This window comes from Lentzea sp. HUAS TT2 (assembly GCF_051853195.1).
Lineage (GTDB): Bacteria > Actinomycetota > Actinomycetes > Mycobacteriales > Pseudonocardiaceae > Lentzea.
In genome coordinates this window covers 5,978,708-6,036,378 of record NZ_CP196667.1, presented here as the reverse complement: position 1 = coordinate 6,036,378, position 57,671 = coordinate 5,978,708, and the positions used below count along the sequence as shown (strand labels likewise).

General features: G+C 69.5%; 48 protein-coding genes, 1 pseudogene and 1 riboswitch (2 of these 50 running past the window's edge). Of the genes and pseudogenes, 27 read left to right on the top strand and 22 right to left on the bottom strand.

The window, feature by feature from the left end; translation table 11 throughout:
* The 3 genes from ACSHWB_RS29445 to ACSHWB_RS29435 form a co-directional block, all read left to right on the top strand.
* Positions 1 to 620, top strand: partial view of a thioesterase family protein gene (locus ACSHWB_RS29445; RefSeq protein WP_439664689.1) — the 3' portion only. The gene continues 154 nt to the left of window position 1, outside the view; 620 of the gene's 774 nt are visible here — the last part of the coding sequence; the start codon falls outside the window, past its left edge; its stop codon occupies positions 618 to 620.
* A gap of 1 nt (position 621) precedes the next feature.
* Complete coding sequence (locus ACSHWB_RS29440) at positions 622 to 1,968, top strand: PaeR7I family type II restriction endonuclease (RefSeq protein WP_439656526.1); 1,347 nt, start codon at positions 622 to 624, stop codon at positions 1,966 to 1,968.
* Positions 1,969 to 2,068: 100 nt separating this feature from the next.
* Complete coding sequence (locus tag ACSHWB_RS29435) at positions 2,069 to 2,710, top strand: phosphoribosyltransferase (RefSeq protein ID WP_439656525.1); 642 nt, start codon at positions 2,069 to 2,071, stop codon at positions 2,708 to 2,710.
* On the opposite strand, the gene ACSHWB_RS29430 is transcribed toward ACSHWB_RS29435, so the two are convergent.
* From ACSHWB_RS29430 to ACSHWB_RS29420, 3 genes are read right to left on the bottom strand one after another with little or no spacing between them, the layout of a single operon-like run.
* Positions 2,644 to 2,955, bottom strand: coding sequence for an antibiotic biosynthesis monooxygenase family protein (locus tag ACSHWB_RS29430; protein ID WP_439656524.1), 312 nt, complete (start codon positions 2,953 to 2,955; stop codon positions 2,644 to 2,646). The genes ACSHWB_RS29435 and ACSHWB_RS29430 overlap by 67 nt on opposite strands.
* Positions 2,952 to 3,812, bottom strand: coding sequence for an ATP phosphoribosyltransferase (gene hisG, locus ACSHWB_RS29425; RefSeq protein ID WP_439656523.1), 861 nt, complete (start codon positions 3,810 to 3,812; stop codon positions 2,952 to 2,954). Before hisG ends, ACSHWB_RS29430 begins: the two co-directional genes overlap by 4 nt.
* A gap of 14 nt (positions 3,813 to 3,826) precedes the next feature.
* Positions 3,827 to 4,090: a phosphoribosyl-ATP diphosphatase gene (locus tag ACSHWB_RS29420; protein ID WP_086667212.1), complete on the bottom strand. Its 264-nt coding sequence runs from the start codon at positions 4,088 to 4,090 to the stop codon at positions 3,827 to 3,829.
* A gap of 108 nt (positions 4,091 to 4,198) precedes the next feature.
* On the opposite strand from ACSHWB_RS29420, the gene ACSHWB_RS29415 reads away from it, so the two are divergent.
* The 3 genes from ACSHWB_RS29415 to ACSHWB_RS29405 all read left to right on the top strand — a co-directional run bounded on the left by ACSHWB_RS29415 (position 4,199) and on the right by ACSHWB_RS29405 (position 6,077).
* Positions 4,199 to 4,849, top strand: coding sequence for a (2Fe-2S)-binding protein (locus ACSHWB_RS29415; protein ID WP_439656522.1), 651 nt, complete (start codon positions 4,199 to 4,201; stop codon positions 4,847 to 4,849).
* A 48-nt stretch (positions 4,850 to 4,897) separates the two neighbouring features.
* Positions 4,898 to 5,072, top strand: a riboswitch (cobalamin riboswitch).
* A 33-nt stretch (positions 5,073 to 5,105) separates the two neighbouring features.
* Positions 5,106 to 5,294, top strand: coding sequence for a CbtB domain-containing protein (locus ACSHWB_RS29410; RefSeq protein WP_093588538.1), 189 nt, complete (start codon positions 5,106 to 5,108; stop codon positions 5,292 to 5,294).
* 24 nt (positions 5,295 to 5,318) lie between these two features.
* Positions 5,319 to 6,077: a CbtA family protein gene (locus ACSHWB_RS29405; protein WP_439656521.1), complete on the top strand. Its 759-nt coding sequence runs from the start codon at positions 5,319 to 5,321 to the stop codon at positions 6,075 to 6,077.
* Here ACSHWB_RS29405 and ACSHWB_RS29400 read toward each other — a convergent pair.
* Together ACSHWB_RS29400 and metH are read right to left on the bottom strand one after the other, a co-directional pair.
* The gene (locus ACSHWB_RS29400) at positions 6,074 to 6,700 is read right to left on the bottom strand and encodes an HAD family hydrolase (RefSeq protein ID WP_439656520.1); all 627 of its coding nucleotides are present in this window, start codon (positions 6,698 to 6,700) and stop codon (positions 6,074 to 6,076) included. The genes ACSHWB_RS29405 and ACSHWB_RS29400 overlap by 4 nt on opposite strands.
* Before the next feature lie 22 nt (positions 6,701 to 6,722).
* A complete protein-coding gene (gene metH / locus ACSHWB_RS29395; protein ID WP_439656519.1) occupies positions 6,723 to 10,271 on the bottom strand; it encodes a methionine synthase in 3,549 nt (1,182 codons plus the stop codon).
* A gap of 48 nt (positions 10,272 to 10,319) precedes the next feature.
* Between metH and ACSHWB_RS29390 the strand changes: the two genes are divergently transcribed.
* The 3 genes from ACSHWB_RS29390 to ACSHWB_RS29380 all read left to right on the top strand — a co-directional run bounded on the left by ACSHWB_RS29390 (position 10,320) and on the right by ACSHWB_RS29380 (position 12,773).
* A complete protein-coding gene (locus ACSHWB_RS29390) occupies positions 10,320 to 11,219 on the top strand; it encodes a PAC2 family protein (RefSeq protein ID WP_439656518.1) in 900 nt (299 codons plus the stop codon).
* Between the two features lie 136 nt (positions 11,220 to 11,355).
* Complete coding sequence (locus ACSHWB_RS29385; RefSeq protein ID WP_439656517.1) at positions 11,356 to 11,538, top strand: hypothetical protein; 183 nt, start codon at positions 11,356 to 11,358, stop codon at positions 11,536 to 11,538.
* Between the two features lie 74 nt (positions 11,539 to 11,612).
* Positions 11,613 to 12,773, top strand: coding sequence for an MFS transporter (locus tag ACSHWB_RS29380; RefSeq protein ID WP_439656516.1), 1,161 nt, complete (start codon positions 11,613 to 11,615; stop codon positions 12,771 to 12,773).
* On the opposite strand, the gene ACSHWB_RS29375 is transcribed toward ACSHWB_RS29380, so the two are convergent.
* Together ACSHWB_RS29375 and ACSHWB_RS29370 are read right to left on the bottom strand one after the other, a co-directional pair.
* The gene (locus ACSHWB_RS29375; RefSeq protein ID WP_439656515.1) at positions 12,703 to 14,286 is read right to left on the bottom strand and encodes an ABC transporter permease; all 1,584 of its coding nucleotides are present in this window, start codon (positions 14,284 to 14,286) and stop codon (positions 12,703 to 12,705) included. The two genes, ACSHWB_RS29380 and ACSHWB_RS29375, sit on opposite strands and share 71 nt — an antisense overlap.
* Entirely contained in the window at positions 14,283 to 15,170 is an 888-nt protein-coding gene (locus tag ACSHWB_RS29370) for an ATP-binding cassette domain-containing protein (protein ID WP_439656514.1), read from the bottom strand. The genes ACSHWB_RS29375 and ACSHWB_RS29370 overlap by 4 nt, the downstream gene beginning before the upstream one ends.
* 83 nt (positions 15,171 to 15,253) lie before the next feature.
* On the opposite strand from ACSHWB_RS29370, the gene ACSHWB_RS29365 reads away from it, so the two are divergent.
* Positions 15,254 to 15,751, top strand: coding sequence for a GbsR/MarR family transcriptional regulator (locus ACSHWB_RS29365; protein ID WP_439656513.1), 498 nt, complete (start codon positions 15,254 to 15,256; stop codon positions 15,749 to 15,751).
* Positions 15,752 to 15,805: 54 nt separating this feature from the next.
* Here ACSHWB_RS29365 and ACSHWB_RS29360 read toward each other — a convergent pair whose 3' ends face one another.
* Positions 15,806 to 16,906, bottom strand: coding sequence for a S1 family peptidase (locus ACSHWB_RS29360; RefSeq protein ID WP_439656512.1), 1,101 nt, complete (start codon positions 16,904 to 16,906; stop codon positions 15,806 to 15,808).
* 500 nt (positions 16,907 to 17,406) lie between these two features.
* Between ACSHWB_RS29360 and ACSHWB_RS29355 the strand changes: the two genes are divergently transcribed.
* On the top strand, positions 17,407 to 19,113 hold the full coding sequence (locus tag ACSHWB_RS29355; RefSeq protein ID WP_439656511.1) for a S8 family peptidase: 1,707 nt from the start codon (positions 17,407 to 17,409) through the stop codon (positions 19,111 to 19,113).
* Positions 19,114 to 19,176: 63 nt separating this feature from the next.
* On the opposite strand, the gene ACSHWB_RS29350 is transcribed toward ACSHWB_RS29355, so the two are convergent.
* The gene (locus ACSHWB_RS29350; RefSeq protein ID WP_439656510.1) at positions 19,177 to 20,190 is read right to left on the bottom strand and encodes a hypothetical protein; all 1,014 of its coding nucleotides are present in this window, start codon (positions 20,188 to 20,190) and stop codon (positions 19,177 to 19,179) included.
* A gap of 33 nt (positions 20,191 to 20,223) precedes the next feature.
* Here ACSHWB_RS29350 and ACSHWB_RS29345 point away from each other — a divergent pair, with 33 nt between their 5' ends.
* Together ACSHWB_RS29345 and ACSHWB_RS29340 are read left to right on the top strand one after the other, a co-directional pair.
* Positions 20,224 to 20,466 (top strand): ATP-dependent Clp protease adaptor ClpS, encoded by a 243-nt coding sequence (locus tag ACSHWB_RS29345; protein WP_439656509.1) that lies wholly within the window; start codon positions 20,224 to 20,226, stop codon positions 20,464 to 20,466.
* A complete protein-coding gene (locus ACSHWB_RS29340; RefSeq protein WP_439656508.1) occupies positions 20,463 to 20,912 on the top strand; it encodes a hypothetical protein in 450 nt (149 codons plus the stop codon). The genes ACSHWB_RS29345 and ACSHWB_RS29340 overlap by 4 nt, the downstream gene beginning before the upstream one ends.
* Here ACSHWB_RS29340 and mshC read toward each other — a convergent pair.
* Positions 20,909 to 22,147, bottom strand: coding sequence for a cysteine--1-D-myo-inosityl 2-amino-2-deoxy-alpha-D-glucopyranoside ligase (gene mshC, locus ACSHWB_RS29335; RefSeq protein ID WP_439656507.1), 1,239 nt, complete (start codon positions 22,145 to 22,147; stop codon positions 20,909 to 20,911). The genes ACSHWB_RS29340 and mshC overlap by 4 nt on opposite strands.
* 236 nt (positions 22,148 to 22,383) lie before the next feature.
* Between mshC and ACSHWB_RS29330 the strand changes: the two genes are divergently transcribed.
* From ACSHWB_RS29330 to ctaD, 5 genes are all read left to right on the top strand, one after another.
* A complete protein-coding gene (locus ACSHWB_RS29330; protein ID WP_439656506.1) occupies positions 22,384 to 26,550 on the top strand; it encodes a glycoside hydrolase family 2 TIM barrel-domain containing protein in 4,167 nt (1,388 codons plus the stop codon).
* A 148-nt stretch (positions 26,551 to 26,698) separates the two neighbouring features.
* Complete coding sequence (locus tag ACSHWB_RS29325; protein ID WP_439664688.1) at positions 26,699 to 27,490, top strand: slipin family protein; 792 nt, start codon at positions 26,699 to 26,701, stop codon at positions 27,488 to 27,490.
* Between the two features lie 67 nt (positions 27,491 to 27,557).
* Positions 27,558 to 31,457: a hypothetical protein gene (locus ACSHWB_RS29320; RefSeq protein ID WP_439656505.1), complete on the top strand. Its 3,900-nt coding sequence runs from the start codon at positions 27,558 to 27,560 to the stop codon at positions 31,455 to 31,457.
* On the top strand, positions 31,454 to 32,779 hold the full coding sequence (locus tag ACSHWB_RS29315) for an esterase/lipase family protein (protein ID WP_439656504.1): 1,326 nt from the start codon (positions 31,454 to 31,456) through the stop codon (positions 32,777 to 32,779). The genes ACSHWB_RS29320 and ACSHWB_RS29315 overlap by 4 nt, the downstream gene beginning before the upstream one ends.
* 38 nt (positions 32,780 to 32,817) lie before the next feature.
* Positions 32,818 to 34,584 carry an aa3-type cytochrome oxidase subunit I gene (gene ctaD / locus ACSHWB_RS29310; RefSeq protein WP_439656503.1) on the top strand — a complete coding sequence of 589 codons (1,767 nt, stop codon included), beginning with the start codon at positions 32,818 to 32,820 and terminating at the stop codon, positions 34,582 to 34,584.
* Here the strand turns inward: ctaD and ACSHWB_RS29305 are convergent.
* A complete protein-coding gene (locus ACSHWB_RS29305; RefSeq protein ID WP_439656502.1) occupies positions 34,581 to 35,393 on the bottom strand; it encodes an SCO6745 family protein in 813 nt (270 codons plus the stop codon). The genes ctaD and ACSHWB_RS29305 overlap by 4 nt on opposite strands.
* A 75-nt stretch (positions 35,394 to 35,468) precedes the next feature.
* On the opposite strand from ACSHWB_RS29305, the gene ACSHWB_RS29300 reads away from it, so the two are divergent.
* A complete protein-coding gene (locus ACSHWB_RS29300) occupies positions 35,469 to 36,005 on the top strand; it encodes a DUF4240 domain-containing protein (protein ID WP_439656501.1) in 537 nt (178 codons plus the stop codon).
* A gap of 453 nt (positions 36,006 to 36,458) precedes the next feature.
* On the opposite strand, the gene ACSHWB_RS29295 is transcribed toward ACSHWB_RS29300, so the two are convergent.
* The 3 genes and pseudogenes from ACSHWB_RS29295 to ACSHWB_RS29285 all read right to left on the bottom strand — a co-directional run bounded on the left by ACSHWB_RS29295 (position 36,459) and on the right by ACSHWB_RS29285 (position 41,753).
* Positions 36,459 to 38,387 (bottom strand): vWA domain-containing protein, encoded by a 1,929-nt coding sequence (locus tag ACSHWB_RS29295; RefSeq protein ID WP_439656500.1) that lies wholly within the window; start codon positions 38,385 to 38,387, stop codon positions 36,459 to 36,461.
* Complete coding sequence (locus tag ACSHWB_RS29290) at positions 38,384 to 39,775, bottom strand: sigma 54-interacting transcriptional regulator (protein WP_439656499.1); 1,392 nt, start codon at positions 39,773 to 39,775, stop codon at positions 38,384 to 38,386. Before ACSHWB_RS29290 ends, ACSHWB_RS29295 begins: the two co-directional genes overlap by 4 nt.
* A gap of 55 nt (positions 39,776 to 39,830) precedes the next feature.
* Positions 39,831 to 41,753 (bottom strand): annotated as a pseudogene (locus tag ACSHWB_RS29285) (N,N-dimethylformamidase beta subunit family domain-containing protein).
* A gap of 260 nt (positions 41,754 to 42,013) precedes the next feature.
* Here ACSHWB_RS29285 and ACSHWB_RS29280 point away from each other — a divergent pair.
* A complete protein-coding gene (locus ACSHWB_RS29280; RefSeq protein ID WP_439656498.1) occupies positions 42,014 to 42,430 on the top strand; it encodes a hypothetical protein in 417 nt (138 codons plus the stop codon).
* Positions 42,431 to 42,651: 221 nt separating this feature from the next.
* Positions 42,652 to 43,449, top strand: a complete 798-nt coding sequence (locus tag ACSHWB_RS29275) for a hypothetical protein (protein WP_439656497.1) — start codon at positions 42,652 to 42,654, stop codon at positions 43,447 to 43,449.
* Positions 43,450 to 43,452: 3 nt separating this feature from the next.
* Here ACSHWB_RS29275 and ACSHWB_RS29270 read toward each other — a convergent pair whose 3' ends face one another.
* Positions 43,453 to 44,415 carry a zinc-binding dehydrogenase gene (locus ACSHWB_RS29270; RefSeq protein WP_439656496.1) on the bottom strand — a complete coding sequence of 321 codons (963 nt, stop codon included), beginning with the start codon at positions 44,413 to 44,415 and terminating at the stop codon, positions 43,453 to 43,455.
* Positions 44,412 to 44,906: a GntR family transcriptional regulator gene (locus ACSHWB_RS29265; protein ID WP_439656495.1), complete on the bottom strand. Its 495-nt coding sequence runs from the start codon at positions 44,904 to 44,906 to the stop codon at positions 44,412 to 44,414. Before ACSHWB_RS29265 ends, ACSHWB_RS29270 begins: the two co-directional genes overlap by 4 nt.
* 147 nt (positions 44,907 to 45,053) lie before the next feature.
* Between ACSHWB_RS29265 and ACSHWB_RS29260 the strand changes: the two genes are divergently transcribed.
* Positions 45,054 to 46,856 carry a substrate-binding domain-containing protein gene (locus ACSHWB_RS29260; RefSeq protein ID WP_439656494.1) on the top strand — a complete coding sequence of 601 codons (1,803 nt, stop codon included), beginning with the start codon at positions 45,054 to 45,056 and terminating at the stop codon, positions 46,854 to 46,856.
* On the top strand, positions 46,853 to 48,178 hold the full coding sequence (locus ACSHWB_RS29255; protein WP_439656493.1) for an extracellular solute-binding protein: 1,326 nt from the start codon (positions 46,853 to 46,855) through the stop codon (positions 48,176 to 48,178). The genes ACSHWB_RS29260 and ACSHWB_RS29255 overlap by 4 nt, the downstream gene beginning before the upstream one ends.
* Here the strand turns inward: ACSHWB_RS29255 and ACSHWB_RS29250 are convergent, their stop codons facing one another.
* The 5 genes from ACSHWB_RS29250 to fabG are packed head-to-tail and all read right to left on the bottom strand — an operon-like array spanning position 48,179 to position 52,263.
* Positions 48,179 to 48,913: an ABC transporter permease gene (locus tag ACSHWB_RS29250; protein WP_439656492.1), complete on the bottom strand. Its 735-nt coding sequence runs from the start codon at positions 48,911 to 48,913 to the stop codon at positions 48,179 to 48,181.
* Complete coding sequence (locus ACSHWB_RS29245; RefSeq protein ID WP_439656491.1) at positions 48,910 to 49,632, bottom strand: ABC transporter ATP-binding protein; 723 nt, start codon at positions 49,630 to 49,632, stop codon at positions 48,910 to 48,912. The genes ACSHWB_RS29250 and ACSHWB_RS29245 overlap by 4 nt, the downstream gene beginning before the upstream one ends.
* Before the next feature lie 34 nt (positions 49,633 to 49,666).
* Positions 49,667 to 50,692 carry a ferrochelatase gene (locus ACSHWB_RS29240; RefSeq protein ID WP_439656490.1) on the bottom strand — a complete coding sequence of 342 codons (1,026 nt, stop codon included), beginning with the start codon at positions 50,690 to 50,692 and terminating at the stop codon, positions 49,667 to 49,669.
* Between the two features lie 52 nt (positions 50,693 to 50,744).
* Positions 50,745 to 51,512, bottom strand: coding sequence for an enoyl-ACP reductase FabI (gene fabI / locus ACSHWB_RS29235; protein ID WP_093588011.1), 768 nt, complete (start codon positions 51,510 to 51,512; stop codon positions 50,745 to 50,747).
* A 46-nt stretch (positions 51,513 to 51,558) separates the two neighbouring features.
* Positions 51,559 to 52,263: a 3-oxoacyl-ACP reductase FabG gene (gene fabG / locus ACSHWB_RS29230; RefSeq protein ID WP_439656489.1), complete on the bottom strand. Its 705-nt coding sequence runs from the start codon at positions 52,261 to 52,263 to the stop codon at positions 51,559 to 51,561.
* Between the two features lie 108 nt (positions 52,264 to 52,371).
* Here fabG and ACSHWB_RS29225 point away from each other — a divergent pair, with 108 nt between their 5' ends.
* Together ACSHWB_RS29225 and ACSHWB_RS29220 are read left to right on the top strand one after the other, a co-directional pair.
* Positions 52,372 to 54,954: an FAD-binding and (Fe-S)-binding domain-containing protein gene (locus ACSHWB_RS29225; protein ID WP_439656488.1), complete on the top strand. Its 2,583-nt coding sequence runs from the start codon at positions 52,372 to 52,374 to the stop codon at positions 54,952 to 54,954.
* 28 nt (positions 54,955 to 54,982) lie between these two features.
* Positions 54,983 to 55,408 (top strand): hypothetical protein, encoded by a 426-nt coding sequence (locus ACSHWB_RS29220; RefSeq protein ID WP_439656487.1) that lies wholly within the window; start codon positions 54,983 to 54,985, stop codon positions 55,406 to 55,408.
* On the opposite strand, the gene ACSHWB_RS29215 is transcribed toward ACSHWB_RS29220, so the two are convergent.
* Positions 55,405 to 56,694: an MFS transporter gene (locus ACSHWB_RS29215; RefSeq protein ID WP_439656486.1), complete on the bottom strand. Its 1,290-nt coding sequence runs from the start codon at positions 56,692 to 56,694 to the stop codon at positions 55,405 to 55,407. The genes ACSHWB_RS29220 and ACSHWB_RS29215 overlap by 4 nt on opposite strands.
* Positions 56,695 to 56,810: 116 nt before the next feature.
* On the opposite strand from ACSHWB_RS29215, the gene ACSHWB_RS29210 reads away from it, so the two are divergent.
* Both ACSHWB_RS29210 and ACSHWB_RS29205 read left to right on the top strand, forming a co-directional pair.
* On the top strand, positions 56,811 to 57,470 hold the full coding sequence (locus ACSHWB_RS29210) for a response regulator transcription factor (RefSeq protein ID WP_439656485.1): 660 nt from the start codon (positions 56,811 to 56,813) through the stop codon (positions 57,468 to 57,470).
* Positions 57,471 to 57,671 carry the start of an ATP-binding protein gene (locus ACSHWB_RS29205; RefSeq protein WP_439656484.1) on the top strand. The gene runs 1,104 nt beyond the window's last position, so the window shows 201 of its 1,305 coding nt (coding positions 1-201); it begins with the start codon at positions 57,471 to 57,473; its stop codon lies beyond the right edge, outside the window.

Here is a 57,671-nt window from a genome sequence, read left to right as displayed (position 1 = left end):
TGGCCCGCGTCACGTTCGAGGTGCTGGGCCCGGTACCGGTGGCCGACCTGCGAGTGTCCACTTCGGTCGAACGCCCTGGCCGTTCCGTGGAACTGCTGGCGGCTTCCCTTTCCCACGAGGGCCGTCCGGTGCTCACGGCTCGTGCGTGGCGCATCGTCAGTTCGGACACGACCTCCGTGGCAGGCGGCGAGGTCCCCGCACTGGCAGCGCCGGAGTCCGCCGTGCCGATGGAGATCCCGGACTTCTGGGGCGGCGGCTACCTGGCCGCCGTCGAGTGGCTTTCCGTGTCGGGCGGCATCTTCACGCCGGGCGATGCCCAGGTGTGGGCCCGGCCGCGCGTGGCCGTGGTCGAGGGTTCCGAGCCGTCACCGGAGGAGCGGCTGTTCGCCGTCGTCGACTCGGCCAGCGGCGTCTCGTCCCGTGTGGACATTCGCAAGTGGTACGCCATCAACACCGACCTGACCGTGCACCTGCACCGGCGCCCTGTCGGCGAGTGGGTGGGGATGGACGCGCGGACGACCATCGGGCCGGACGGGGTCGGGCTCGCCACCAGCGTGGTGCACGACGTGGAGGGGCCGGTGGGGACGACGGCGCAGGCGTTGTTCGTGCGCGAGCGCTGACGTGGAGAACCCTGTGCACGACACCCATCCCGCCGCCCAGGCCCTCACCGCGATGGCGCGACCCAGCACCGAGGCCGGCAGCCGCGGGGTGCTTCTCGGCTCACGGGCGAGATCGATGGACGACGCCCTGATCGAAGCCTTGCGAACCGAGCTGATCGCCAAGGGAGTACCGGAAGGCGCGATCCGCAAGTCCGGTTTCGTCGCCCTCGCCGGTGCCTACAACGACCGCCCGCGGCAATGGGATCTGGTGGTGATGGAGGGGGACCAGCTGGTCGCCGCCATCGAGTTCAAGTGGCAGTTCGGTCCGAGCATCGGCAACAACATCGGTAACCGGATGTCGGAGGCCGTTGCCCTGGCCGTTGACTTCGGCCGGGCGCACAACTCCTCGGAACAGAGCGCGTTCCGGCCCTTTCTGGGTTTTGTGTTCACCCTTGAGAAGACGCCGGGGGCGACCGCGCCTCTTCGGTCCGCTCAGGGCGCGACGTACGTCGACCGCTATCGCGACTTCTTCCGTCGTCTGCGGGACGACCAGATGTACGACGCCATCAGCTACATGACCTTCACCGGTGAATCCGAGATCGCGGTCGCGGAGCCGGACCCGACGATGGGGTTCGAAGGGCTGGCGCAGTCCGTCGCGGACCACGTCACCGCGTTCCGGAGACTGCGGGAGCACCACGACCCGGTGTCCGCGAGCGTCGCGCTGCGGCTCTCCACGCACAACAACCTCAGCGGTGTGCTGCTCGCGCTGCACGACATTGATTCGGGTCACGCCGCTGTGGAGGAGGTGACCGACGAGATCGGTCTCAAACGCCGGCGCGCCCTGCTGGATCGCCTGCGGAAGATCGTGGCCGACCCGGACGCGTCCGAAGCCGCGGTCAAGGAGATGATCGGACGGCACTACTGGCTGTTCGGCGGCCAGTACCAGGGCTTCCTGCCCGTCGAGCGGCAGGAGATCCGGCTGGTCTGCTCCGACCGCAGCGTCCACGTCGTCGAACTGAGCAGACCGGGAGCCGAGCTCGTCACGCTGCACGGCGACCAGCTGATCCTGTCGATGGCAGTGCACGAGGCGGTCAGCCGGTGCATGAACCACATCAGGACGCTCGACCTGACCGGCGCGGCGATGGAGGCGGTGCAGCGCGACGAGCCCGGTGCGGGCGTCGACTACCTCCGGGCGAAGGCGACGGTCGTGATCGGCGATCCCGCCCACGTCCGCATCGACGGCGTGACCGCCGGCATGGTCGAGCGGACGATCCGCTCCTACAACGCCCACCTGAGCCGCGTCCAGATCCTGACCTACGCCGACCTCATCGACAGCGCCGAGCGAGCGCTCCGCTTCACCGAGGACTGAGCGCCGCCACACCACAGGCCGCCACAGGAGTCATCTCGACGACCACCGACGTCGTCGGCCTGTTCGACCGAGCGGATGAGGGCGTAGCGTCGGTGAGACTGTGAAGAGGTTCGCGAACCGTCAGGAAGCGGGCCGCGCCCTCGCCGCGCGACTCGCCGACCTCCCGTGGCACGACCCGCTGATCCTGGGCCTGCCGAGAGGCGGCGTCCCGGTGGCCAAGGAGATCGCCCAGCACCTCAACGCCGAACTAGACGTGGTCGTCGCGCGCAAGATCGGTGCCCCGGGCCATCCCGAGTACGGCGTCGGCGCCGTCACCGCGGACAGCGAGCCCATCTACGACCCGGGAGTGCTCCGAGCCCTGAACCTCACTGAGGAACAGCTGGGCCACACCTGCGACGAGGAACGAGAAGAAGCCAGAAGGCGCACCGCCCTCTATCGCGGCGACAAGGCGCTCACCATCAAGGACCGCGATGTGATCCTGGTGGACGACGGCCTGGCCACCGGGGTCACCGCCAGAGCGGCGCTCCACTGGATCACCCAGCGCGAGCCGAAGAGCGTCACTCTAGCCGTGCCGGTGGCCGCCAGGGAGTCGCTCAGGACCTTCACGGCGCCGGTGATCGCGATCCTCACGCCGAAGCGCTTCGGCGCGGTCAGCCGCTGGTACGAGAGCTTCGATCAGACCACGGACGACGAGGTGCTCAGCGCGCTCTCGAAGTGCGACACCACCGGGAACGGCGAGTAGAAGCGGTGCAGCAGAGCTGACCACTGCGCGTAGGTGGGTCCCTGCCGGAAGCCGACGGTGTGCGCCTCGACCGAGTCCCAGCGCACGAGCAGCAGGTAGCGCGACGGGGTGTCGAGGCACCGCAGCAGTTCGAGGCCGCGGAAGCCCGGCGAGGCGGAGATCAGCTCCCGCGCCTCGCCGAACGCCCACTCGAACTCCTCGGCGGATCCTGGCAGCACGTCCAGCAGGGCGTGCTCGGTGATCACAGCCTGCAGAACCTGATGTCCGAGGCCAGCACGGCCTTGGCACCGATGGCGGCCAGCTCGTCCATCACCTTGTTCGCCTCCTTGCGCGACACCATCGCCCGCACGGCCGCCCAGTCGGGGTTGGCCAGCGGCGCGACGGTCGGTGACTCCAGGCCCGGGGTCAGGGCGATGGCGTCCTCGAGGATCGAACGCGGGCAGTCGTAGTCGAGCATCAGGTACTGCTGCGCGAACACGACGCCCTGGATGCGGGCCGTCAGCTGCTTCTTGGCGGCGGAGAGCTCCGAGCCGTTGCGGTGGATCAGGACCGCCTCGGACTCGCAGATCGGGTCGCCGAACGGCACCAGGTCGTGCTGCCGAAGGGTGCGGCCGGAGCCCACCACGTCGGCGATCAGGTCGGCCACGCCCAGCTGGATCGAGATCTCCACGGCGCCGTCGAGACGGATCACCTTGGCGGTGATGCCGCGGGCCTTGAGGTCGCGGCCCACGAGCTTCGGGTACGCGGTGGCGAGGCGCTTGCCCTCGAGGTCGGAGACCTTCCAGTCGGTGCCGCGAGGGCCCGCGTAGCGGAAGGTCGACGAGCCGAAGCCCAGCGCCAGCAGCTCCTCGACGGAGTTGCCGTTGTCGTCGGCGCCCGAGTCGGCGGCCAGGTCGCGGCCGGTGATGCCGAGGTCCAGGTCACCGGACGCCACGTAGATCGCGATGTCCTTGGGGCGCAGGAAGAAGAACTCGACGTCGTTGTTGTTGTCGAGCACGGTCAGGTCGCGCGGCTCGTGCCGCTGCCGGTAGCCGGCCTCGGTGAGCATGGCGGAGGCGCGTTCGGCGAGCGCGCCCTTGTTCGGGACTGCAACGCGCAGCATGTGGAAGTCTTCCGTCAGAGGTACTTGTAGACGTCTTCGAGGGTGAGCCCACGGCCCAGCATGAGCACCTGGAGGCGGTAGAGCAGCTGCGAGATCTCTTCGGAGAGCTTCTCGTCGGACTCGTACTCGGCGGCGATCCAGACCTCGCCCGCCTCCTCCAGGACCTTCTTGCCCTGCGCATGGACCCCGGCCTCGAGCGCGGCGACGGTGCCGGAACCTGCCGGCTTGGTGGCGGCTCGTTCGGTCAGTTCAGCGAACAGGGAATCGAAGGTCTTCACGGCATGACATCCTCCCATCCCGGCGACCCCCGTCCACACCGCGGTCGCATCTGTCCCAGGTCTTGGACGTGATCTGTCCTGCATGGACACCCAGTAGCGTGAACTTCCGTGTCTGAGTTCGCCGAGGTACTCGAAGCCCTCCGCCGGGTGCGCGGAATCAACCCGTTCTTCGCGCTCGACGTCGGCCGCCCCGACGATTCCTGGCTGCCGGGAACCGCGTTGCTGGAAGGTCCGGCGCTCAAGAACACGATCGACGCCATCGCGAACCGGTACAAAGCGGAGGAACCACGCGTCGCGGCCAGCCTGTTCTTCCTGAGCTACACGGCCCGGCTGCTCAGCCCTCTCACGGCCGCGGACCTCCCGATCGACGTCCGCCCGGAGAACCTCTGGTGGCAGCACCACCCCACCAACGGCCTGAGCGTCCGCATCGACCAGCCACGACTGGGCCCGAGTGCCGCCGAGGCGCTCGAACCGGTGGTGGAGGCGATCCAGGGGGTCACCCCGGTGGCGCGCGGACTGCTGTGGGGCAACGCGATGTCGAACGTCGCGGGCGCCCTCAAAATGGTTGTCCGCGCACGCATGCTCACCGCCGAGGAAGCGGAAGAACGCGGCGAACGGCTCATGAGCGCACCGCCGTTCGAACTGGCGGGTGAATTCCTGAGTTTTCCCGGCGAGGTCACGTTCCGGCGTCGGTCGTGTTGTCTCTACTACCGCGTCGCCGCAGGTGGGAAGTGTGGTGACTGTCCACTCGTGAAGTGAGGAACGCAACAACTCTTATGGCCGGTTGTGCTTAACGGGCCATTCAACTTACGGTGCACGCGCCGCAGTGACGGGAAGCCGGTGCAAATCCGGCGCGGTCCTCGCCACTGTGACCGGGAAGCGATCCCCGCCGAGCACGTCACTGGTCCCCGCCGGGACTGGGAAGACGCGGGGGCAGCGTTGATCCGGGAGTCAGGAGACCGGCTGCGGCGCCGCAAGGAGAGTTGACCTTCCACGAGGTATGGAGGAGCCCGTCATGACGAGCCCCGCAGCAAGCCTGTCCGCCGTCCGCGTGCCCAAATGGGCCTTCGCCGTCTCAGTGCTCGGCCTGATCGTCACCTACCTGGTCCTGCAGGAGAACGGCCTCGCGCTCGGCGCGGGTTCCGAGTTGCTGCACGAGTTCTTCCACGACGGGCGCCACGCGCTCGGCGTCCCCTGCCACTGATCCCCGATCCCAGGCAGGGAAGGCATGACGACGACGTACAAGTCCCTTGCGCTGCGCGGAATCGCGGCCGGCGGTATCGCCGGTGTCGCCTCCGCGCTCGTGCAGCTCCTGGTGACCGAGATCCCGATTCGCGCCGCGCTCGCGGTCGAAGAAGCTCGGGCACCTGCCGGTGAAGAGGCCGGCCACACGCACGGCGGCGAGGAAGAGCTGGTCAGCCGGGGCGCCCAGATCGTGGGCGGCATGCTCGGCGTGGTGATCGTCGGCATCGCGGTGGGCCTGGTGTTCGCCACCGCCTACGCGCTGTCGAAGCGCTGGTTCACCGGCAGCACGCCCTTCAGCCGCAGTCTCGCGTTCGGTGCCGCGGTGTTCGGTGCCGTGGCGCTGCTGCCGTGGCTCAAGTACCCGGCCAACCCGCCCGCCGTGGGCGACCCGGAGACGGTGAACTACCGGACCGCGCTCTACCTCGGTGTGGTGGTGGCCGGTCTGGTGATCGTGTGGGCCGCGAGCTGGCTCGCCGAGCAGCTGCGCGCGCAGTCGCAGCCGGTGCGGACCACGGCCGTGCTGCTCGCGGTGGCCGCGGCCGCCGCGGTGGTGCTGCTGGCGTTCCCCGCGCCGCCGGACACGATCCCCGCGGACATGCCGGTGAACGTGCTGTGGCAGTTCCGCCTCAGCTCGCTCGCCCAGCTCGCCACGCTCTACGTCGGCATCGGCGTGGTGTTCGGCCTGCTGATCGACCCGGCCACGCGCACGGCGAAGGCACGCGTGACCGAGGCCTCGGTCTAAAGCACCTTCAGCACGTCCAGGTCGACGCCGACGAGGGAGTCGCGGAACACCCGCCGCTCCCCCGTCGGCACTTCCACGTCACACGGCACGACCAGCACGGTGCACCCAGCGGCCACAGCGGCCGCGACACCGGTCGGCGAGTCCTCGATCGCCACGCACCGCGCAGGGTCGACGCCCAGCGACCGCGCGGCCTTCAGGTACGGCTCGGGCAGCGGCTTGTTCAGCCCGTCCACCTCGTCGCCGCACACGGTGACGTCGAACAGGTCCCGCCCGATCGTGTCCAGCGCGACCTCGGTCAGCGAGCGCTCGGTCGACGTCACGAGAGCCATCGGCACACCCGATTCACGCACGGCACGCAACGCCTCCTGGGCGCCCGGACGCCACGGCAGGCCGGCGCGGAAGACCTCCTCGGTGCGGCGTGAGATCCACGCGGCGCCGTCGGCCATGTCGGCCTCGGTGGGCTCGATGCCCACGTCGGTGAACAGGAGGCGCATCGTGGTGGGCACGTTGCTGCCGACCATGCGCTCCCGGGTCTCCAGCGACAGCACCCCGCCGAGCTTCTCCGCGTACTCGTAGAGCGGGATGTCCCACAGCTTCTCGGAGTCCAGCAGCGTTCCGTCCATGTCCCACAAAACAGCGTGCAGGTCAGACATTGAAGTACTTCGCCTCCGGATGGTGCGCCACGAAGGCGTCGGTGGACTGTTCCGGGTGGAGCTGGAGTTCCTCGGACAGCGAGACCCCGATGCGCGCCGGGTCGAGCAGCTCGGTGATGCGCCTGCGGTCTTCCATCTCGGGGCAGGCGCCGTAGCCGAACGAGTAACGGGCGCCGCGGTAGCCGAGCTTGAAGTACTCCTCGACGGCGGCCGGGTCCTCCGCGGCGACGCTGCCGCCGGTCGGCCACACGAGCTCCTCGCGGACCCGCTTGTGCCAGTACTCGGCCAGCGCCTCGGTGAGCTGGACCCCCAGTCCGTGGACTTCCAGGTACTCACGATACGCGTTCTTGCCGAACAGTTCGTTCGCGTGGTCGGCGATCGGCTGGCCCATCGTCACGAGGTGGAACGCGATGACGTCGGTCTCACCGGACTCGCGGGGACGCCAGAAGTCCGCGAGGCACAGGCGCCGATCCCTTTTCTGGCGCGGAAAAGTGAACCGGAAGCGCTCGGGCGAGTCCGCCGAGGGCTCCTCCAGGATCACGAGATCGTCGCCCTCGGAGACGCACGGGAAGTAGCCGTAGACGACGGCGGCGTGGGCAAGAACACCTTCCATTGCAAGGCGTTCCATCCAGTGACGCAGGCGCGGCCGGCCCTCGGTCTCGACCAGTTCCTCATACGTGGGGCCGCCGCCACGCGCGCCCTTCAAGCCCCACTGGCCCATGAACGTCGCCCGCTCGTCCAGCAGCGCGCTGTAGTCCGCGACCGGAATGCCCTTCACGACCCGGCTGCCCCAGAACGGCGGCGCCGGGATCGGGTTGTCCACGGCCACGTCCGAGCGGCCGGTCACGACTTCCTCTTCCACCGCAACGGCTTTGCGGGCCGCGGCGATGCGCAGCGACCGTTCGCGCCGGGCCTTGCGTTCCGCGGCCTTCGCCCGCATCTCCTCGTCCAGGAGTGGAGCCTCGCCGCGCTTGGCCGCCATGATCGCGTCCATCAGCCGCAGCCCCTCGAAGGCGTCCCGCGCGTAGCGGACGTCGCCGAAGTACATCTCCGTCAGGTCGTTCTCGACGTACGCGCGCGTCAGCGCCGCGCCGCCCAGCAGCACCGGCCACCGCGCGGCCACACCCCGGGAGTTCATCTCCTCGAGGTTCTCCTTCATGATCACGGTCGACTTGACCAGCAGGCCGGACATGCCGATCGCGTCCGCGCGGTGTTCCTCGGCGGCCTCCAGGATGGTGTTGATCGGCTGTTTGATGCCGATGTTCACGATCTCGTAGCCGTTGTTGGACAGGATGATGTCCACGAGGTTCTTGCCGATGTCGTGGACGTCGCCCTTCACGGTGGCGAGCACGATCCGGCCTTTGCCACCGGCAGCGTCGTCCTCGGACCGTTCCATGTGCGGTTCGAGGTGCGCGACGGCGGTCTTCATGACCTCGGCGGACTGCAGCACGAACGGCAGCTGCATCTGGCCGGAGCCGAAGAGCTCGCCGACGGTCTTCATGCCCGCCAGCAACGTGTCGTTGATGATCTGCAACGCCGGCCGCTCGTCCAGGGCGAGGTCCAGGTCGGCTTCCAGACCATTGCGCTCACCGTCGACGATCCGGCGCTGCAACCTCTCGAACAACGGCAGCGCGGCCAGTTCCTGGGCCCGCGTCGCGGAGTTCGACTTCGTGGTGACGCCCTCGAACAGCTCCATGAGCCTCTGCAACGGGTCGTACCCCTCGCGGCGGCGGTCGTAGACCAGGTCCAGCGCCACCGCGCGGTGCTCGTCCGGGATGCGCGCCATCGGCACGATCTTGGACGCGTGCACGATCGCCGTGTCGAGACCCGCCTGCACGCATTCGTGCAGGAACACGGAGTTCAGCACCTGGCGCGCAGCCGGGTTCAGTCCGAAGGAGACGTTCGACAGCCCCAGAGTCGTCTGCACGTCCGGAAAACGGCGCTTGAGCTCGCGGATCGCCTCGATCGTCTCGACGGCGTCGCGGCGGACCTCCTCCTGGCCGGTGGAGATCGGGAACGTCAGGCAGTCGACGATGATGTCGCCGACGCGCATGCCCCAGTTCGCCGTCAGGTCCTCGATCAGCCGGGTGGCGACGCGGACCTTCCACTCGGCCGTGCGGGCCTGGCCCTCCTCGTCGATGCACAGCGCCACGACCGCCGCGCCGTGCTCGGAGACGAGCCGCATGATCTTCTGGAACCGCGAGTCCGGGCCGTCGCCGTCCTCGTAGTTGACCGAGTTGACGGCGCAGCGGCCGCCGAGGCACTCCAGACCGGCCTGCAGCACACCGGGTTCGGTGGAGTCGAGCATGATCGGCAACGTGGACGCGGTAGCCAGCCTGGAGGCCAGCGCGCGCATGTCCGCCTCGCCGTCACGGCCCACGTAGTCGATGCAGAGGTCGATCAGGTGGGCGCCCTCGCGCGTCTGGTCGCGGGCGATCTCGATGCAGTCGTTCCACTTCTCGGCGAGCATCGCCTCGCGGAACGCCTTGGAGCCGTTGGCGTTCGTGCGTTCGCCGATCATCAGTACCGAGGCGTCCTGGGTGAACGGGACGGCCTGGTACAGAGAGGACACTCCCGGCTCAGGACGCGGCCGGCGATCCCCCGGTGCCAGGTCGCGCACCGCCTGCGCCACCTGCCGCAGGTGCTCGGAAGTCGTGCCGCAGCAACCGCCGACGAGCCGCGTGCCGAACTCGCGCACGAACCCGGAGAGCGCCTCTGCGAGCTCCTCCGGCCCCAGCGGGTAGACCGCGCCGTGCGGGCCCAGTTCGGGCAGGCCGGCGTTCGGCATCACCGAGAGCGGGACGCGGGCGTGCTTGGACAACGTGCGCAGGTGCTCGCTCATCTCGGCGGGGCCGGTGGCGCAGTTGAGTCCGATGAGGTCGATGCCCAGCGGCTCCAGCGCGGTCAGCGCGGCGCCGATCTCCGAGCCGAGCAGCATCGTGCCCGTCGTCTCGACGGTCACCTGGGCGATGATCGGGACGTACCGGCCCTCCGCGGTCATCGCGCGCTTGGCGCCGACGATGGACGCCTTGGTCTGCAGCAGGTCCTGCGAGGTCTCGACGATGACCGCGTCCACACCGCCGACGAGCAGACCCTTGCACTGCTCCTGGTACGCGTCGCGCAACGTCGCATAAGGAGCGTGGCCGAGTGTGGGCAGCTTCGTGCCGGGACCGACCGAGCCGAGCACGAACCGGGGCTGACCGGAGGTGCCGAACTCGTCCGCGACCTCCCGCGCCAGTGTCGCACCGCGTTCGGAGAGGTGGAACATCTGGTCCGGAATGTCGTACTCGGCCAGGTTCGCGAGGTTCGCGCCGAACGTGTTCGTCTCGACGGCGTCGCACCCGGCTTCGAGATACCCGCGGTGCACGGCCTTCACGACGTCCGGGCGGGTGACGTTCAGGATCTCGTTGCAGCCCTCGAGACCGTTGAAATCGTCGAGGGAGAGGTCAACGGCCTGGAGCATGGTGCCCATGGCGCCGTCTGCGACAACGACCCGGTTCACCAGCGCTTCCAGCAATGGCGACGCTCCGCGATCACGCATGGGCCAAGCCTACGATGAGTTGGATGGGGGAGGCCGTAGTCTGGCGCCGTGAACGATCCGTCCCAGGAATCCCCGACCCCCTCGAACCCGCGCATCCCGCTCACGGCTCCGATCATGGTCTGTGCGTTCGAAGGGTGGAACGACGCCGGAGACGCAGCCAGCACCGCGATCGAGCACCTCCAACTCACCTGGGACGCCACGCCGCTCGCCGAGATCGACCCGGACGACTACTACGACTTCCAGGTGACGCGCCCCAGCGTCCGCCTGGTGGACGGCGTGACCCGCAGGGTCGACTGGCCCACGACGCGGCTGTCGGTGTGCAGGCCCCCCGGCTCGGACGTGGACGTGATCCTCGTGCACGGCATCGAGCCGAACATGCGGTGGCGCAAGTTCGCCGCCGAGCTGCTGGGCCACATCGACGCTCTCGGGGTGACGACGGTGGTGACGCTGGGCGCGCTGCTGATGGACACGCCCCACACCCGCCCGGTCCCGGTCACCGGCACGGCCTACGACGCGGACGCCGCCGAGAAGTTCGGCCTGGAGCACTCGAAGTACGAGGGCCCGACCGGCATCGTCGGCGTGTTCCAGGACGCGTGCGTGCAGGCGGGCATCCCGGCGATCTCGTTCTGGGCCGCTGTGCCGCACTACGTCTCGCAGCCGCCCTCCCCCAAGGCCACGCTGGCCCTGCTGCACCGGGTCGAGGAGGTCCTCGACATCGAGGTCCCGCTCGGCGCGCTGCCGGAGCAGGCGGAGGAGTGGGAGCGCACGGTCACCGAGATGGCCGACGAGGACGAGGACGTGCGCAACTACGTGCGCGCCCTGGAGGAGCGCGGCGACGCGGCCATGCAGATCACCGAAGCCTCGGGTGACGACATCGCCGCGGAGTTCGAGCGCTACCTGCGCCGCCGCGGGCGTGGTCCCGGCTGGCCGTCGACCGGTCCCCGCTAGCGCCACCTTCACGCAGGTCAGGAGCCGTCTCGGTCATTTGGACCGGGACGGCTTTTTCACGCTTCCGAGTGATCGAGCCGGGGATTCCAGGCGCCGAGGAATGGATACAAGATCCTTCTTCAGACAGGAACCACCCGTGTCTCTCGTGCGCAAGATCGTGGTCGGCCTTGCTGCTGGTGGCGGCGTGCTGTTGGCCGTGTCCCCCGCCAGTGCAGCTCCCCTCTCCCCCGTCGACTCCCTCGGGGAGAACGGTCCTCACACGACCGTGAGCGACGTCAGGGAGTCGTTCCAGAAGGTCACGAACGGGCTGCACGGATAGAAAGTTAGCGACAACAACCACTTTTCGGCGCCCTCCGCCGCCTGCCGCAATAGGGTGGGCGGCGGAGGTGCCCGTTGGGACGGTTGGCACGCGCCGGGCTGTACGCGGGCGCATTGATCGGGCCGTTCGGCGGCGCCGTGACGACCTCGATCCTGCCCGAGATCGGCGACAGCTTCGGCCGCTCGGCGGGGTCGGCCGCGGCGACGCTGACGTACTACCTCGTGCCGTTCGCCGTGCTGATGCTGGCCTCCGGCACGCTCGCGCAACGCTGGGGTCCACAACGGACGGTCCGGATCGCCTACGTCGCCTACGCGCTGACGTCCCTGCTGGCGGCCTCCTCCTGGACGTTCGAGGTCCTGCTGGCCTCCCGCGCGTTGCAGGGCGCGGCGAACTCGTTCACGACACCGGTGCTGCTGGCCGTGATCGCCGCCTCGACGCCGAAGGAGAAGCTCGGCCGCGCGCTGGGGCTGTTCGGCTCGATGCAGGCCGCGGGGCAGACGTCCGCGCCGCTCGTCGGCGGGCTCACCGCCGAAATCGACTGGCGGCTGGCGTTCGTCGTGATCGCCGTGGTGGCCGTCGGGCTCGCGATCCTGGGTGTGCCGCAGACGGACGCGGAACCGGAGCGCAACGCGAGCCTGCGCAGTGCTTTCGTGCCGAGCACGCTGTGGCCGGCGCTCGTCGGTTTCATCGGCTGGGGCTGCCTGGGCGGGTTGTCGTTCCTGGTGGCGTTCCGGCTCGACGACGTCTTCGGGCTCAGCGCGGGCGAACGCGGTGTGCTGCTCACGGGGTTCGGCATCGTCGGCTTCGTCACCGCGCGGTTCGTCGGCAAGGCGATCGACCGGTTCGGTGCCGCGACCACCGCGATCATCGGCGCGACGCTCGGTGCCGGCCTCGTCGCGGCGGTCGGCACCGCGCCGCTGGCCGCCATCGTGGTCCTCGCGTGGGCGCTGACCGGTGCGGCAGCTCAGGGCGTGTTGGTGAGCATCAACGCGTTGGTGTTGCAGAGCGACAACGCCAACAGGGGCGGCAGCGTCAGTGTCGTGCAGTCACTGCGCTTCATGGGCGCGGCCGCGGCCCCGCTGGCGTTCGTCCCGCTCTACCAGGCCCATCCGCTGCTGGGGTTCCTCGTCCCGGCGGGCCTGCTGATCACGATCCCCGCGATCGTCACGTTGTCACGTCGCGGCGCCGGAACCCGGCGAACCCCGCGAGCAGCAGCACCACCGCCACCGCGGTGAGCGTCGCCAGCGGCCCGAAGGTGATGTCCGGGTACTTCGGCACGTGCGTGAACGGCGAGACGTCGATGACCCACTGGTCGAGCTGCAGGGCGGGGCCGAGCAGCGTGATCACCAGCGACACCGAGACCACGGCCCAGCTCACACCGGTGAGCTGCGGGAACAGTCCGAACAGGACCAGCGCCACGCCCGCGATCACCCAGGCGGCCGGGAGCTGCGCCAGTGCCGCGCCGAGCATCCGCGGCAGGACCGTGCCCACGTCGTCGATCTGCAGGCCGTAGACCAGGCCGAGGCCCAGACCGGACGCCGCCAGCACGACCGCGCCGCCCACCAGGGCGAACACCGCGTGCGATGCGACCCAGCCCCAGCGCGAGACCGGGGTGGCGAGGATCGGTTCCGCGCGGAACGAGGTCTCCTCCGACCGCAGCCGCAGGATCGCCTGCACCAGGTAGATCGAGGTGATCAGGCCCAGCAGCTGCGTGACGGTGGCGAAGAAGGCGTCCACCATCGCGTCGGCGCCGCCGATCTTGCTGACGATCTGCCCGAGCGTCGGGTTGTCCTGCACCATCTGCCCGACGGCCTGGGCGACGCTGCCGTAGATCACGCCCACCGCGAACAGCGCGACGGACCAGCCGATCAGTGAGCCCTTCTGCAACCGCCACGCGAGACCGAACGGCGTGCTGATCGTGCTGTGCGGTGGGCCGAGCCGGGCCGGGAGCAGGCCGAGCCCCACGTCGCGACGCGTCACGACGTACGCCGACACGCCCCCGAGCAGGACGAACGTCGCCAGCGGGAGCAGCAGCACCCAGTACCGGTCGTCGCCGAACGAGCGCACCTGCTCGGCCCAGCCGATCGGCGAGAACCAGGTCAGCCACTGCGGCCCCGACGCCCCCGCCGCGTCGCCCGCCGCGCGCAGCAGGTAGGTGACGCCGAGGAACCCGCCCGCGATCGCGTTGGACACGCGCGAGTTCTCCGAGAGCTGCGCGGTGAACGCGCTGACGCCGGTGAACACCAGCCCGACGCTCGCCGTGGACAGGCCGAACGCGAACGAGCCCGGCGCGTCCAGTCCCTTGCCGAGCAGCGCGAACGCCTGCAGCACACCGATCAGCAGGCTCGTTCCGCCCGCGACGATCACGGCGGCGGCGAGCGGCGCATGCCGTCCGACCACCGTGGCGGCGATGAGCTCGGTACGGCCGGCCTCTTCTTCCGCGCGCGTGTGCCGGGTGACGACCAGCATGGCCATGATCGCGATGAACAGGCCGGAGAAGACGCCCCAGCGCCACACCACCAGGCCGCCGAGCGACGACCAGTCGTGCAGCGGGCCGAGCATCGCGAGGAACGCGGAGTTCGCGTTCGCGGTGGCGCCGAGCAGGTCGCGCGACTGCTGCGTGTTGTACAGCTCCTCGAGCGCGGTCGTCGTCGAGTAGGTGACGCCGACCAGGAAGAGCACCCAGACGGGCAGCAGGATCCGGTCGCGGCGCAGCGCCAGCCGGACCAGTTGCCAGGTGCCGGTCATTTCACGTCCTCGTAGTGGCGCAGGAAGAGCTCTTCCAGCGTGGGCGGCTGCGAGGTCAGCGTCCGCACGCCGGTGGACACGAGCTGCTTGAGCACGACGTCGAGCTTGTCCGAGTCGACCTCGAACCGGACGCGGTTGCCCTCGGCCACGAGGTCGTGCACGCCGGCCATCGACGTCAGTCCGTTCGGCGGCCCCGCGAGCTCCGCGGAGATCGACGTGCGGGTCAGGTGCCGCATGTCGGCGAGCGTGCCGGTCTCGACGATGTGGCCGTTGCGGATGATGCTCACCCGGTCGCACAGCGCCTCGGCCTCGGCGAGGATGTGGCTGGAGAGCAGCACGGTGCGGCCGCGCTCGCGTTCCTCGTTGATGCAGTCCTGGAAGACGGCCTCCATCAACGGGTCGAGGCCCGAGGTCGGCTCGTCGAGGATCAGCAGCTCCACGTCGCTCGACAGGGCGGCGACCAGCGCGACCTTCTGCCGGTTGCCCTTGGAGTAGGTGCGGCCCTTCTTGCGCGGGTCCAGTTCGAAGCGCTCCAGGAGCTCCTCGCGGCGTGCCTTGTTCAGGCCGCCCCGGAGCCGTCCGAGCAGGTCGATGACCTCGCCACCGGTCAGGTTGGGCCAGAGGCTGACGTCGCCGGGGACGTAGGCGAGCCGGCGGTGCAGCGCCGCGGTGTCCTTCCACGGGTCGCCGCCGAGCAGCCGCGCGGTGCCGGAGTCGGCCCGCAGCAGGCCGAGGAGAACCCGGATCGTGGTCGACTTGCCCGCACCGTTCGGGCCGAGGAAGCCGTGCACCTCACCGGTCTGGACGTCCAGGTTCAGGTCGTCCAGCGCACGCGTCGGGCCGAAGGTCTTCACCAGGCCCGACACGGATATCGCAGATGTCATGCCGGGTAAGCTACACTTCTTTCACAACTTCGTGAAGCGTGTAAATTTTGCCCGATCGACTGACGAAAGGGGATGATGCCGCCGTGACGAGTACTACGGAGCGTGACACGCAGGCGGTGAGCCAGTTCGTCGAACGGTTCGGCGGGATTCTGGCGGACACCGGCGTACCGCGCATGCCGGCTCGCATCCTCGCGGCCCTGCTGACGACGGACTCGGGACGGCTCACCGCGGCCGAGATCGCCGACCTGCTGCAGATCTCCCCGGCGGCGGTGTCGGGCGCGGTGCGCTACCTGACCACGGTCCAGATCGTGAGCCGCGAGCGGGAGCCTGGATCGCGCCGCGACGTCTACCGGATGCGCGACAACGTCTGGTTCGAGGCGACGTTCCGCAAGGACCAGATGCTGGTCATGATCGACGAGGTGCTCAGCGAGGGGGTCGCGGCGCTCGGCGTGGACTCCGACGCGGGCGCGCGGCTCGACGAGACCAGGGAGTTCTTCCGGTTCGCCCACAGCGAGCTCGGCACGATGCTGGACCGCTGGCGGGTGCACCGCGAGAAGTGGCTGGAAGAGCGTCAGGGCTGAACACACGAACGGGGGAGCCTCCAGTGATGGAGACTCCCCCGTCCTTCACGTGGCTCAGCCCGTGGTGAGCGTCAGGCCGTACGTCTCGAGGATCTCGTTGACCGGCTGGTAGTAGGTCGTGCCGCCGCTGGTGCAGTCGCCGGAGCCACCCGAGGTGACGCCCTGCGCCTGCGTGCCGCTGACCCACGAGCCACCCGAGTCACCGGGCTCCGCGCACACGTTCGTGCGCGTGAGGCCGCTGACCGAACCCTCCTGGTAGTTCACGGTCTGGCTCTTGGCCTGGACCTCGCCGCAGTGCCAGCCCGTGGTCGAGCCGGAGCGGCAGATCGAGGCGCCGACCGCGGACTCGGTGCTACCGGACACGACGACGTCGGCGCCGCCGTAGTGGTTCACCTTCGGCGTGGACGTCCAGGACGAGTTGGTCTTCACGAACGAGTAGTCGTTACCGGGGAAGGACGACTTCTCGAACTCGCCCATCGCCGTCTTGTCGACGCCGGTCACCGTGTCGCCGGGCGACCCGCAGTGCCCGGCGGAGACGAAGCCGCCCTCGACCGCGAAGCCGACGGAGCAGCGTCCGGCGTTGTTGATGTAGTAGGCGTCGCCACCGCGGGTGTCCTTGAACAACCGCGGGGCCTCGTCGGTCTCGACGACCTTCGCGACCGTGCCCGCCTTCTCCACCAGCGCCGACGCGGCCTGCGTCTGGCCGCGCTTGACGGTGATCGTGACCGCGTTCGCCTTCGTGTCGACGTACCAGCCGGTGACCTCGGCGGGGGCCGGCGAGGCGTCGAGCTTCGCCTTGGCCGCGTCGAGGTCGCTGGCCTTGTGCGCGACCGTGCGGGGCTCCGCGCCGAGCTTGCGGAGCCGGTCGGTCTTGGCCGCGTCGGTCACGCCCACGACGAGCTTGCCGGTGGCCGCGTCGAACCACGCGCCACCGAAGCTCTCGCCGGCGAACCCTTCGGCGACCCGCTGCAGGACCGCGGCCGCGCTCTCCTGGCGCAGCCTCTCCGCCGCCTGCGTGGCGTCCAGGCCGAGGTCGCGCTGCATCGCGGCGAGCAGGTCCGCTGACGGTTGCGGTGCGGCGACGGCGGCAGGGGAGACCGTCGTCGCGAGTGCACCCGTCAGAACGGCCACAGCCGCGACAGCCATGCGCTTCATAGGCACTTCTCCTTGATCTTCGGTTTTGTGCAGGGCCGGTGTAACGCCGGACCGGGCAACCGCGATGAGGAGATCAGCTGTGCTGCAACACAGCCCGTACGACACCGGATGAATGGCGTCCCCAGGCGGCGAACTGCCCGATCAGTTCGTTCCTCCGTCTGGGTGACGCTACTTCGGCATGCCTACCGGACGGTAGGGTCGATCGACGGGTGGACCTCGCGGCGTTCGGGTTGATATAGGGAAACCAAATGCGTTCTCTCAGCCTATTTACGTGACGCAGAGCAACCATTGGCTTTGACACGAAATGTCAAATCTGTCAACAGTTCGCACTCGACGGCGTATCCCTCTGACCTGCGGTTTAGGGCTAGCGTGCTGAGCACCCTGTTCCCTGCACGAGGGAGAACCCTGCCATGCGAAGAGTCTTGAGTGCGGGACTCACAGCCGCTGCCGCCATGTGTCTGGCAGCCGCTGTGGTTCCGGCCGCGTCTGCTCAAGAAAACGTGGGGACGATTCTCGGCGCCGACCGCGCCGACGTCGTGAAGGACAGCTACATCGTCTCGCTCAAGGCCGATTCGGCGTCGAGGGCCGCCGCACCGGGCTTGGCGAGCAAGTACGGCGGCCAGGTCGGCCAGGTCTGGCAGCACGCGCTCAACGGCTTCTCGGTGAAGATGACGGCCAAGCAGGCCGCCAGGCTCGCCGCGGACCCGAAGGTCGCGTACGTGCAGCAGGACGCCGAGGTGCACCTGCTCGACGTCCAGCAGAACCCGCCGTCGTGGGGTCTGGACCGCGTTGACCAGCGCGACCTGCCGCTGAGCAACAGCTACCAGTACGACACCACGGCGTCCAACGTGACGGCGTACGTCATCGACACGGGTGTGCGCACGACGCACTCCACGTTCGGTGGCCGCGCGACGTGGGGCACCAACACCTCCGGTGACGGCAACAACACCGACTGCAACGGCCACGGCACGCACGTCGGCGGCACCATCGCCGGCTCGGAGTACGGCCTCGCGAAGGCCGCCAAGGTCGTCGCCGTCAAGGTGCTGAACTGCTCCGGCTCCGGCACCACCGCCGGTGTCGTCGGCGGTATCGACTGGGTGACGGCGAACGCGGTCAAGCCCGCTGTCGCCAACATGTCGCTCGGCGGCGGCGCCGACGCCACCCTGGACGCGGCCGTGCGCCGTTCCATCGCGGCCGGCATCACCTACGCCATCGCCTCCGGCAACTCGAACACCGACGCCTGCAGCACCTCGCCTGCACGTGTCACCGAGGCCATCACGGTCAACGCGTCGACCAACACCGACGCGCGCGCCTCGTTCTCGAACTACGGCTCCTGCACGGACATCTACGCGCCGGGTCAGAACATCGTGTCGTCGTGGAACACCAACGACACCGCGACGAACAACATCTCCGGCACGTCGATGGCCACCCCGCACGTCGCGGGCGCGGCAGCCCTGTGGCTCGCCACGCACCCGACCGACAGCCCGGCCGCGGTGTGGGACGGCCTGAACGCCGCCTCCACGCCCAACAAGATCACCAACGTCGGCGCCAACACGCCGAACAAGCTGCTCTACACCCTGTTCGGCGGCGGCCAGCCGGGCAACCCCTCGGTGACGAACCCCGGCACGCAGACCTCCACGGTCGGCACCGCGGCGTCGTTGCAGCTCTCGGCCTCGGGCGGCACCGCGCCGTACACCTGGTCCGTGAGCGGCCTCCCGGCCGGTCTGTCGGCGTCCGCCTCCGGCGCGATCTCCGGCACCCCGACCACGGCGGGCACCTCGACCGTCACCGCCACGGTGACCGACGCCGCGGCCAAGACCGCCACGGCGACGTTCTCGTGGGTCGTCAACGCGGTCGGCGGCAGCTGTGACGCCAAGACCAACTCGACCCCGGTCGCGATCCCGGACCTGTCCACGGTGAACAGCACGATCGTCGTCTCCGGCTGCGCGGGCAACGCGTCGGCCACCGCGACGATCAAGGTCTCGATCACCCACACCTACAAGGGCGACCTCGTGGTCGACCTGGTCGCGCCCGACGGCACGGTCGTCAACCTGCACAACCGCACCGGCGGCTCGGCCGACAACATCAACGAGACCTACACCAAGAACCTCTCTGGTGAGGCTGCCAACGGCACCTGGACGCTGCGCGTGCGCGACGCGGCGTTCCTGGACACCGGCACGTTGAACAACTGGACGCTCGACGTCTGAGCAGACCAGTTGGACCGCTGAACGAGACCGCCCCCGGTGCTTCCGCCTCGGGGGCGGTTTCCTTCATCTGCAGTGTTCCGCCGCCGTGGCCGCCGCTTCCAGCACGACCGGGGGCAGTCCCTGCACCTCGCACGCCCGCCGCTGCGCCTCGGCGAACACCTGACGGGCGAGCCCGACCTCGGCGACGCCCGCGAGCAGGTACAGCTCCTCCACGTGCTGACGGCCGAGCCCCACCTCACGCCAGCCGTCCACGCCTTCCAGTGCCGCGCCGCACTCGTTCAACGCGTCCCACGCGGCGCGGTGATCACCGGCCTGGCGTTCGAGCCTCGCGAGCAGCTGCCACCCGAATGCTCGATCCCAGTCACTCTCCGCATGCCCGAGGGCCTCGCGCTGCGTGATCGCGGCCTCCGCGAACGCTCCGAGATCGGCCAGCTGGTAGCGCAACTGGTTCAACGTGCTGATGTCCCGCGAACGGCCCAACGCCCATCGGTCCAGCTCGGCCCTGGCCAAATCCCGCTCCCCCACCAGCTTCGCGCGCTCGACCCACGTCAGCGGATCCTCGTCGGCCGGGTCCAGCGGGAACCACTCCCGCCTGCTCTCCAGCCACTCCCGCACGTCCTCGTCGTCCACCGCCCGGTCGAGGAGGAACTCCAGCACGTCGTCCCGATCGGGGTGATCACTCGCGCGCACGTGCTCGACCGTGGCCTCGGCACCGGCCGCGAACACGTGCTCCTGGTCGTAGCCGCACCAGGTGTCGAAGTTGGCGCACTTGATCTCGTACTGCCGCCACACGTCCTCGACTTCCTGGTGCTCCGCCAGCAGGAAGCCGGCCAGCTGCGTCTGCTCACCGACGCCCTGGAACGGCGCGTTCCTGCGGCACAAAGCCTCCTGCTCGGCCAGGAACCGCAGCAGCGGCAGGTCCTCCGGCCGTCGGTCGTACTGCAACGCCCACAGCACCTTGGCGCGCGGCACCTCGTTGAGGTCGTCGCCTTCGCCGGCTTCCTCGTAGCGCAGCTCCAGCCACGCCGCCTCCGACTCCCGCATGCGCGCGAGATCGCGCCGTGCCGCTTCCATCACGGGTCCATTGTGGCGTTGCGCCATACTTCGCTGGTGATTTCTGGGGAGAGATGGCAAGTCGTCGTGCACGACGACGACGTCAACACGTTCGCGCTGGTGCACCACATCTTGCGCACGGTGTGCGGGCAGGACGACGCGCAGGCACGAGAGAGGACGCTGGAGATCCACCGCTCCAGCAGGACCGTGATGGACGCGCAGGACCGTTCCGCGGCCGAGGTGATGGCCGTGCGGCTGGCGCGACTCGGCATGCGGGTGAGCGTCGGGAAAGCCTCGTGAGCAAGCCGTGGTTCGACGTGGTCGGCTCCGATGCCGGTGTGCGGTTGCGGATGTCGGAGGACAACCGCGCGTTGCTGACGAGCCACCTCGACGGCTTGCTGAGGCTGCTGGAGAACGGCGTGGTGCCGCCAGGACGCGCGGAGCCGGACGCGGACGCGCTGTTGCGGCGGATGTTCGCCGTCTCCGAGGAGTTCTGGGCGCGGCACCGCGCCGAGCTCACCGATTCCGGACCGGCCCGGCGAGTGCGCGCCCAGATCCGCAAGCGGACGCCACGGCCGATCGACCGCAGCGAGGTCGACGACTGGGTCATCGCGTTCGCCCAGGTCCGCGCGCTCTACCTGACGCGGGAGGACGCGACGGCGGCCGCGGCGGTGCAGTTCAGCGGCCTCGCGGAGTGGCTGGTGGTGGCGCTGCACCCGAGCAGCGCCACCGGATGGCCTGACTAGAGGTCCACGCCCAGCAGCGCGTCCACGGCATCGCGGATCTGCGACGGCCCGTGCTTGTCCGACCCGCCGTGCGCCAGCGCCTCGTCAGCCCACGCGTCGACCGCGGCGAGCGCCCGAGGGGTGTCGAGGTCGTTGCCCAGGTGGTCGCGCAGCCGCGTCACGGTGTCCACAGCGGACGGTCCGGTGTCGAGGCCGGCGGCGCGGCGCCACCGGTCGAGCCGGGTCAGCGCCTCGTCGAGCAGCGCCTGCGACCACGGCCTGTCCTCGCGGTAGTGGCCGGAGAGCAGGGCGAGGCGGATGGCGTTCGGGTCGACCTTCTGCGAGCGCAGCTTCGAGACGAACACCAGGTTGCCGCGCGACTTCGACATCTTCTCGCCGTCGAGGCCGATCATGCCCGCGTGCACGTAGTGGCGTGCGAACGGGTGCTGGCCGGTCTGGGCCTCGGCGTGCGCCGCCGAGTACTCGTGGTGCGGGAAGATCAGGTCGGAGCCGCCGCCCTGGACGTCGAAGTTCATGCCGAGGCGGTTGTGGGCGATGGCGCTGCACTCGATGTGCCAGCCGGGGCGGCCCTCGCCGAGCTCCGACGGCCACGAGGGCTCGCCGGGGCGCTTCATGCGCCACAGCAGGGCGTCGAGCGGGTGGCGCTTGCCGGGGCGGTCAGGGTCGCCGCCGCGTTCGGCGAACAGGCGCATCATCTCGTCGGCCGAGTAGTTCGACTCGTAGCCGAAGCGGCCCGTGGCGTTGTGCGAGTAGTAGACGTCCGGGTACTCGGAGTCGTCCGCGCGGTAGGCGTGGCCGTCGTTGACGAGCTTCACGACCACCTCGACGATCTCGGGGATCGCCTCGACGATGCCGACGTAGTCCTGCGGCGGCAGGACGCGCAGGGCGACCATGTCCTCGCGGAACAGGGCGGTCTCGCGCATGGCGAGGACCTCCCAGTCGTCCTTGTCGCGCAGCGCCCGCTCCAGCAACGGGTCGTCGACGTCGGTGACGTTCTGGACGTAGTGCACGTTGTGGCCGTTGTCGAGCCACACGCGGTGCACGAGGTCGAACGTCAGGTAGGTGGCGGCGTGGCCGAGGTGAGTCGCGTCGTACGGCGTGATCCCGCAGACGTACAACCTGGCGGTGTCTCCTGGAGCCGTCGGACGCACTTCGCCGGTGGCGGTGTCGAACAGCCTCAGCGGGCGGGGGTCCCCCGGAACCCGTGGCACAGGAATCGATGACCAGGTCTGCATGTATCCGACACTAACGCGTGCTGTCGGGTGGAGCGTGATTTCCGGGTGCTGGGACACCGCGCGGCGATTCGTTCGGACAGAAAGATCGGACATTCGTTGACGGCCTCGTCACGCCGCCCCTAGTTTCCGAAGGCATGCTTCGTGTCGTCGTAGCCACGGTGGTAGCGCTCTCACTGGCCCCCGCAACAGCGCAGGCCGAACCCCTGGATGCCTTGGCGTATCTGGAGAATCCCAGAATGACCGGGGAGCACCAGGAGCCTCCGCACCCCGATCTGTTGCCCGAGCGCCGGCTCAGCCTCAACGGCGAGTGGCGCATCAGGATGTTCGACAGGCCGCAGGACGTCAGGGACACGCCCGACGGGTGGCGCACGGTCCAGGTCCCCCACACGTGGCAGACCGACTTCCTCGACCACCCGATGTTCCGCAACATCCCCACCGAGATGTACCCGGACAACCCTCCGTCGATCCCGCACGACATCAACCCCACCGGTGTCTACGAGAAGACGTTCGACCTGCCGCGGGACTGGGACCGCACGCTGGTCCGCTTCGAGGGCGTGACCAGCGGATACTTCGTCTGGGTCAACGGCACGTACGTCGGCTACGACCAGGGCGGCTACACGCCGGCCGAGTTCGACATCACCGCCAAGCTCAAACCGGGCCGCAACACGATCAAACTCCAGGTCCACCGCTGGGGCTCCGGCTCCCACCTGGAGGACTACGACCAGTGGCGGTTCTCCGGCATCTTCCGCGAGGTCTGGCTCTACTCGACGCCGAAGACCTACCTCCAGGACGTCACGATCAAGACCGACCTGGACGCCCAGTACCGCGACGCCACGATCAGCGCGGACGTCAAGATCGGCGGCCCGCAGGAGGGCCACACCGTCCGGACCAGGCTCTTCGACCCTCAGGGCCGCGAGGTCCCCGTCAGGGACGGCAAGGTCGCGAACCCGCTGAAGTGGACCGACGAGACCCCGAACGTCCACGAGCTCCGGATCGAGCTGCTCAAGGACGGCCGGGTGATCCAGACCGGCAGGCAGCCCGTGGGGTTCCGCAAGATCGAGATCGTCGACCGGCAGTTCAAGATCAACGGCAAGCGCGTGCTGTTCCGCGGCACGAACCGGGCCGAGACGTCCGCCCACGGCAGCCGCTACGTCACCAGGGCCGACCAGGAAAAAGACGTCCAGCTGATGAAGCGGTTCAACATCAACGCCGTCCGCACCTCGCACTACCCGAGCGACCCGTACTTCTACGAGCTCGCGGACCGCAACGGCCTGATGATCGCCGACGAGGTCGACATCGAGACCCACCACCACGACGGCTGCCCGAACAACTGCCTCGCCGAACGCCCTGAGTGGCAGGACGCGTTCCAGGACCGGTTCACCGCCATGATGCAACGCGACAAGAACCACCCGAGCGTGGTCATGTGGGACACGGGCAACGAGGCCGGTCTCGGCAAGGCGCACTACACGATGGCCGAGTACGCGCGGAAGCACGACACCCGCCCGCTCTACCACCAGCCGAACGTGCCGGACGGTGACGCGCCGTTCGCGGACGTGGCCGGCCCGCGCTACCCGTCGCCCGCGAGCCTCGATGCCAAGGCGAAGACCACGACCAAGCCGATCATCATGGGTGAGTACGCGCACGCGATGGGCAACAGCCTCGGCAACTTCAAGGAGTTCTGGGACGTCGTGCGCGCCTATCCGCAGGTGCAGGGCGGTTTCATCTGGGACTGGGCCGAGCAGAACATCGCCCTCCCGCTCTACACGACCCCCGATGACGCGAACGGCATCCTGTCCTACCTGTCCGGCAAACCGTCCCAGGTGGACGGACCGCACGGCAAGGCGTTGCAGCTCAGCGGACTCGACGACTTCGTCGAGGTCTACCGCGACCGCAAGCTCGACGAGGTCAGCACCGGCCTCACCCTCGACGCGTGGATCAAGCCCGACACCTGGACCGGCGACTTCACCGTCATCTCCAAGGGCGACCACCAGTACGCGCTGAAGATGTCCAACGCCACGACGCTGGAGTTCTTCGTCCACAGCGGCACCTGGCGCGCGGTCAGGGCCACCGTCCCGACTGACTTCTACGGCAACTGGCACCGCGTCACCGGCACGTTCGACGGTTCGAGGCTCCGGCTGCTGATCGACGGCCGCGAGGTCGCCACCACCGAGTTCAGCGGCACGATCGACTGGTCGCACTGGCCGGTCAACATCGGGCGCAACGCCGAGACCATGCAGGAGAACGTCGGCACCCGCATGGCGCACGGCTCGGTCGACCAGGTCCGGATCTACCACCGCGCCCTGACCGAGTCCGAGCTGGCCCAGGACCCGAAGAAGACCGCCGTGCTGGCGCTCGACTTCGAGAAGCTGGAGGACAAGGGCCGCAAGGAGTCCTACGGTGCGGGCACCGGTGGCGTCGACGGCGTGGTGTGGGCGGATCGCAGGCCGCAGCCGGAGACCACCGAGCTGATGGCCGTCCACTCCCCCATCAGGTTCTCCTTCGCCGGCAACAACCTCACGACCGTCAGCGAACGCCAGTTCACCGGCACCGACGACCTCGAGCTGCGCTGGCAGGTCCAGGACAACGGCCGCACGATCGCCGAGCACCGCGGCAGGCTGCAGCCGGGCACCATCACGTTGCCCGACTTCACCGCCGACACGGAACGCTGGCTGACCGTCCGCGCCACCGACCGGCGGGGCAACGACGTCGGCATCGCCCAGTTCCCGTTGGGCGGCACGCAGGTCGCGGGCCTGCACGCGCCGGGAACGCCGGGCAAGCTCACGACGACCCAGAACGACGACGAGATCGTGTTGTCCGGCAAGGACTTCCGCTACGTCGTCAGCAAGAGGTCCGGCACGCTCACGTCGATGCGCGTGCGCGGCACCGAACTGCTCAAGACCGGTCCGGAGCTGGACGCGTGGCGTGCGCCGCTGTCGAACGAGTTCATGAGCGAGGACGGTTCCTGGTACCGCAACGGTCTGGACCGCCTCAAGACCACGCCGTCGAGCGTCACGGTCACCCAGAACGCCACCGACATCACCATCACCGCGAAGTCCACCGCACAGGCCGTGGCCACCGCGTCGTTCGGCCAGACCTTCACCTACCGCGTCACGGGTGACGGCGAGATCAACGTGGCCCACCGGGTCGCCGCGAAGGACGGGATGCGCGACCTGAGCTACCTGCCCGGCATCGGTTTCACGCTCAAGGTCCCCGACGACTACAGCAGGTTCACCTGGTACGGCCGCGGTCCCGGCGAGAACTACGACGACCGCAAGGCCGGCAACTCGGTCGGCGTCTACCAGTCCACTGTGGACCGCGAGTTCAACGACTACTACAAGCCGCAGGACTTCGGCAACCACGCGGACACGCGCTGGGCGACGCTGTCCAACGGCCGCGCCGGCCTGCTCGTCGCGGGTGACCTGGACGTGCGGGTCTCGCGGTACGACGACCTGGACCGCGCCGCGTACCCGTTCGCGCTCAAGAAGAACGACGGCTGGACCACCCTGCACGCGGCGCACCGCGTGACAGGCGTCAGCGAGACGTTCCACGAGCCGTTGCCGCAGTACCAGGTGGAGGCGGGCAACGAGTACGCGTACTCCGTGCTGCTGCGCCCGCTCACGCCCGTGGAGGCCGCAACGGGCAAGCTCGGCCGCAACGTCGACTGCGCACCCACGGCCGTTCTCAACGCCACCGACACCGCCCTCGAACCAGGTGAGCAGGTCGAGGCCGAACTGGTGGTGACGAAGCCCTGTCCCGGCAGGACCACGGCCAGGCTGACCGCACCGGACGACTGGTCGGTCAGCCCGGAGATCGCCGACCTGTCCAGCGGTTCCGCCAAGGTGACGATCAAGCGCGAGGGCGGGGAGACCGGCACCCGCCCGGTCTTCGCGGAGATCAGCTCCGGCAAGGCGTCGAGCACGCTCACCAAGGACTTCACCGCCACCCCGCGCCCGCCGCAGGGCGAGGCACAGGTGTCAGCGCTCGAGTTCCTGGGCGAGCGCAACGGCTGGGGCCCGATCGAACGCGACCGCAGCAACGGCGAGAACACCGGCGGTGACGGCAACCCGATGCGCATCCGGGGCGCCGCGTTCGACAAGGGCGTCGGCACGCACGCCGACTCGGAGTTCCAGGTCTACACCGGCGGCAAGTGCTCCACCCTCACCGCCACGATCGGTGTCGACGACGAGACGAACGGGGGCGGCAGCGTCCGGTTCGAGGTACTCAAGGACGGGGTGTCCGCGTACCAAAGCCCAACGCTGACAGGACAAAGCGCCGCCGTACCGATCACCGTCGACACGTCTGGAGCAACGGTGCTGACGTTCCGGGTGACAGACGGCGGTGACGGCAACGCCCACGACCACTCCGACTGGGCGAATCCCGTGCTGAGCTGCAACGCGGGGTGATCACAATCTTCACCGCGTCTTTCACTGCTCAGCAGGACACCTCGCACCCGTCTGAGGGGCGAAAGACGCGGCAAAGGTCAGTGATCACCCCTCGTGGGCGTACCGTTGGAGATCAAGGGCATTCGCCGATGAAAGGCGGGGTCTCATGATCTTCTTCGAAATCCTCGGTGGTCTCGTCGTGCTCGGAGGCCTCGGCCTCGTCATGAGCGCGAGAGTCATCAAACAGTTCGAACAGGGACTGGTGTTCCGGTTCGGCAAGCTCCGCGAGGGCGTGCGCGGGCCGGGGCTGACGATGCTGGTTCCCGGGGTCGACCAGCTCCGGAAGGTCAACCTGCAGATCGTCACCCTGCCCGTGCCCGCCCAGGACGGCATCACCCGCGACAACGTCACCGTGCGCGTCGACGCCGTCATCTACTTCAAGGTGCAGGACGCGGCGAAGGCCGTCATCAACATCGAGGACTACCGGTTCGCGATGCAGCAGGTCGCCCAGGCCTCGCTCCGGTCGATCATCGGCAAGAGCGAGCTGGACGACCTGCTGTCCAACCGCGAGCGCCTCAACCAGGGCCTGGAGCTGATGATCGACACGCCCGCGCTGGAGTGGGGCATCGACATCGACCGCGTCGAGATCAAGGACGTGGCGCTGCCGGAGAGCATGAAGCGCTCGATGTCGCGGCAGGCGGAGGCCGAACGCGAGCGCCGCGCCCGCATCATCACCGCGGACGGTGAGCTGCAGGCGTCCAAGAAGCTCTCCGAGGCCGCCGGGACGATGGAGTCGACGCCCGGCGCGCTCCAGCTGCGGCTGCTGCAGACCATCGTGGAGGTGGCGGCGGAGAAGAACTCGACGCTGGTGCTGCCGTTCCCGGTGGAGCTGCTGAGGTTCCTGGAGAAGAACACGAACGTCGAGCTGCCCAAGCCCCAAGACAAGGACTCCACGGAGTAGTCCATGTGAGTTAACCCTGCTAACGCCTTCTGCCGCACAGCGACGTGTGGACAGGGGGTAGTGACGCATGCAGGAGAGGGTCAGAGGCAGGTTCGTCGGCATCGGCGTCGGCTCCTACGAGCTGGTGCAGCCGCTGCAGCACGCCGTGAGCGACGTGCGGGAGCTGCGCGCGCTGCTGAAGGGCTACGAGGGCGACCCGCTGGCCGACCCCGCCGAGGCCGACATCCGCGCGCACATGAAGGCACTGCGGCAGAACCCGCAGGACGGCGGCGCGCTGGTGGCGTTGTGGAGCGGCCACGCCATCCCCGTCGCCGGCAACCTCAGGCTCCTGGCCAGGGACAACGACGGCGTGGTCGACGGCATCATGCTGCACGAGTTCGCGCTGTGGTGCGCCGCGTCGGGCGCGCACCAGGTGCTCATCATCATCGACGCCTGCTACTCCGGCGCCCAGCTCGACGAGGCCGTGCGCACGGTCGCCGCCGTCCAGGAGGAGCTGCTGGCCGGTCAGGTGCACTGGGCGGGCGTGCTGGTGTCGTGTTCGAGCGTCGAGACGGCCCGTGACGGCCTGTTCGGCGGGAAGCTGCGCAATCTGCTGCGTGCCGGTCCCACGGCCGATGAGGACGCACGGCGGTGGAGCGATCGCATCGCGTTGGTCGACGGCGGCGCGGTCGGCACGGCGCTGCTGAACGCGTGGGACAGCGACATCCAACGGCCGCGCTTCATGCAGTACGGCTCCGCACAGCCGATGCTGCCGAACCCTCTCTACGCCGCGAACACGGTCGTGAAGCACCTCCTGCTCGCGGCCCGCGGCGGTGACTCCGCGGACAACCGGTCGTGGTTCACCGGCCGCACCGCCCAGGTCGACAAGGTCGTGAGCTGGGTGAAGTCCGGGGTGGCCGGGCTGCGGGTGGTCACCGGGTCGCCGGGCACGGGCAAGTCCGCGGTCGTCGGACGGGTTGTCAGCCTGTCCAACTCGGCCGAGCGCGACCTGCTGCTGTCCTCAGGGCCGTCGTTCCGGCACGCCGACCCCGGTCCCGGCTCGGTCGACGCCGCCGTGCACGCCCGCGCGATGGACGCCGACCGCGTCGCCGACCTGCTCAGCCGCCAGCTCGTCGCCGCGGGCCTGGTCCCCGCACCCGAGGGCCCGCGCCGGGGCGCCGCCGAGCTGGTGGGTGTCGTCAGCGCGTTGCCGACACCACCGGTGCTGGTGGTCGACGGCCTGGACGAGGCGCGCGGCGAGTCGTTCTCGATCGCCACCTCGCTGCTGACCAAGCTCGCGGCCTACGCCGTCGTGATCGTCTCGACGCGGCAGGCACATCGGGTCGCGGGTGGCGCTCCCCTGCTGACCGAGCTGTCGCCGGTCGAGGTGCTCGATCTCGACGACGCCGGCAGCGAGTCCGACGTCCGCGAGTACGTCGTGGCACGGCTGGGCCCTGGTGCGGAGCAGTCCACCGTGGACGAGCTGGCGAGGCTGCCGTTCCTGACCGCGTGGATGATCACCGACCAGGTGCTGGCCAACGGCGGCGGCGACCTCAAGTTCTCGCTGGAGGCGGCGTTCGACCGTGAACTCGCGAAGGTGCCCTCGGCCCGTGCGTTGCTGACGGCGCTGACGTGGAGCTACGGCGCGGGATTCCCCGAGGCCGAGTGGATGGCGGTCGCGCAGGCGTTGTCCGGGGAGGAGTTCAGCCGGGACGACATCACCGCCGTGCTCACCGAACTGGGCCGTCACGTCGTGCAGGACGGTGAGGAGGGCACGGCGGTCTTCAAGCTGACGCACCAGACGTTCGCCGACCACCTGCGGCCGCAGTTCGCACCGAGCAGGGACCTGGTGTTCGCGCCGGAGGCCGAGAAGGTGGCCTGCGCGTTGATCGAGCTCTACCGGCAGCGCATGGAGGCGGGCGTTCCGCCGAACGTGCCGGGCTACCTGTGGAAGTACGCGTGGCGGCACTGCGGGCACGCCGGGACGAAGGCCCTGGACGGGTTGCGCGCGCTCGCGGTCATGAACCGGATGTTGTTGCCGGACATCGCACTCGCGGCCACGACGGCGGCGAACGAGCTGATGCACTGGGGTCGTGGCGACGAGGCCGTCGCCCCGCTCGAAGAGGCCGCGTCGCACTTCCGCGCGCTGGTGCCGACGTTGCGGATGTACTTGGCGGACCTGGCTTTCGTGCTGAACAAGCTCGGCCGGCGGTTCCGCGAGGCCGGACGCCTGCAGCAGGCCGTGGCGCCCGCTGAAGAGGCCGCCGTGCGGTACCGCGAGCTGGTGGCGTCGACACCGACGACGGCGGAAAGCCTTACGCACAAACGGCTGGCGCAACGCATCGCGAAGACGACGACGCACGGCGGCGACAACCCGACGTACGCGGCGCACCTCAGCGGAGCGTTGGTGGACCTGAGCGAGGTCTACGCGATGCTGGGCCGCAGGCAGGACGCTCTGTCCACGGCCCGCGACGCCGTTGCAGCGGTGGAAACCGACGCACCCCTTGCGCGCGCGGTGAGTTGTCTTGCTGCACGGTGCAGCGACTCCGGTCTGCGCTACGAGGCCATGCAACGGTCGAAGCAGGCCGTCGAACTGAACTACTCGCTCGCGCAGACGAACCCGGTGTACCTCGCGGACCTGGTCAGCGCGCTGGTCGAACTCAGCCGCGACTACCTGGCGCTGGGCAGGCTCTCCGACGCCGCCGGCATGACCCAGCAGGCCGCCGAGATCAGCGGCACGCTCGGCCGCCACGCCGCGTTCCGCCCGCAACTCGCCGACGCGGCACTGAGCCTGAGCGTCGCCTACAGCATGGTCGACCGCACGGACACGGCCCTGAACGCCGCGCGCCAGGCCGCCGACCTCGCCGACGGCCTGCCCGTGCACGGCCAGGCGCTGCACAACCTGATGCGCCGCCAGCGCGACGCGGACAAGCCCCGTGAGGCGCTCGCCACCGGCCTGCGGACCGTCGAGGTCTGCCTGCTGCCCGAGAACACGGACCGGCTGTCGACGCTCGCGGCGGCGTTGTTCACGCTCGACACGATCTGCGCGGGGCTGAAGCAGCCTGAGATCGTCGACGAGACCTGGGAACGGGTGACCGCGCGGTTCACCGGCCCGCACCTCGCCACGCTGCTGATGCTGCGCGCGGCGGCCACCAGGGCCGGCGATCCGGCGGCCGCGAAGTGGCTGTGCCAGGCGCTCACGCACGTCGGCCAGTCACGGCAGGCGATCCACGACGTGCACGACATCGCGCGCCGCCACTACGACTCAGGCCCGTGGCCGTGGGACTCCACACCGGACTGGCTCACGGTCGACCGCACGTTGCTGACGACCGCACGCTCGTGGGTGTTCGCGCGCTCGTACGCAGAGGAGAGCGCGGTACTGCTCGCACACCCCGAGTTGTTGTCCACGGACGCGGACGTCGCCGTCACCGAGGCGTTGTACGGCACCAGCCTGATCGAGGCGCAGGTCATCCAGGCACGCCGCGCGAACGCACAGCAGCAGGGCGTCGCGCTCGCCTACCGGCCGTGGCTGCTCGCGAGCCTCGCGGACGAGTTCGTGGACGCCACACCCGCACGCCGCCGCGAACTGCTCGCCACGCGCCGGGAGGAGTTGCTGGACAAGGAAGTCGTGAAGAACGTCCGCGACAACCGGCCCGTGCACGCGTTGCTGCTGCTGGCCGCCGAGGACGCCGATGTGCTCGACCTCGTGCTGGACGCCGTGGAAGACCCGTCGCGCGTGGTCGAGATTCTGCGCGGTCTCGCCACAGTTGCGTCACCGCAGGCACTTACGCAGGCCGTGACGGCATTGGAGCCGCACGCGTTGGCGGCGTTGTACAAGGCGGTCGCGCGCGCTCGGGCCGGTGACGCACGGCTGGCGTTGCCCGCGGCGGACCAGCGTCTGGCGTGGATTCACGAGCTGACCTATCTGGTGCCCACGAACCTCGCCCTGCTCTCCCTCATCCGCAAGCTCGCCGAGGAGTCCAGATGACTGATCTCGTGGTGGTTCTGCCGGGCATCCTCGGCAGCACGTTGCGCAACGAGGACGGCGTGGTCTGGGAGGTGTCGGGCAAGGCCGCGTTGCGCGCGGTGCTGACACTGGGCCGCAGCCTGAAGCAGCTGAAGCTCCCCGCCGGCATCGGCGACGAGCACCCCCAGGACGGCGTCGAGCCCGTCGCGCTGATGTCCGACCTGCACGTCATCCCCGGCATCTGGACGCCCCTGAAGGGCTACGACCGGCTGACGCGCAGGATGAACTCGCTCGGCTACACCGTCGAGAAGGGCACCCTGCTGCTCTTCGCCTACGACTGGCGGCTGTCGAACCGCTACAACGGCGCGTTGCTGGCCAGGCGGGTGGACGAGGCGCTCGACCGGATCGGGCCGGACGCCAAGGTCAGCTTCGTGTGCCACTCGATGGGCGGGCTGGTGGCGCGGTGGTGCATCGAGCAGTGCGGGATGGCCGAGCGGACCGCGAAGCTGATCACGATGGGCACGCCGTACCGCGGGGCGGCGTCCGCGCTGGAACAGCTGGTCAACGGCGTGCGCAAGGGGCTCGGGCCGTTGGCGATCGACCTGACGGAGTTCGCGCGGTCGATGCCGTCGCTGCACCAGCTGCTGCCCGAGTACGCGTGCATCGAGTCGCCTGCCGGCCTGCGCAAGACCACCGAGGTGTCGTTGCCCGAGCTCGACACGAAGATGGTCGAGGACGCGATGGCGTTCCACGGCGCGTTGACCGACTCGTTCGCCGACCGGACGTACGCGATCCTCGGCGGTAAGCAGCCCACGGCCACCACTGCTCGCGTCGCCGACGGCAGCGTGACCTGCTATCGGACGTACGAGGGCGAAGACCTGTACGGGGACGCCACCGTGCCGATGGTCGGTGCTGCACGGCGTGGGCTGGCGTTGTCGTCGAACACGCTGCACCGCGTGACGGAGCAGCACACGTCGTTGCAGGACAACGCCGCCGTGCTGGACGCGGTGGAGTCGTTCCTGACCGCCAAGGCGATCATCCCGCGCAACGTGACGGCGACGGAGCCCCAGGTCACCGTGCCCGACCTCGTGCTGCTCGGGGAGGACCTGGAGGTCACCGTCGAGCTGAAGGACACGACCGCGCGGGCGCTGAAGGTGGCGGTGCTCGACGAGAACGGCAAACAGGTCGAATCGCGCAGTCCTGCCATCTCCGAGAGGATGTCGATCAGATTCGGTGAATTGGCCCCCGGCGCCTACTACGTGCAGGTCAGCGGCATCTCGGTAGGCGCTCCGGTGGTCCCGGTGACCAGTGCGGTGCTCGTCATGGATTGCCCCCCGGTCTGACCGGGAGGACGATTCACGTCTGGCACGGAGGAGGCGCGATGACCACGATCAAGCCAACGCCTGTGGTTCCCCATCCGGGGGCGGCGCGCGCACGGCCGAAGGGTTCGTACTTCCTCTCGTTGTTCAAGACCACAGATCCCAAGCAGATCGGGATCATGTACCTGACCACGTCGTTCGCGTTCTTCATGATCGGCGGCGTGATGGCGCTGCTGATGCGCGGCGAGCTGGCGCGGCCGGGCCTGCAGTACCTGTCGAACGAGCAGTTCAACCAGCTGTTCACCATGCACGGCACGATCATGCTGCTGCTGTACGCGACGCCGATCCTGTTCGGGTTCGCGAACTACATCCTGCCGCTGCAGATCGGCTCGCCGGACGTCGCGTTCCCGCGCCTGAACGCCTTCTCGTACTGGCTGTACCTGTTCGGCGGCATCACCGTGGTCGCCGGGTTCGTGACGCCCGGTGGCGCGGCGGACTTCGGCTGGTTCGCCTACACGCCGCTGTCCTCGGTGGTGCACTCGCCTGGCGTCGGCGCGGACCTGTGGATCATGGGTCTGGCGGTGTCCGGCCTCGGCACGATCCTCGGCGCGGTCAACATGACGACGACGGTGGTGTGCCTGCGGGCGCCGGGCATGACGATGTTCCGGATGCCGGTGTTCACCTGGAACATCCTCGTGACGTCCGTGCTGATCCTGCTGGCGTTCCCGATCCTCACGGCCGCGCTGATGGGCCTGGCGGCGGACCGGCACCTCGGGGCGCACGTGTTCGACCCCGCCAACGGTGGCGTGATCCTGTGGCAGCACCTGTTCTGGTTCTTCGGCCATCCCGAGGTGTACATCGTCGCGTTGCCGTTCTTCGGGATCGTGACGGAGATCTTCCCGGTGTTCAGCCGCAAGCCGTTGTTCGGTTACAAGGGCCTGGTGTTCGCGACGCTGGCGATCGCGATGCTGTCCGTGGCCGTGTGGGCGCACCACATGTACGCGACCGGTGCGGTGCTGCTGCCGTTCTTCTCGCTGATGACGTTCCTGATCGCGGTGCCGACGGGCATCAAGTTCTTCAACTGGATCGGCACGATGTGGAAGGGGCAGATCACGTTCGAGACGCCGATGCTGTTCTCGATCGGCTTCCTCGTGACGTTCCTCTTCGGTGGCCTGACGGGCATCCTGCTCGCGGCGCCGGCCGTCGACTTCCACGTGTCCGACACGTACTTCGTGGTCGCGCACTTCCACTACGTGCTGTTCGGCACGATCGTGTTCGCCACCTACGCCGGCATCTACTTCTGGTTCCCGAAGATGACCGGGCGGATGCTCAACGAACCGCTGGGCAAGCTGCACTTCTGGACGACGTTCCTGGGCTTCCACGCGACGTTCCTGGTGCAGCACTGGCTGGGCAACGAGGGCATGCCGCGCCGCTACGCCGACTACCTCGCCTCGGACGGCTTCACGACCCTGAACACGATCTCCACGATCGGCTCGTTCCTGCTCGGCGCGTCCGTGCTCCCGTTCGTGTGGAACGTCTTCCGCTCCTACCGCTACGGCGACCCGGCCCCGCAGGACGACCCGTGGGGCTACGGCAACTCGCTGGAGTGGGCCACGACCTCGCCCCCGCCGCGGCACAACTTCAAGGAGCTGCCGCGCATCCGTTCGGAGCGTCCGGCGTTCGAGCTGCACTACCCGCACATGGTCGAGCGGATGCGGGACGAGGCGCACTTCTCGCTGACCCATCCCGGCAAGCACCGGGCGGGCAAGGACGAGGCCACCGAGAAGGCGCTCGCGTCCACCGATCGGGACGGGACCGACGCGTCCTAGCGGCGGCCGGGCAGGAGGCCGCCCGCGACGACGGCCTGGCTCAGCGGCGAGGCCAGCTCGACGAACCGCTGCTTCTCCTGGTCGCTGAGCACGTCGTAGGCCGGCGCGGCCATGCGGTCGGTGTCCTCCTCGATGCCGTTGCGCAGCTCGCGTCCCTTGTCGGTGAGGAACTGGTCCTCGCCGACGAGCCCGCGCTGCTGCAGGTCCTCGACCGTCGCCGCCCACTGCTCTTCGGACCACGCACGCGTCTTGCGCAGCACATCGGCCGGGTAGTCGCCCGTCGCGACGTGCAGCACGAGCGCCTCGATGCCGCTGATGTTGTGCCGCAGCAGGGCCGCGAGATGGCCGTCGCCGCGGAACTCGCGCAGCAGCGTCTGGGCGTGGAACAGCTGCAGCCGGGGCTCGTCCGGCCACGGCAGCGCCGCATGCGCCGCGAACAACGGACGGCCGCTCAGCATGTCCGTGGCCCGCTCGGCCGCGCGCCGCGCCAGCTCGATGATCTCCTTGAGGTCGTCCGGCAGCACCTTGGCCAGCGCCTCGTCCGCCGCCTCCCACCGCAGCTCGAGCATGCGCTGCGGCGTGACCTTCTCCCAGGCCTGCGGGATGCGCGCCCGCACGATCGCGGGGTTGAAGTTGTAGAAGGTCGCGATCACGACCTCGGCCCCGACCGCCCCCAGCGCCGCCGCCCGTGACGCGAAGTACCCACCTGGCCGGTCGAGCCCGACGCTCGCGTACCGGGAGTCCGCCTCGGGGACGAAGTAGATCATTCCGTGCACGGCCTCGAGCGAACGAAACAGAGTCCTGATCATGTCCCCAACCTAGAACGTCCCGGCTCGTAAGTCAGGCGCCAAAAATTGTCAGACCCCTCTGTCAAGCTTCGTGACGTGGATCAGAACACCTTCTGGAAGCTCATCGCCGACGCCCGAGCGAGCGTCTCCGACCCGTCCGACGGCGAAGCTGTGGCCTCCGCTGCCACCACCCTGCTGGCCGAACGGCCGCCCGCCGAGATCGTCGCGGCCCAACAGGTCCTGTGGGATCTGCTCGCCGCCTCCTACCAGAACCCGCTGTGGGCAGCGGCATACCTGATCAACGGCGGCTGCTCGGACGACGGCTTCGACTACTTCCGCGGCTGGCTCCTCACCCAGGGCGAGGAGATCTACACGTCCACCATCGCGTCCCCCGACTCGCTGGCGGTCTTGCCGGCGGTCGTGGAGGCAGCCGAGTCCGGCATGGAGTTCGAGTGCGAGGACGCCCTGTCCATCGCCTGGAACGCCCACCTCAAGGCGACCGGCATGCAGTTACCGCAGGACGCCTTCCGGATCACCTACCCGGACCTCGACCCGGACTGGGACTTCGACTTCGACGACAGCGCGGAGCTCGCCACCCGTCTGCCCCGCCTGGCGGCGCTCTACGAGTCCTGAGGTGCCCGGCTCCTGGTAGCCGGTCTCCGCCGCGGGTGCCGGTGCGGGAATCTGCAGCCGGATGGTGGACTGGCCGGCGTGCCGATGGCGACGGGCACGCCGAACGCCTTGCGGTCCAGCCGCTGCGGAACCCTTGGCAGAGCACGAATCCGCGGGGGTGTGACGCCCGATGAGCTCCAGGTCGGGAGCGGCGATCGCCAACCCGGCCGCCGCTGCTCCGGCCACCCACGCTCTGAAGCCGCGGCGAGCACGAACGCCACAACGCCGAAACGGCACCACCGGCCAGCCACGCCGCCGACTCACCACGGGCACCGGCGAGACACAGCCGAACACCCCTGTCCGGCCGCCCCCCGCGTTCCGCATTCCTGCGGGAGAAAGATGACCATGGTTTCGTGACATCCACTAGACGCCCTCAGGCGTGGATCCGGACAGGATTCACCCGTCCGGGTCCCCTCACCGACGCCGCCGCCGGGACTTCAGGTAGTCGCTGACCACCGCGGCCCCGAGCCCCTCCTCATCGGCGGCGACCACACGCCCACCACCCCGCCGGGCCACGATGTCCACGAAGGCAGCCAGCCGTGGATCATCACCCAGCTTGAACACCGAGATCGTCGCCCCGAGCCGGGCCAGGGAGTCGACCTCGTTCAACGTCTTGGACAAGGTCCGGGGCAACGGCGGGTAGTTGAACTCCGCGTCCCCGTCCGGCTCCAGGTGCGCGGTGGGCTCCCCATCGGTCACCACCAGCACCACGGGCTGGGCATCGGGATGCCGGCGGACGTGCCGGCCGGCCAGCAGCAACGCGTGGTGCAGGTTCGTGCCCTGCTCCCACACGCCTTCCAGCCCGGTCAGCTGGCCGATGTCCACGGCCTCGGCATACCGCCCGAAAGTCACCAGCTGCAACGCATCCGTGCGGAAACGGGTGCGCACGAGGTGATGCAACGCCAGGGCCGTGCGCTTCATCGGCACCCAACGGCCGTCCTGCACCATCGACCAGGAGGTGTCCACGCACAACGCGACAGCCGCACGTGTGCGGTGTTCGGTCTCGGACACTTCGAGGTCGACGACGTCCAACGACATCGAACCGGACCGCAGCACGGAGTTGCGCAGGGTCCGGGGCACGTCCCAGGGTTCGGTGTCGCCGAACTGCCAGGGCCGGGTCGAGCCGATCAGCTCGCCCGCGGCGCCGGCCGAGGTGGTCTCGCGGGATCCCTGCGACGAGCGCAGCTGGTCCACGACGCCGCGCAGCGCCGTTTCTCCCAGACGGCGCAACGCTTTCGGTGTCAGGCGCAGCGTGCCGTCCGGGGCGCGTTCGACGATGTTCTGCGAACGGAGTGCCTTCTCCAGCTCGGAGAGGCGGCGGGCGTCCACGGACGCCGACGAGCCCAGCTGGCGTTCCAGGGCCTCCAGGTCGATGTCCTCCAGGCGGGCGCCGGGGTAGGACTGGGAGAGCTGCTCGGCCAGGGCGTCGAGCTCGGCCAGGTCCGCCATCGCCTGGGCGCCTTCGCCCAGACCCAGCGGGTCCTGGCCGCGGAAGCGGGCGGAGGACGTCCAGTCCTCGCCTGGGCGCAGGCGTTGCAGCAGAGAGTCCAGAGTGGACAGAGAGGAGCCGATGCCACCGAACGCCTGCTGGGACAACGCGGACAGTTCGGCGCGCTGGGCGTCGGTCATCGAGTTCATCATGCGTTGCGCGGCCGCCGAACGGGCGGCCAGTGCGTCGATGAGCTCGTCCACGTTGCGGGGCTTCTCGGGGAAGAACTCGCCGTGCTTGCGCATGAAGTCGTCGAACAGGCGCGGCGTGTCCGGTGAGCCGGACGCGTGCGCCTCCAGCAGCGAGTTCAGGTCCCGCAGCATGCGCTGGATGCGCTCGACGTCGCGCGAGTCCACGTTGGACATCGCTTCCTTGAGGCCCTGGAAGCGCTGGTCGAGCAGTTCGCGGCCGAGCAGCTCGCGGATCTGTTCGAACGCCTCGCGTGCCTCCGCGGAACGCCAGTCGTAGGAGGAGAGCTCCTGCACGGCCGCGGCGGTGCCCGGTGGCAGCGCGTCGAGTTGGGCCTCGCGGAAGCGCGCGTCGTCGGACGGGTCCGGGAACAGCGCGCGGCGCTCGGCCTCGATCGCCTTGTCCAGCAACTGCTTGACCTCGGTCAGCGTGCCGTCGAGGCGGTGCTTGCGCTGGATCGACGCACGGCGCTGCCACAGGCGTGAGGTCAGGTCGTCGAGGCCGCGGGTGCCGTCGACGCCCCGGCGCAGGAGTTCGCGCAGGGCGGCCGAGGGCGAAGCCCCCTCCATGATCTCGCGGCCGAGCTCGTCCACGGCCGCGCGGAGGTCCACCGGGGGCGCCAGCGGATCGGCGCCGCCACCCCAGCGTCCGTAGCGATATCTCATCCGTACACCGATCGGTCGTCGTCGGAGGAGTTGTCCTTCGACAGGTGGCGAGTCAGGTACAGCGACTCCAGGGCCAGTTCGACGGCGGAGGCGATGCGGCCGACGGGGTCCTTCGGGCCCGCGCCCATGCGTGCCGCCACCTCGTGCAGGATCGGCAGCTCCGGCAACGCGGCCAGCAGGTCGCCCGCGTGCACCCGGTCGCCGGTCGCGACGGGGTGGCCGTCCGAGACGACCTCGGCCAGCGCGCGGAGGTTGAGGCCTGCCAGGCGGGCCCGAGCCGTGTCGGCGATCGAGCGGCGCAGCAGGTGGACGAGGACCTCGTCCTCGCGGCCCTCCTCCCCCGCCTCGAACTCGAGCTTGCCGCGCAGCACGTCCGGCACCGACTCCAGGTCGACCGGGCGCGCGATGGCCGGGGTCTCGCCGATCAGCGCGGACCGGCGCAGTGCCGACGCCGCAACGGTTTCCGCCGCCGCGACCGCGAACCGGGCCGAGACGCCGGACCGCTGGTCGATCGACGAGGACTCGCGCAGGTGCCGGACGAACCGGGCGATGATCTCCAGCAGGTGGTCGCCGACCTCGGCGACGAGGTCTGCCTCCTGGCGGACCAGGTCGACCTCGGCGTCGATCTCCAGCGGGTAGTGCGTGCGCACCTCGGCGCCGAAGCGGTCCTTCAGAGGCGTGATGATGCGGCCGCGGTTCGTGTAGTCCTCGGGGTTCGCGGTCGCGACGAGCAGCACGTCCAGCGGCAGCCGCAGCGTGTAGCCGCGGACCTGGATGTCGCGCTCCTCCATGACGTTGAGCAGCGAGACCTGGATGCGTTCGGCCAGGTCAGGCAGCTCGTTGATGGCGATGATGCCGCGGTGGGCGCGCGGGAGCATGCCGTAGTGGATGGTCTCAGGGTCACCGAGCGAACGGCCCTCGGCGACCTTCACCGGGTCGACGTCACCGACCAGGTCACCGACGGACGTGTCGGGCGTCGCGAGCTTCTCCGCGTAGCGCTCGTCGCGGTGCCGCCACACCACCGGCAGGTCGTCGCCGAGCTCGCGAGCACGGCGCTTCGACTCCGGCGTGATCGGGTCGAGCGGGTGTTCGCCCAGCTCGGAGCCCTCGATGACGGGCGTCCACTCGTCGAGCAACGACACGATGGTGCGCAGCAGGCGGGTCTTGCCCTGCCCGCGCTCACCGAGCAGTACGACGTCGTGGCCTGCCAGCAGCGCGCGCTCCAGCTGCGGGAGCACCGTGCGGTCGAAACCGACGATGCCGGGCCATGGGTTGCGTCCTTCGCGCAGGGCCGCGAGGAGGTTCTCCCTGATCTCGGTCTTGACGCCGCGCGGCAGGTGCCCGGCGGCGCGCAGCTCGCCCGCCGTGCGGGCCAGGTTCTGGGTCACGCAGACGACGCTACGCACCGGAACCTGACCCGTCGACGTGGAGCGACTCCAGCCCCTACCGCTGAGCGGCGTTCACCGCGTTCAGCAGGATGCGCGACATCCGATCGTCATGGGCGAGAGCACCGTTGAAACACAAGGAATCCGCGCTGAACACCCAGCCACCGTTCGGCTTGGGCAGCACGCACATCTCCGCGCCGTGCGCCTGTTCTCCATGAGCGAACTGGACGACGCCGGGCGCCGCCGGTCCCGCGCCGGCCTTCAGGCCCGTGCCCTCCAGGAACGGGTGATCGGCGTCCACAACGTACGGATACATCTCCATGTACGAGTAGCTGTCGTACGCGACGCCGAGCACCTGCGACTCCGGACGTCCCTGGTCACGCCACAGCCAGCGGTACCCCTGCGTGTGGCGGTGCAACACGAACCCACCGGAGGCGTTGTAGTCGACGCGCTCGTACATGCCGTTGCCGCCCGTGTAGATGACACGGCCGCCGTTGACGAGGTACCTCTCCAGCGCCGAACGCATCTCCGGCGTCCAGTACTCGGGGTGGGTGGCGAGCACGACCGTCCTGTACTGCGCGAGCCACGACGGGTCGTGCAGGTCGAGGTCCTGGTAGCAGTCGTAGGCGACGTTGTTGTCCGCGAACCACTTCATCAGCAGCAGGTCGCCGTAGAACCGCACGTCGATGAACCCAGGCGCCTCGATGTAGGCGTTCGCGAACGGACGGCGCGTGGAGATCTGACGCCGCCCGTACTCGGGCTCCCAGGAGTACTGGAAGTGCCCGCCTCAGTGGTTGTAGGCGTTGTGCGTCAGGTACGGCAGGAGCAGCGCGACCTTCTCCCGCGGCTGCTTCGGCTTCACCACGAACGGGACGTACTGGCGAAGGCCGTGCGGTCCTTCGAGCTTGACGACGTGGAACCCGGACTTCCAGTCGTCCGGCACGGTGAAGGAGAACGACGCGGGCCAGCCGGGCCCGTCCGCCCGGTAGCCCGCCCGCAGCAGGTGGCGCTGGCCGCGGTAGGTCTGCGGCGCCCTGACCTGCGTCGCACCGCCCTGTTCGATCGGTCCGGACAGCCGCAGCACGCTGGCGGTGAACTCGTCGAACGCCGTGGAGACCGCGACGTCGAGGGCCTGGCCCGCCGCGACCGACCAGCTGGTGCAGCCCTGCAGGTTCGCGCCCCTGGTGACGCTGAAGCCGGTGCCGACCAGCTTGCCGTCCTGATGGGGCCAGTACACGCCGGCGGCGTCGATCGCCTTGTGGTTGGCGAGCTGGTACCAGCGCAGCTCGTGGTCGGTCTGCCGGTGGTCCTTGTTGACCCACACCGCGTAGATGGCGCCGTTCTCGGCGAACCGCTCGACGCACGAGCCGAAGTCCCAGCCGGAGCCGATGGTGATGCCGTTGCCGTTGTTCGCCCACGCGCGGGGCCCGTTCGAGCCGTCGCCCGCGAGGTAGCGGAACCAGTGCAGCACCGCGCCGTGCCGCACGCCGTAGATCACGCCGTCCAGGTCGGCGAAGAACATGTCGTAGTCGCGCTTCTCGCTCGCGATCTTCCGCCCGACGCCGCGGTTCGCCCAGGCGTCCGGCCCGCCGCTGCCGTCCCCGGCGAGGTAGCGGTACCAGTAGATGTCGCCCTTCGCGTCCACCGCGTAGAAGACACCGTCCCAGCCGCCGAAGACGTGCGCGTACCCGCCGAAGCCCTCGTGGATGACGTCGTTCGTCCTCGGTGCCCAGTGGCCCTCACCGGTGGCCGGGTTGGTGAGCTCCCACTTGTGCCACCACAACTTGCCGTCGCCGCACAGACCGAAGATCTGGCCGTCCTGCGACGCGAGCACGTTCGTGTGAATCTGCCAGCCGGTGCCGATCTCCCGGCCGTTCCCGTCGGCCCACTCGTACGCGCCGTTGTCGCGCCCCAGGTGCTTGTACCACTTGATGCGGCCGTCGGCGTGCAACGTGTAGATGACCCCGTTGCCACCGGGCACGATCCGCAGCAGCCGCTGTTCCGGATCCTCGGCCGCGGCCCGCGCGACCGGCGGCTGACTCGCCGCCAGGCCCGACTCCGGCGAACGCGGCGGCCGTCCCCTTCAGGACGGTCCGGCGCGCCACGGAGCCCTTTTCCACATCCCCCAGATTCATGGGGCCATCGTGCAGCACAATGCGAGGCGCTATGAGCAACTGTGTTGACTTCAGATGGGCCCCTTCACCGGCGGACTGGCGGGCCAGCCTGCGCACGATGGTGCCGATGTTCAGATGGGCGCCGTGGTTCGCGCTCGTGTTCGCGTTGATCTCGGTGGTGCTGCTGGTCGGGTTCGAGGACACGCTCGTCGTCGCGCTGTTCGGCCTGGTGTGCGCGCTGGTCATCGGTTTCATGGAGCCGGTCGCGGTGTGGTGGCGCTTCACGTCCGACGACATGATCAGCCGGACCGTTGTGGGCAGCGCCGACGACCAGTCGTTCCGGATGGCCGTGGGCACCTCCGTGCGCGAGGAGATCGTCTGGCAGGAACTGCCGGGCTGGACCGAGACGCGGCAGGGCTTCGTGCTGGAGACGCTGGACGAGGGCGCGGCGTCGCTTTCGGTGCCGCACCGGGCCTTCGCGTCCGATGAGGACACGGCGTCGTTCCGCACGCTCCTCGAAAAGCACATCGGTCCGGCCAAGTAGTGGTGTGGCCCAGCAGGTTGCCGGGCGAATTCGCGGTCAGACGGGCGCATCGCGGCGCCGCCCCCACGTCCTCGTACTGGATGTACGGGGCGTGGGGGCGGTGTCGTGAGGTGACCTGCTGAGCGTGAATCACCCCGCCGACCTGCTGGGCCACACCACTTGTGTCTCGGATCGGGCACACCGGGTGGGGCTTCGGGGGCAGGGCCACGTAATCTCGTCGGGTGTCCTGTGCAAGTGCCACGCTGGTCGTGTGGACGTCGGGATGGCTGCACGGTCTAGCCGCCGCCGACGACGTCCTCGACGCCCTGCACACGTGGGCCGAGCAGCACGAGGTGGTGGCCGACGACGACGGCACCGCCACGGCGCTCGACCTTCCCGGTCCCGACGAGGCCCCCGTGGGGCCCGCCCTGCTGCTGGCCGCTCTGCGGCGCGCGGGCGCGACCTCCTCCCGGCTGGTGCTGCCAGTGCCGGGCGACGTGCGCGGGCTGGGCGGCAAAGGCCCCCTCGCGACGTGCGCGCTGCGCGCCGGCGAGGCCCTCGTGGTCCCGTCCGTGCACATCGGGCTCGTGCCGAAGATCGTGGCGGACGGCGTGATGCGCTGGACGGTGTTCGACCTGCCGTCGTCCAACGGCCTGGAGCACATCCCGATCGGCGAGGCCGAGCACGGCCTGGGTGCGGCGCTGCGCGAGGCGACGGCCGCGCTGGCCTCGCTCGACGTGGCCAAGCACCGGCCGAACGTCCGCAAGGAGATCACCGACCTGGCGGTGGAGAACTCGAAGCTGCCGTGGCCGGACGCGATGCCGCCACGAGCGTTGCGGGTGCTGCAACGCGCTGCGGAGGTGGCCGCGATCGTGTCCGTGGCGAGCAGCGACGCTCCCGGTGGCGCGATGTCGGCGTCGGCGATGACGGCACGCACCGAGGCGTTGCGGCCGGTGTCGGAGGCCGTGCGCCGCGCACGGTGCGCGGCGGTCGATGAGGCTGTGCGTGTGCTGGCGGACAGCGGAGCAGGCCGGCACTGAACGTCAGGTGACGACGACGCCCTTGCCCCCGATCAGGTTCTCCTCCAGGTCGCGGTGGGCCTGGGCGATCTCGTCGAGCCGGTAGCGGCGGCCGACGGGCACGCTGATCGAGCCCGCGGCGACGTCGTCGAGGAAGCGTTGCAGCACGTCGGCGCTCAGGTTGTGCGCCTCGCCGGAGTAGGCGGTGAGGCGGACGCCCTGTGGGATGACGTCCATCGGGTAGAAGCTCCTGATGGTCCACTCACCGGCGAGCATGCCGGTGAAGCAGACAGTCCCGCCCGGTCTGGTCGCCCGCAGCGTGTCGGGCAGCGTCCGGGTGCCGACCAGTTCGATCGCGCCGTCCACACCCTCGGGCACGATCTCGCGCACCTGGGCCGCGACCTCGCCGTCGTCGATCAGCACGTGATCAGCCGACAGCAGGCCGGCTTTGGCCGGGTCGCGGGTCGTCGCGAGCACGGTCGCCCCCGCGTGCTTGGCGAGCAGGGCCGCCGCGAGGCCCACGGACGACGTTCCGCCGCGCACCAGCAGCGTGTCGCCGGGCCGCAGTCCGACCCCGACCGTCAGCGAGCCGTGCGCGGTCTGCAGCATCTCCGGCACCGCGCCCAGGACGTCCCACGGCAGGTCCGACCGGAACGGGACCACGTTCGCCGCGGGCACGCACGTGTACTCCGCGTACCCGCCGTCGAACGTCCTGCCCATCCCGCCCATCATCGCGGCGACCTGCTGTCCCCGGGAGAACCGCCCGGACGGGTCGAGGTCGACGGTCCCGGTCGCCTCGATGCCGAGCACGCGCGGGAACGTGACGGCGGCGCCGGACAGGCCCTGCCGGGTGTAGAGCTCCGAGCGGTTGAGCCCGAAGGCCCGCACCCGGATCCGCACCCAGCCGGGCGCAGGCTCCGGCACGGGCACCTCGCGCACGACCAGGGCGTCCGCCGGGCCTGGCGCGTCGAGCACGACCGCCCTCACGTGACCACCTGCAGGAACTCCTGGTCGATCTCGCGGTGGGTGTAGTTGATGCCGCGCGCTGCCTGGTCCATCGTCCAGGTGATCGGGCGGAAGTCGGGGCCGGTGCGGTAACCGCCGGAGAAGACCTCGTTGCGGTTGCCGGACGGGGTCGCGCGTTCGGCCGCCACCTCCGCGAAGCCGTCCTCCAGCAGGGACCGCGCCTCGAACAGGTCGACGGCGTCCACCAGCAGCCCGCGGAACCACAGGTCGATCACGCCGAGCCGGACCTGGGGCGGAGGCTGGGCGATAAACACCCCGCCCTGCACGCCCGGTTTGACCACGACGACACCGCGCTCCCGCAGGATGCGCAGGGCCTCGTTCATCGCGTTGGCGCTGACGCCGTACCGCTCGATCAGCTCCGTGCGCAACGCGTAGCGCGCGCCGGAGTCCAGCCGCTGCTCGAGGATCTCCTTCTCCAGCTCGGCGGCGATCCGGTCGGGAACGGACGTCATGAGCGGCAGTTTTCCACAGTTCCACCGAGCACTCCGGCCGCCACTGGCCCAAACGAGTGGTTCTCCCCCGCGAACCCCGCCCTAGCGGGCAACTCCGCCAGAACTGTCGGTGCTCCCACATATGGTGCCTGGTGGGGAGGACGCCGAATGGAGGACGTCGACCAGCGCCGGTCGAGCACAGCACCCCGGTACGCGGGCGCCCTCATGCTGACCGCGGTCGCCGGGCATCTGCTGTCCGAGACGGCCACGGGCGCGCTCGCGACATGGCAGTCGTGGGTGCTCTACGGCATCGGCGCCACGCTCCTCGTGCTGTCCGCGTCCGCGATCGAGCGGTTGAACCAGCTGGCCAAGCGGATCCGGTTGCGGTGGGTGGTGTTCACGGCCGTGCTGGTGGTCGCGGCCGGGGTGATCTGGCTCGCGGCGCCGCCCGTGATCGCGTACGGGCGGGTGCTGCTGCTCGGGTGTCCCCAGCCGACCGAGGTGCGCGTGCTGACGTCGCAGGACGCGGCGCCCGCGATCGGTGAGGTGGCGCGGAAGTTCGAGCAGCACACGGCGGCGGAGAACCACGGCTGCCGCACGGCGCGCCTCTACGTGTTCTCGGCGCCGGGCAACAGGGGTGCGATCGCGCTGCGCTCCTCGTGGTCCTCACAGGAACTGCGGGAGATCGGGCCGCATCCGGACGTGTGGCTGCCGGACTCGACCGCGGAGACGAACGAGGTGGTACGCCGCACCGGCGGCATCGGGTCGGCGGTGCGCATCACGCCGGGCGACTCGGTCGCGTTCTCCCCCGTGGTGCTCGCGGTGCCGGCGCCGATCGCGCAGGACGTCACGTCCGGCTCCCCGGAGACGTGGGGCGACCTGCTGACCAAGGTCGGCAGCACCGGGACGGCGATCGGCAGGCCGAACCCGCTGATGGCGATCGACGGCAGGCTCGCCACGGCGGCGTTGTACGAGACGCTCGAACCGGCCGTCGTCGAGCGCAGGGTCACCGAGGCCGACCGGCCGCAGCCGGGCGCCGCGATGATCACGACCGAGCAGGTCCTGTTGCGGCACAACAAGACCAGCTGCACGGACAAGCCGTGCCTGACCGCGCTGTACCCGTCGGACACCTACCGCGCCGACTACCCGGTGAACCTCGTCGAGTGGGACGCGCAGGACGTGTCGAACCTCGCCGCCCGCGGTCCCGCCAAGGCGTTCCAGTCGTGGCTCGGCACGCAGGAGGGTATGACGGCGCTCAACGCCGCCGGCCTGCGTCCCGCCCGGCAGGCCGCGGGGGCCGAGTTCCGCGAGGAACTGGGAGTGCGGGCCGGCCTGGCGCTCGACCGCGCCGAGGCCGCGCCGGACGAGCAGGCCCAGGCGGCGTTCCTCAAGAAGTACGAACAGGCCAAGAGGGACGGTCGCGTCTGGCTCACGCTCGACGCGTCCGGGTCGATGGTCGAACCGACGGCGACCGGGGAGAAGCGGTTCACGGTCGCGGTCGAGGGTGTCCGCAAGGCGCTCACGCAGATGGGCACCAGGGACACGTACGGCCTGTCGGTGTTCAGCGACACCGAGGTCCGGCCGCTCATCCCCCTCGGCAGGCGCGACAAGGAGGCCACGACCGCCGCGTTGAACTCGGTGCAGCCCGCCGGTGGCACGCCGCTGCACCAGGCGATCATCGACAGCCTCGACCGGGTCGGCGCCGACGACGTGGACCACGTGAGCGCGGTGATCGCGCTGACCGACGGCGAGGACACGACGAGCGCGCAGACCCGGCAGGACGTGGTGAACGCGGTGCGGCAGAAGGGGATCCGGGTGTTCGTGATCGCCGTCGGCGACGCGAGCTGTGCGGCGCACGCGCTGACCTCGATCACGGACGCGTCCGGCGGGGAGTGCCGCGACTCGACGACGGACACGCTCGGCGACGACCTGGCGGCGTTGTTCCGCCGGGTGTGGGGAGGGGCCGGATGAGATGGGCGCGGCGCATGTGGGCGGCGTTGCCGAGGCTGGGCCCGCCCGGCGTGGTGTGGGCGAACCGGTCGTGGCTCGCGATGGGCGTGGCCGTCGGCATCGTGCTGACGATCCTGTTCACCAGCGGCGTGCAGCCGCTCTTCCGCGAGTCGACGGAGTGGGAGAAGGGCAAGCTCGTCGTGCTCAGCGGCCGCGACCAGAGCGACGGCGGCCAGCGGCGCGCGTTGATCAACCAGTGGAACTCCGAGCACCCCGAACAGCCGGCGGAGATCGTCGAACTGCCGACGGAGGCGGACGGCCAGCGCAGCGAGATGGTCGCGCGAGCACGCGAACAGGCCGAGAACGCCGACGTCTACAACCTCGACGTCACCTGGACCGCCGAGTTCGCCCAGTCCGGCTACCTGCGCCCACTGTCCACGGTGGACACCAGCGGGTTCCTGCGCCGCCCCCTGGAGAGCTGCCGCTACCAGGGCGTGCTGTGGGCGCTGCCGTTCAACACGGACGCGGGCCTTCTCTTCTACCGCAAGGACCTGGTCCAGGAAGAGCCCTTGGGCCTGGACGACATCGCCGACGCCTCCACCCGCGCACTGCGGGGCGCGCAGGACGCCCGCCTGACCGCCGGCTACGCGGGCCAGCTCCTCGACTACGAGGGCCTCACCGTGAACGCGCTGGAGCTGATCTGGTCGGAGAAGGGCGACGTGGTCGACGAGACCGGCAAGGTGGTGATCGACTCCGACCGCACCCGCCGCGCCCTGCGCTGGCTCGCCGAGGGCCTCAAGGGCGAGAGACCCGTGGTGCTGCCCGAGTCCCGCAACCAGAGCGAACAGCTGACCACCCAGGCGTTCCGCGACGGCAAGATCGTCTTCATGCGCAACTGGCCGGTCGCCCACCGCATCCTGCGCGGTAACCAGGGCGAGTCGGCGGGCCGCCCCCGCATCGACTTCGAGGTGACGAAGCTGCCGGGCCCGAGCGTGCTCGGCGGCCAGAACCTCGCCATCTCGGCCAAGTCCAAGAAACCGAGAGCCGCCCAGGCCCTCATCGAGTTCCTCACCGGCCCCCGCAGCCAGCAGCTGCTGTTCGAACGAGGAGGCCTCGCCGCCACCCGCGGCATCGTCTACCAGGACAGCCGCGTAGCCACCGAACACCCGTACGCCCGCATCCTCCTGAACGCGATCGAGGACGCCCGATTACGACCGGTCACGCCGTACTACTCGCGCTTCAGCGACGAGTTCCGCGCGATCGTCCGCTACGCCCTCGACCACGACGGCGCCTTGCCTGGCAACGCCGAGGAGTCGCTGACGGCGGCGCTGCAGGGGCGGTGATCAGGGGGTGCGCCTGCGCAACGTCACCGCGCCCAGCACCAGCGCCAGGAGTCCGCACGCCGCCACGATCGCGAGGTTGCGCACCAGTTCGCCCGTGATGTCGGACGACGTCGTCACGGCCGTGAGCGCGTCCACCGCGTACGAGAGCGGCATGACGTTCGACAGCCACTCCAGCACCGGCGTCATCGCCTCTCGGGGCGCGAACAGCCCGCACAACAACACCTGCGGCATCACGAACAGCGGCATGAACTGCACGGCCTGGAACTCGGTGCGTGCGAAGGCACTCGCGAACAGGCCCAGCGCCGTGCCCAGCAGCGCGTCCACCCCCGCGATGACCACGAGCAGCCACACCGAGCCACCGATCTCCAGGCCGAGCCATGTCAGCGAGATGCCGACCGCGACCAGCACCTGGACGAGAGCCACGATCCCGAACGCCAGCGCGTAGCCGAACAACAGGTCCAGCTTGCCCATCGGCATCGTCATCAGCCGTTCCAGCGTGGCCGTGGTGCGCTCGCGCAGGGTCGTGATCGACGTGACGATGAACATGATCGCGAACGGGAAGACCGCCAGCAGGGCCGGTGCGGCGCGGCTGAAGGCTTGCTCGGAGTTGAAGACGAACCGCAGCAGGACCAGCAGCAGCGACGGCATGAGCACCATCAGCGCGACGGTGCGCCGGTCGTGGCGGAACTGGCTGAGGATCCGTGCGGTCGTGGCCAGCAGGATCGAGGCGTTCACGCTGCCTCCTTCGCCCGGACCAGCGAGAGGAACGCCTGTTCCAGGTCACTCGCGCCGGTCTGCGACAGCAACGCCGCCGGGGTGTTGTCCGCCAGCAGTGCGCCGTCGCGCATCAGCAGCAGCCGTTCGCAGCGCGCGGCCTCGTCCATGACATGGCTGGAGACGAACAGCGTGACGCCACGACCAGCGAGCTCCCGGAACAACGTCCACAGCTCGTCGCGCAGCAACGGGTCGAGGCCGACGGTCGGTTCGTCCAGCACGAGCAGCTCGGGCTTGCCGAGCAACGCGACCGCGAGACTCGTCCGCGACAGCTCACCGCCGGACAACGACGACACGAGCTGAGACTCGTGCCCGCCGAGCCCGACCTCGTCGATCACGCGCGGCACGTCGGACCTGGGAGCTCCCAGCACGGCGCAGAAGTAGCGGATGTTCTCAGCCACGCTGAGGTCGGCGTAGACAGCGGGGTTCTGGGTCGCGTACCCGATCCGGTTCCGCAGCTCGGGACTTCCGGCGGGTGCGCCGAGCACCGTCACGTCGCCGGTCTCCACGATCTGCACGCCGACGACCGAGCGCATCAGCGTGGTCTTGCCGCAGCCGGACGGGCCGAGCAGCCCGGTGACACTGCCCTGCGGGATCGTGCAGCTCACATCCCGCAGGACCAGACGCTTGCCCCGGCTCACCCGGAGCCCGGTGACCTCAACGGCCGCGGAACTGGTCATGAGACCAATTCTGCACCCGTTGAAAAACCACTGTCTAGGTGCGGGCGGGCCTCTTCGCCGGCTCGCAGCACAACGGCGCGCACGGCGCACCGTTCACCGTGCAGCCCGCCACCGTGAACGACGACAGCTTCCGCACGGGCGCACCGGAAGTGTGCTCGGCGACCAGTTCGGTCACGAGCTCGGCAAAGCGTGGATCCCCGTTGGGCGTAGCGGCACGGGCGAACTCCATCCCGAGCTCCAACGCCCGGTCACGCGCCTCGGTGTCGAGGTCCCACACCACTTCGAGGTGGTCGGACACGAACCCGATCGGGCACACCACGACCCCGGTGACGCCCTTGGCGTGCAGGGCGTCGATGTGGTCGACGACGTCGGGCTCGAGCCACGGGATCTGCGGCGGGCCGGACCGCGACTGCCACACGACGTCGTACTCGGTGATGCCCAGCTCCAAGGCCACGAGCCGGGAAGCCTCGACGACCTGGCGCGAGTAGCGGTAGCCGCCCTCGGCGGGCGGTCCGGCGGCCTTGTCCGCGGACACCGGCACCGAGTGCGCGGTGAAGACCAGGCGGTACGAACCGCTCATGGAGGCCGCGGCGGCGCGGATGCCGTCGGCGAAGGACGAGATGAACAGCGGGTGGTCGAAGAACTGGCGCAGCTTCACGAGCTCGGGGCCGTCGGGCACGGCCTGCAGCGCGCGCACGATGTCCTCGTCGTACTGGCGGCACGCGGAGTAGCCGCCGTACGCACTCGTCGGGAACACCAGGGCGCGCTTGACGCCGTCGGCCTTCATCTGCGCGACGACGTCCTCGGCCATCGGGTGCCAGTTGCGGTTGCCGAAGTAGATCGGCAGATCGAAACCGCGCGCCCGCACCGCCTCGATGGCTTCGCGGTTCAGGCGGTTGATCGGCGACACGCCGCCGAAGTGCTGGTAATGGGCCTCGACCTCGTCCAGCCGTTCCGGCGGCACGCCGCGTCCGCGAACCACGTTCTCCAGGAAGGGTCGGACGTCTTCAGGACCTTCCGGTCCGCCGAAGGAAAGCCAGAGCAGCGCGTCGAAACTCACCACTCCATCCAATCAGACGTCCGATCGCCTCACATGACGAACAGATGTGACGTCAGAGACCGAGGAAGTGCACGCCGCCGTCGACGAACACCATCGAGCCCGTGGTGGCCGGGAACCAGTCGGACAGCAGGCCGCAGACGGACTTCGCGACCGGCGTGGGGTCGTCGACGTCCCACGACAGCGGCGCCTTCTCGCCCCACATCTTCTCCAGCTCGCCGAAGCCCGGGATGGACTTCGCGGCCATGGTGCGCACCGGGCCGGCGGAGATCAGGTTCACGCGGATGCCGTCCGGGCCGAGGTCGCGCGCCATGTAGCGGTTGATCGACTCGAACGCCGCCTTCGCCGCGCCCATCCAGTTGTAGGCGGGCCACGCCTGGCGGGCGTCGAAGTCGAGGCCGACGACCGACGCGCCGTGCGACAGCAGCGGGCGGGTGGCCTGCACGAGCGCCTTGTACGAGTACGCCGAGACGTGCATCGCGACGGAGACGTCCTCCCACGGCGCGTCCATGAACGGGGCGCCGAGGCAGCTCTGCGGGGCGAAGCCGATGGCGTGCACGACGCCGTCGAGGCCGTCGACGTGCTCACGCACCCGGTCGGCGAGCGTGTCGAGGTGTTCCTGGTTCTGCACGTCGAGCTCGACGACCGGCGCGGGCTTGGGCAGACGCTGCGCGATGCGCGTCACGAGGCTCATCCGGCCGAACCCGGTCAGCACGACCTCGGCGCCCTGTTCCTGGGCGACGCGTGCGACGTGGAAGGCGATCGACGCGTCGGTGATGACACCGGTGATCAGCAGTCGCTTGCCTTCGAGCAGTCCGGTCACTTGATCCAACCCTTTCGCAGTACGGGACAGCAGTCGTGGTGAAAGCTCAGTGGCCCATGCCGAGGCCGCCGTCGACCGGCAGCACGGCACCGTTGATGTAGCCGGCCTCGTTCGCCGCGAGGAACGTGACGGCGCGCGCGATCTCTTCCGCCGCACCGTAACGAGCGGCCGGGATCTGCTTGAGTGCGGCGTCGCGGACGGCCTCCGGCAGGTCGGCCGTCATGTCCGTGGTGATGAAGCCGGGCGCGATGACGTTCGCGGTGATGTTGCGCGAGCCGAGCTCCAGCGCGATCGAGCGCGCCATGCCGACCATGCCGGCCTTGGAGGCGGCGTAGTTGACCTGGCCGGCGCCGCCGGTGAGGCCCACGACCGACGAGATGAAGACGATGCGGCCGAACTTCTTGCGCAGCATGCCGCGGGAGGCGCGCTGGGCGAAGCGGAACGCACCGGTCAGGTTCGCGTCGACGACCGACGTGAACTGCTCCTCGCTCATGCGCAGCAGCAGCGTGTCCTGCGTCATGCCCGCGTTGCAGACGAGGACCTCGACGGGCCCGTGCGCGGCCTCGACCTCGGTGAACGCGGCGTCGATCTCCTCGGAGTTCGTCACGTCGCACTTCACACCGAGCAGGCCTTCGGGAGCGCCGGACCCGCGGTGCGTCACCGCGACCTTGTCGCCCTGCGCCGCGAACGCCTGCGCGATGGCGAGGCCGATGCCGCGGTTGCCTCCGGTGACCAGAACGGACCGACTCACTACTTCTCCCTGCAATCGCCGCTGGTTGACCGGCTGAGGCTATCGGCTACCGGCAGGTAGTCCGGCATCGGCGGAGGCATGTCACATCCGGACGGGCATGATCGGGTGATGCGGGCCTTTCTCGACCAGCTCCGGCGCGATGTGGACGGCGACGTTCTCGACGACCCAGCCAGCCGGGCCCTGTACTCGGCGGACGCGTCGAACTACCGGCACGTGCCACGGGTGATCGTCCGTCCACGCACGACGGACGCGGTGGTCGCGGCCGTCGGGCTGGCCGCGGAGCACCGCGTGCCGATCACGAGCCGCGGCGCGGGGACGTCCATCGCGGGCAACGCGTGCGGCACCGGGCTGGTGATCGACTTCAGCCGGTACCTGACCGCGTTCGAGATCTCCGGCGACCGCGCGTTCGTCCAACCGGGAGCGGTGCTCGACAAGATCAACGCACAGGCCGGCGCCTACCTGTTCGGCCCGGACCCGTCGACGCACTCGCGCTGCACGATCGGCGGGATGATCGGCAACAACGCGTGCGGCGCGCACTCGGTGAGGTGGGGCAAGACCAGCGAGAACGTCGCGAACCTGAACGTCCTCACCGTCGACGGCCGCCGGTTCGACACCACGGACCCACCTCAGCTCGCACTCCCCGCGCACGACCCGGCGTGGTTCCCGCAGCTCAGCCGCCGGGTCAGCGGGTACGCGCTGGACGCCCCGACGCTCACGCAGCAGCTGGTCGGCACCGAGGGCACCTGTGTGGTGCTGCTGGGCGCGGAGCTGAAGCTGGTGCGCAGGCCGGAGCGCCGCGTCCTGGTCGTGCTGGGCTTCGCGGACACCTACGAGGCCGCCGACCAGGTCACCCAGATCGAGGACGCGCTCGCGATCGAGGGCCTCAACGAGGCGCTGGTGCACAGCGTCCGCACCCGCCCCGACCTGCCGGAGGGCCGCAGCTGGCTGTTCGTCGAGGTGGAGGACCACCCGGAACGCGTCGCCAGGATCACCAAGAACTCGATGGTCGTCCACGACCCCGCGCACCAGCGGGCGCTGTGGCGGATCCGCGAGGACGGCGCCGGTCTCGCCACCCGCATGGCCGACGGCAGCGAGGCCTGGTCGGGCTGGGAGGACTCGGCCGTCCCGCCCGAACGGCTCGGCACGTACCTGCGCGAGTTCGACCAGTTGCTCACGAGGTATGGCCGGCGCGGCATCACCTACGGCCACTACGGCGAGGGCTGCATCCACGTCCGCATCGACTTCGACCTGGCCAACGGGTACCGCGAATTCATGCAGGACGCCGCCGACCTGGTCGTCAGCCACGGCGGCAGCCTGTCGGGCGAGCACGGCGACGGCCAGGCGCGGTCCGAGCTGCTCAGCCGCATGTACCCGCCCGCGGCGATCCAGGCGTTCCGCGAGTTCAAGCACGCCTTCGACCCGCGGAACCTGCTCAACCCCGGCCGGATCGTGGAGCCGCTGAAGCTCGACGACGACCTGCGGATCCTCGTCGCACCACCGAAGATCCCGACCCGTGCGGAGTTCGCGAACGACACGCGGCGGTGCGTCGGTGTCGGCAAGTGCCTGAACACCAAGGGCGGCGTGATGTGCCCGAGCTACCGCGTCACGAAGGAGGAGAAGCACTCCACACGAGGGCGCGCGCACCTGTTGTTCGAGATGCTCAACGGCGACGTGATCAAGGGCGGCTGGCGGTCGCCGGAGGTGGCGGAGGCGCTGGACCTCTGCCTGGGCTGCAAGGGCTGCAAACGCGACTGCCCGGTCGACGTCGACATGGCGAGCTACAAGGCCGAGTTCCTGCACGAGCACTACAAGGGACGGCTCCGGCCACGCGCGCACTACGCGATGGGCTGGCTGCCGACGTGGCTGAAGTACGGTCTGGTCAACAGGTTCACCGCGAAGCTCGGCCGGTTCGCCGGGATCACCCCGGAACGAGCGCTGCCGACGCAGACCACCCGCCTCGTCCGCCAGCTGCACCCGATCGGCGAGGGCGACCCCGTCCTGCTGTTCCCCGACACGTTCACGAACTTCTTCGAACCGGGCGTCGGCCTCGACGCCGCGAACGTGCTGGCACACCTCGGGAACCGCGTCGAGGTGCCGTCCGCGAACGTCTGCTGTGGACTGACGTGGCACTCGACGGGTCAGCTCTCCCAGGCCCGCCGGGTGCTCGAACGCACCGCGCGTGCGTTGCTGCCGTGGACGAGCCAGGGCGTGCCGGTGATCGGCCTGGAGCCGAGCTGCACGGCGTTCCTGCGGGCGGAGGCCCCGAAGCTGTCGCAGGAACCCGCCGTACAAGCGCTTGCGCGCGCCACCAGGACGTTCGCCGAGCACGTCGCGCCGAAGCTGCCCGAGGTGGAGGGCACCCGCGAGGCCGTCGTGCAGACCCACTGCCACCAGTACGCGGAGCTCGGCTTCGACCGCGACCGCGAGGCCATGGCCAAGGCGGGGCTCAAGCCGAAGGTCGTCGAGGGCTGCTGCGGACTGGCCGGCAACTTCGGGTTCGAGAAGGGCCACTACGACGTGTCGATCGCGTGCGCGGAGCAGGACCTGCTGCCGGCGTTGCGGGACAACGAGGACGCGCTGGTGATCGCGGACGGCTTCAGCTGCCGCACGCAGATCCGCCACACCACCGAACGCAAACCCGTCCACCTGGCCAGCGCGCTCGCGGCCCGCCTGGGTGTGATTTACCGCTGACTAACCGCGCCCGGCCAGTGTCGTGCGCATGCAGAAGAGGATGGGTGCCGCCGTGCTGGCGGCCGCCGCGATCGCCATGACGTTCACCGGTGCCGCGCACGCCGAGACGAACCCGAAGTGCCCGAGCGGTGTCACGCAGATCGGTTCGACCAAGTACCTGAAGAGCGGCGGCGAGACCGTCGCCTCCGTGAAGCAGTTCAAGGGGTGCAACAAGAACTGGGCGTACGTCTACGTCTGGGACACGTGGCGTGCCAAGCACAAGGACTTCTACCTGCGCGCCGCCATCTGGACCCGCACCGGCCCCGAGGCCATCGACTACAACGGCGGCGCGCGCGGTCAGCAGGAGGTGTGGTCCAACGGCGCCAACACCCTCAGCCAGTGCACTTACGCCGTGGGCGACGTCCTCTGGCAGTCCGGCACCGACCTCCACGGTTCCACCGACGAACGCTGCTAGTCGCGGTCCAGCACCGAGTCCTTCGAGGTCTCGCGCATGAACCCGTAGACGAGCAGAGAGATCAGCACGCAGCCGGCAACGTAGTAGTAGAACAGTGATTCCGCGCCGGCCTGCTTGAACAACAACGCCACGGTCTCGGCCGTGCCCCCGAAGATCGCGACGGTGAGCGCGTAGGGCAGGCCGACACCGAGGGCGCGGATGTTCGTCGGGAACAGCTCGGCCTTCACGATCGCGTTGATCGACGTGTACCCGGTGACGATCACCAGGCCGCCCAGCATCAACAGGAACGCGGGCAGCACCTCGGAGGTACGGGCCAGCGCCGACAGCAACGGCACCGTGGCGAGCGTCCCGAGCACGCCGAACCCGAGCAGCAGCGGACGCCGGCCGATCCGGTCCGACAACGCGCCCGCGAGCGGTTGCAGCACCACGAACACCAGCAGCGCGGCGAAGTTGATCCAGCTGACCGTCGCGGCGTCGATCTTGCTGGTGTTCACCATGAACTTCTGCAGGTACGTCGTGAACGTGTAGAACGCGACCGTGCCACCCAGCGTCAGGCCCACGACGAGCAGGCACTCCTTGGGGTGCTTCAGCAACGCCCTGAAGGTGCCCTTGTCCGGGTTCTCCTTCTGCTTCTCGAAGTTCGCCGACTCGTCCATGCCGCGCCGCAGCCACATCACGACGATCGCCCCGGCCGCGCCGATGACGAACGCGATCCGCCAGCCCCACTCCATCATCTCGGTCTTGGAGAGGAACTGCTGCAACACGATCTGCACGCCCAGCGCCACCAGCTGCCCGGCCGTCAGCGTCACGTACTGAAAGCTGGAGTAGAAACCGCGGCGCGCGGGAGAGGCCACTTCGGACAGATAGGTCGCCGAGGTCGCGTACTCACCACCGACCGACAAGCCCTGCAACAACCGCGCCAGCACCAGCAGAACCGGCGCCGCCACACCGATGGTCGCGTACGACGGGGTCAGCGCGATGATCAACGACCCGAACGCCATCAGCGTGACGGACAACGTCAGCGCAGCACGGCGTCCGTGCCGGTCGGCGTACCGGCCGAGCAGCCAGCCACCCAGCGGGCGCATGAGGAAGCCGACTGCGAACACGGCGGCGGTGTTGAGCAGCTGCGCGGTCTGGTCGCCCTGGGGGAAGAACGCGGCCGCGAAGTAGATGCTGAACGCGGTGTAGGCGTACCAGTCGTACCACTCGATCAAGTTCCCGACTGACCCGCGCAGCACGTTCGCCACCACACGGCGTTCGCTGCTCTTCTCCTGAACGACTGTCATGCCGGACACCATCTCGGCGGCCTCGCACCCGTCACAACCTGGGCCGAGGCTTCTTTACAGTCACTTAAGCGCGTCGGTACACGCGGGCAACAGTCGTTATGACCGATACTGCTCCCATGCGGGTGCTGTTGGTCGAAGACGACGACGGTGTCGCCGATGCCCTGGTGGAAGCGCTGCGGGCGAACGGCCACCGGCCCTCCCGCGTGCGCAGGGGTGCCGACGCGCTGATCGCCCATCGCGATGCGGACGTGGTGCTGCTCGACCTCGGCCTGCCCGACCAGGACGGCCTGGAGGTGCTGCGCAAGCTCCGCAAGATCGACCCGGTGCCCGTGCTCGTGCTGACCGCCCGTGGCGACGAGCGCACGGTGGTGCGCGGGCTGCGGCTGGGAGCGGACGATTACCTGGTCAAGCCGGTGCGGCTGGCCGAGTTGCTGGCGCGCATCGACGCGGTGGCGCGGCGCAGCGCGGCCCGGTCGCAGGAACCGGACGAGCTCGTGCGGGTGTCCGATGTGGAGATCGACCTGCAGAGCCGTCAGGTCGTGGTCGGCGGGCGCGAGATCTCGTTGACCACCAAGGAGTTCGACGTGCTGGCGGTGCTGGCGCGCAGGCCGGGCACGGCGGTGAGCCGGCAGCAGCTGATGGACGAGGTGTGGGGCAACGCGTTCGTGGCGGTGTCGCGGACGCTCGACGTGCACCTGACCCAGTTGCGCGCCAAGCTCGACCGGCCAGGGCTGCTGCACACGATCCGCGGTTTCGGCTACCGGCTCGGTGAATAGATGCGGCAACGGCTTCTGTTGGTGCTGCTGCTGTTCTCGCTCTCGGCCGTGACGGCGTTCGCCTTCCCGTTGCTGATGAGCACGGCCTCGGAGCGCACCCAGCAGTTCGTGATCAGCCGCACCGCCGACCTGGACCGCTTCGCCACGCTGCCCGTCGACGTCGTCGTGTCCGAGGCGGAGCGCTACGCCGAGGTCTACGGC

What these genes read in the sequence shown, in the direction of transcription:
- hisG (WP_439656523.1), bottom strand. Translation starts at nt 3,812, where the DNA reads ATGCTGCGCGTTGCAGTCCCGAACAAGGGCGCGCTCGCCGAACGCGCC.
- ACSHWB_RS29410 (WP_093588538.1), top strand. Translation starts at nt 5,106, where the DNA reads ATGACGAGCCCCGCAGCAAGCCTGTCCGCCGTCCGCGTGCCCAAATGG.
- ACSHWB_RS29405 (WP_439656521.1), top strand. Translation starts at nt 5,319, where the DNA reads ATGACGACGACGTACAAGTCCCTTGCGCTGCGCGGAATCGCGGCCGGC.
- ACSHWB_RS29400 (WP_439656520.1), bottom strand. Translation starts at nt 6,700, where the DNA reads ATGGACGGAACGCTGCTGGACTCCGAGAAGCTGTGGGACATCCCGCTC.
- metH (WP_439656519.1), bottom strand. Translation starts at nt 10,271, where the DNA reads ATGCGTGATCGCGGAGCGTCGCCATTGCTGGAAGCGCTGGTGAACCGG.
- ACSHWB_RS29375 (WP_439656515.1), bottom strand. Translation starts at nt 14,286, where the DNA reads ATGACCGGCACCTGGCAACTGGTCCGGCTGGCGCTGCGCCGCGACCGG.
- ACSHWB_RS29370 (WP_439656514.1), bottom strand. Translation starts at nt 15,170, where the DNA reads ATGACATCTGCGATATCCGTGTCGGGCCTGGTGAAGACCTTCGGCCCG.
- ACSHWB_RS29360 (WP_439656512.1), bottom strand. Translation starts at nt 16,906, where the DNA reads ATGAAGCGCATGGCTGTCGCGGCTGTGGCCGTTCTGACGGGTGCACTC.
- mshC (WP_439656507.1), bottom strand. Translation starts at nt 22,147, where the DNA reads ATGCAGACCTGGTCATCGATTCCTGTGCCACGGGTTCCGGGGGACCCC.
- ACSHWB_RS29330 (WP_439656506.1), top strand. Translation starts at nt 22,384, where the DNA reads ATGACCGGGGAGCACCAGGAGCCTCCGCACCCCGATCTGTTGCCCGAG.
- ACSHWB_RS29320 (WP_439656505.1), top strand. Translation starts at nt 27,558, where the DNA reads ATGCAGGAGAGGGTCAGAGGCAGGTTCGTCGGCATCGGCGTCGGCTCC.
- ACSHWB_RS29315 (WP_439656504.1), top strand. Translation starts at nt 31,454, where the DNA reads ATGACTGATCTCGTGGTGGTTCTGCCGGGCATCCTCGGCAGCACGTTG.
- ctaD (WP_439656503.1), top strand. Translation starts at nt 32,818, where the DNA reads ATGACCACGATCAAGCCAACGCCTGTGGTTCCCCATCCGGGGGCGGCG.
- ACSHWB_RS29305 (WP_439656502.1), bottom strand. Translation starts at nt 35,393, where the DNA reads ATGATCAGGACTCTGTTTCGTTCGCTCGAGGCCGTGCACGGAATGATC.
- ACSHWB_RS29295 (WP_439656500.1), bottom strand. Translation starts at nt 38,387, where the DNA reads ATGAGATATCGCTACGGACGCTGGGGTGGCGGCGCCGATCCGCTGGCG.
- ACSHWB_RS29280 (WP_439656498.1), top strand. Translation starts at nt 42,014, where the DNA reads ATGTTCAGATGGGCGCCGTGGTTCGCGCTCGTGTTCGCGTTGATCTCG.
- ACSHWB_RS29265 (WP_439656495.1), bottom strand. Translation starts at nt 44,906, where the DNA reads ATGACGTCCGTTCCCGACCGGATCGCCGCCGAGCTGGAGAAGGAGATC.
- ACSHWB_RS29260 (WP_439656494.1), top strand. Translation starts at nt 45,054, where the DNA reads ATGGAGGACGTCGACCAGCGCCGGTCGAGCACAGCACCCCGGTACGCG.
- ACSHWB_RS29255 (WP_439656493.1), top strand. Translation starts at nt 46,853, where the DNA reads ATGAGATGGGCGCGGCGCATGTGGGCGGCGTTGCCGAGGCTGGGCCCG.
- ACSHWB_RS29245 (WP_439656491.1), bottom strand. Translation starts at nt 49,632, where the DNA reads ATGACCAGTTCCGCGGCCGTTGAGGTCACCGGGCTCCGGGTGAGCCGG.
- ACSHWB_RS29225 (WP_439656488.1), top strand. Translation starts at nt 52,372, where the DNA reads ATGCGGGCCTTTCTCGACCAGCTCCGGCGCGATGTGGACGGCGACGTT.
- ACSHWB_RS29220 (WP_439656487.1), top strand. Translation starts at nt 54,983, where the DNA reads ATGCAGAAGAGGATGGGTGCCGCCGTGCTGGCGGCCGCCGCGATCGCC.
- ACSHWB_RS29215 (WP_439656486.1), bottom strand. Translation starts at nt 56,694, where the DNA reads ATGACAGTCGTTCAGGAGAAGAGCAGCGAACGCCGTGTGGTGGCGAAC.
- ACSHWB_RS29210 (WP_439656485.1), top strand. Translation starts at nt 56,811, where the DNA reads ATGCGGGTGCTGTTGGTCGAAGACGACGACGGTGTCGCCGATGCCCTG.